This is a genomic window from Cryobacterium sp. TMT1-19, from assembly GCF_004403055.1.
Lineage (GTDB): Bacteria > Actinomycetota > Actinomycetes > Actinomycetales > Microbacteriaceae > Cryobacterium > Cryobacterium sandaracinum.
Map to the genome: position 1 here is coordinate 1 of NZ_SOHB01000009.1, position 56,500 is coordinate 56,500.

The 56,500-nt window shown below is 68.4% G+C and carries 52 protein-coding genes and 4 pseudogenes (1 of these 56 cut by a window edge); 22 read left to right on the plus strand and 34 right to left on the minus strand.

The annotated features are described in order from the left end of the window. From E3T40_RS01815 to E3T40_RS01860, 11 genes and pseudogenes are all read right to left on the minus strand, one after another. Positions 1–1,267 (minus strand): annotated as a pseudogene (locus E3T40_RS01815) (copper oxidase); the annotation flags it as partial. After that, positions 1,264–2,370 carry a hypothetical protein gene (locus tag E3T40_RS01820; protein ID WP_104170160.1) on the minus strand — a complete coding sequence of 369 codons (1,107 nt, stop codon included), beginning with the start codon at positions 2,368–2,370 and terminating at the stop codon, positions 1,264–1,266. The gene E3T40_RS01820 and the pseudogene E3T40_RS01815, both read right to left, overlap by 4 nt. 22 nt (positions 2,371–2,392) lie before the next feature. Continuing rightward, entirely contained in the window at positions 2,393–2,683 is a 291-nt protein-coding gene (locus tag E3T40_RS01825; protein ID WP_104101381.1) for a DUF2249 domain-containing protein, read from the minus strand. 117 nt (positions 2,684–2,800) lie between these two features. Next, positions 2,801–3,250: a molybdenum cofactor biosynthesis protein MoaE gene (locus E3T40_RS01830; RefSeq protein ID WP_104101383.1), complete on the minus strand. Its 450-nt coding sequence runs from the start codon at positions 3,248–3,250 to the stop codon at positions 2,801–2,803. Between the two features lie 326 nt (positions 3,251–3,576). Continuing rightward, positions 3,577–4,854 carry a serine hydrolase gene (locus E3T40_RS01835; protein WP_158252134.1) on the minus strand — a complete coding sequence of 426 codons (1,278 nt, stop codon included), beginning with the start codon at positions 4,852–4,854 and terminating at the stop codon, positions 3,577–3,579. A 37-nt stretch (positions 4,855–4,891) separates the two neighbouring features. Beyond that, positions 4,892–5,341: a hypothetical protein gene (locus E3T40_RS17250; protein ID WP_255453788.1), complete on the minus strand. Its 450-nt coding sequence runs from the start codon at positions 5,339–5,341 to the stop codon at positions 4,892–4,894. Positions 5,342–5,490: 149 nt separating this feature from the next. Then, positions 5,491–5,727, minus strand: a pseudogene (locus E3T40_RS17460) (acetyl-CoA C-acyltransferase); the annotation flags it as partial. Positions 5,728–5,818: 91 nt separating this feature from the next. Continuing rightward, positions 5,819–6,508, minus strand: a complete 690-nt coding sequence (locus E3T40_RS01845) for a CoA transferase subunit B (RefSeq protein ID WP_134542526.1) — start codon at positions 6,506–6,508, stop codon at positions 5,819–5,821. 2 nt (positions 6,509–6,510) lie between these two features. Beyond that, positions 6,511–7,329, minus strand: coding sequence for a CoA transferase subunit A (locus E3T40_RS01850; RefSeq protein WP_134542527.1), 819 nt, complete (start codon positions 7,327–7,329; stop codon positions 6,511–6,513). A 17-nt stretch (positions 7,330–7,346) separates the two neighbouring features. Further along, the gene (locus E3T40_RS01855; RefSeq protein WP_104194636.1) at positions 7,347–7,676 is read right to left on the minus strand and encodes a carboxymuconolactone decarboxylase family protein; all 330 of its coding nucleotides are present in this window, start codon (positions 7,674–7,676) and stop codon (positions 7,347–7,349) included. A gap of 167 nt (positions 7,677–7,843) precedes the next feature. Then, complete coding sequence (locus E3T40_RS01860; protein ID WP_134542528.1) at positions 7,844–8,158, minus strand: hypothetical protein; 315 nt, start codon at positions 8,156–8,158, stop codon at positions 7,844–7,846. Between the two features lie 240 nt (positions 8,159–8,398). Between E3T40_RS01860 and E3T40_RS16580 the strand changes: the two are divergent. After that, positions 8,399–9,439, plus strand: a pseudogene (locus E3T40_RS16580) (enoyl-CoA hydratase/isomerase family protein); the annotation flags it as partial. Positions 9,440–9,505: 66 nt separating this feature from the next. Further along, complete coding sequence (locus E3T40_RS16585) at positions 9,506–10,684, plus strand: acyl-CoA dehydrogenase family protein (protein WP_194088382.1); 1,179 nt, start codon at positions 9,506–9,508, stop codon at positions 10,682–10,684. 124 nt (positions 10,685–10,808) lie between these two features. Here E3T40_RS16585 and E3T40_RS01870 read toward each other — a convergent pair whose 3' ends face one another. Next, on the minus strand, positions 10,809–11,966 hold the full coding sequence (locus E3T40_RS01870) for an AI-2E family transporter (protein ID WP_134542529.1): 1,158 nt from the start codon (positions 11,964–11,966) through the stop codon (positions 10,809–10,811). Between the two features lie 149 nt (positions 11,967–12,115). On the opposite strand from E3T40_RS01870, the gene E3T40_RS01875 reads away from it, so the two are divergent. Beyond that, complete coding sequence (locus E3T40_RS01875) at positions 12,116–15,520, plus strand: DNA polymerase III subunit alpha (protein WP_134542530.1); 3,405 nt, start codon at positions 12,116–12,118, stop codon at positions 15,518–15,520. Between the two features lie 21 nt (positions 15,521–15,541). After that, on the plus strand, positions 15,542–16,108 hold the full coding sequence (locus E3T40_RS01880; protein ID WP_134542531.1) for a heme-binding protein: 567 nt from the start codon (positions 15,542–15,544) through the stop codon (positions 16,106–16,108). A 236-nt stretch (positions 16,109–16,344) separates the two neighbouring features. Here E3T40_RS01880 and E3T40_RS17255 read toward each other — a convergent pair whose 3' ends face one another. The 4 genes from E3T40_RS17255 to pflB all read right to left on the minus strand — a co-directional run bounded on the left by E3T40_RS17255 (position 16,345) and on the right by pflB (position 20,891). Then, positions 16,345–16,473: a hypothetical protein gene (locus tag E3T40_RS17255; protein WP_255408574.1), complete on the minus strand. Its 129-nt coding sequence runs from the start codon at positions 16,471–16,473 to the stop codon at positions 16,345–16,347. 274 nt (positions 16,474–16,747) lie between these two features. Then, positions 16,748–17,566 carry a transglycosylase domain-containing protein gene (locus E3T40_RS01885; RefSeq protein ID WP_134542532.1) on the minus strand — a complete coding sequence of 273 codons (819 nt, stop codon included), beginning with the start codon at positions 17,564–17,566 and terminating at the stop codon, positions 16,748–16,750. Between the two features lie 168 nt (positions 17,567–17,734). After that, entirely contained in the window at positions 17,735–18,592 is an 858-nt protein-coding gene (gene pflA / locus E3T40_RS01890) for a pyruvate formate-lyase-activating protein (protein WP_104101408.1), read from the minus strand. 40 nt (positions 18,593–18,632) lie between these two features. Next, on the minus strand, positions 18,633–20,891 hold the full coding sequence (pflB, locus tag E3T40_RS01895) for a formate C-acetyltransferase (RefSeq protein ID WP_104101410.1): 2,259 nt from the start codon (positions 20,889–20,891) through the stop codon (positions 18,633–18,635). 226 nt (positions 20,892–21,117) lie between these two features. On the opposite strand from pflB, the gene E3T40_RS01900 reads away from it, so the two are divergent. The 4 genes from E3T40_RS01900 to E3T40_RS01915 are packed head-to-tail and all read left to right on the plus strand — an operon-like array spanning position 21,118 to position 25,018. After that, entirely contained in the window at positions 21,118–21,801 is a 684-nt protein-coding gene (locus tag E3T40_RS01900; RefSeq protein WP_104170148.1) for a GntR family transcriptional regulator, read from the plus strand. A gap of 41 nt (positions 21,802–21,842) precedes the next feature. After that, positions 21,843–23,045 carry an MFS transporter gene (locus E3T40_RS01905; RefSeq protein WP_134542533.1) on the plus strand — a complete coding sequence of 401 codons (1,203 nt, stop codon included), beginning with the start codon at positions 21,843–21,845 and terminating at the stop codon, positions 23,043–23,045. Between the two features lie 25 nt (positions 23,046–23,070). Next, complete coding sequence (locus E3T40_RS01910; protein ID WP_104101418.1) at positions 23,071–23,586, plus strand: GNAT family N-acetyltransferase; 516 nt, start codon at positions 23,071–23,073, stop codon at positions 23,584–23,586. Between the two features lie 4 nt (positions 23,587–23,590). After that, positions 23,591–25,018 carry a phosphotransferase gene (locus tag E3T40_RS01915; RefSeq protein ID WP_134542534.1) on the plus strand — a complete coding sequence of 476 codons (1,428 nt, stop codon included), beginning with the start codon at positions 23,591–23,593 and terminating at the stop codon, positions 25,016–25,018. Positions 25,019–25,035: 17 nt separating this feature from the next. Here E3T40_RS01915 and E3T40_RS01920 read toward each other — a convergent pair whose 3' ends face one another. The 4 genes from E3T40_RS01920 to E3T40_RS01935 all read right to left on the minus strand — a co-directional run bounded on the left by E3T40_RS01920 (position 25,036) and on the right by E3T40_RS01935 (position 30,366). Beyond that, positions 25,036–26,739, minus strand: coding sequence for an AMP-binding protein (locus tag E3T40_RS01920; RefSeq protein ID WP_134542535.1), 1,704 nt, complete (start codon positions 26,737–26,739; stop codon positions 25,036–25,038). Positions 26,740–26,878: 139 nt separating this feature from the next. After that, a complete protein-coding gene (gene malQ, locus E3T40_RS01925) occupies positions 26,879–29,026 on the minus strand; it encodes a 4-alpha-glucanotransferase (RefSeq protein ID WP_134542536.1) in 2,148 nt (715 codons plus the stop codon). A gap of 54 nt (positions 29,027–29,080) precedes the next feature. Then, entirely contained in the window at positions 29,081–29,812 is a 732-nt protein-coding gene (locus E3T40_RS01930; RefSeq protein WP_104194646.1) for a glutamine amidotransferase, read from the minus strand. 137 nt (positions 29,813–29,949) lie between these two features. Beyond that, complete coding sequence (locus E3T40_RS01935; protein ID WP_104194647.1) at positions 29,950–30,366, minus strand: VOC family protein; 417 nt, start codon at positions 30,364–30,366, stop codon at positions 29,950–29,952. A 96-nt stretch (positions 30,367–30,462) separates the two neighbouring features. Here E3T40_RS01935 and E3T40_RS01940 point away from each other — a divergent pair, with 96 nt between their 5' ends. The 3 genes from E3T40_RS01940 to E3T40_RS01950 are packed head-to-tail and all read left to right on the plus strand — an operon-like array spanning position 30,463 to position 32,170. Further along, entirely contained in the window at positions 30,463–31,422 is a 960-nt protein-coding gene (locus tag E3T40_RS01940; protein ID WP_174843628.1) for a 1-phosphofructokinase family hexose kinase, read from the plus strand. Then, on the plus strand, positions 31,419–31,727 hold the full coding sequence (locus E3T40_RS01945) for a hypothetical protein (RefSeq protein WP_104101432.1): 309 nt from the start codon (positions 31,419–31,421) through the stop codon (positions 31,725–31,727). Before E3T40_RS01940 ends, E3T40_RS01945 begins: the two co-directional genes overlap by 4 nt. Then, on the plus strand, positions 31,724–32,170 hold the full coding sequence (locus E3T40_RS01950; RefSeq protein ID WP_134542537.1) for a hypothetical protein: 447 nt from the start codon (positions 31,724–31,726) through the stop codon (positions 32,168–32,170). The genes E3T40_RS01945 and E3T40_RS01950 overlap by 4 nt, the downstream gene beginning before the upstream one ends. Positions 32,171–32,400: 230 nt before the next feature. On the opposite strand, the gene E3T40_RS01955 is transcribed toward E3T40_RS01950, so the two are convergent. From E3T40_RS01955 to E3T40_RS01970, 4 genes are all read right to left on the minus strand, one after another. Further along, positions 32,401–32,958, minus strand: a complete 558-nt coding sequence (locus E3T40_RS01955) for a hypothetical protein (RefSeq protein ID WP_134542538.1) — start codon at positions 32,956–32,958, stop codon at positions 32,401–32,403. A gap of 72 nt (positions 32,959–33,030) precedes the next feature. Next, positions 33,031–36,411, minus strand: a complete 3,381-nt coding sequence (locus tag E3T40_RS01960; RefSeq protein WP_134542539.1) for an ATP-binding protein — start codon at positions 36,409–36,411, stop codon at positions 33,031–33,033. Then, positions 36,408–37,109, minus strand: coding sequence for a DUF4194 domain-containing protein (locus tag E3T40_RS01965; RefSeq protein ID WP_104170137.1), 702 nt, complete (start codon positions 37,107–37,109; stop codon positions 36,408–36,410). Before E3T40_RS01965 ends, E3T40_RS01960 begins: the two co-directional genes overlap by 4 nt. After that, the gene (locus E3T40_RS01970) at positions 37,102–38,604 is read right to left on the minus strand and encodes a DUF3375 domain-containing protein (RefSeq protein WP_134542540.1); all 1,503 of its coding nucleotides are present in this window, start codon (positions 38,602–38,604) and stop codon (positions 37,102–37,104) included. The genes E3T40_RS01965 and E3T40_RS01970 overlap by 8 nt, the downstream gene beginning before the upstream one ends. Before the next feature lie 115 nt (positions 38,605–38,719). On the opposite strand from E3T40_RS01970, the gene E3T40_RS01975 reads away from it, so the two are divergent. Beyond that, positions 38,720–39,025, plus strand: a complete 306-nt coding sequence (locus E3T40_RS01975) for a hypothetical protein (RefSeq protein WP_104101449.1) — start codon at positions 38,720–38,722, stop codon at positions 39,023–39,025. A gap of 159 nt (positions 39,026–39,184) precedes the next feature. Here the strand turns inward: E3T40_RS01975 and E3T40_RS01980 are convergent, their stop codons facing one another. From E3T40_RS01980 to E3T40_RS17390, 4 genes are all read right to left on the minus strand, one after another. Beyond that, the gene (locus E3T40_RS01980) at positions 39,185–39,649 is read right to left on the minus strand and encodes an isoprenylcysteine carboxylmethyltransferase family protein (RefSeq protein ID WP_134542541.1); all 465 of its coding nucleotides are present in this window, start codon (positions 39,647–39,649) and stop codon (positions 39,185–39,187) included. A 9-nt stretch (positions 39,650–39,658) separates the two neighbouring features. Next, entirely contained in the window at positions 39,659–39,817 is a 159-nt protein-coding gene (locus E3T40_RS16180; RefSeq protein WP_166786544.1) for a hypothetical protein, read from the minus strand. A 42-nt stretch (positions 39,818–39,859) separates the two neighbouring features. Next, positions 39,860–41,341 (minus strand): HNH endonuclease signature motif containing protein, encoded by a 1,482-nt coding sequence (locus tag E3T40_RS01985; protein WP_134542542.1) that lies wholly within the window; start codon positions 41,339–41,341, stop codon positions 39,860–39,862. Positions 41,342–41,420: 79 nt separating this feature from the next. Beyond that, positions 41,421–42,308 (minus strand): transglycosylase SLT domain-containing protein, encoded by an 888-nt coding sequence (locus E3T40_RS17390; protein ID WP_304999543.1) that lies wholly within the window; start codon positions 42,306–42,308, stop codon positions 41,421–41,423. Between the two features lie 381 nt (positions 42,309–42,689). Here E3T40_RS17390 and E3T40_RS01995 point away from each other — a divergent pair, with 381 nt between their 5' ends. From E3T40_RS01995 to E3T40_RS02005, 3 genes are read left to right on the plus strand one after another with little or no spacing between them, the layout of a single operon-like run. Beyond that, positions 42,690–43,508, plus strand: coding sequence for an alpha/beta fold hydrolase (locus E3T40_RS01995; protein WP_241981639.1), 819 nt, complete (start codon positions 42,690–42,692; stop codon positions 43,506–43,508). Between the two features lie 9 nt (positions 43,509–43,517). Further along, the gene (locus E3T40_RS02000) at positions 43,518–44,957 is read left to right on the plus strand and encodes a glycosyltransferase family 2 protein (protein WP_104194654.1); all 1,440 of its coding nucleotides are present in this window, start codon (positions 43,518–43,520) and stop codon (positions 44,955–44,957) included. Positions 44,958–44,963: 6 nt separating this feature from the next. Beyond that, positions 44,964–45,191: a hypothetical protein gene (locus tag E3T40_RS02005; RefSeq protein ID WP_104194655.1), complete on the plus strand. Its 228-nt coding sequence runs from the start codon at positions 44,964–44,966 to the stop codon at positions 45,189–45,191. Positions 45,192–45,209: 18 nt separating this feature from the next. Here the strand turns inward: E3T40_RS02005 and ctlX are convergent, their stop codons facing one another. Together ctlX and E3T40_RS02015 are read right to left on the minus strand one after the other, a co-directional pair. After that, the gene (gene ctlX, locus E3T40_RS02010) at positions 45,210–46,160 is read right to left on the minus strand and encodes a citrulline utilization hydrolase CtlX (RefSeq protein ID WP_198411907.1); all 951 of its coding nucleotides are present in this window, start codon (positions 46,158–46,160) and stop codon (positions 45,210–45,212) included. 5 nt (positions 46,161–46,165) lie between these two features. Further along, a complete protein-coding gene (locus tag E3T40_RS02015) occupies positions 46,166–47,203 on the minus strand; it encodes an ornithine cyclodeaminase (protein ID WP_174843629.1) in 1,038 nt (345 codons plus the stop codon). 119 nt (positions 47,204–47,322) lie between these two features. Here E3T40_RS02015 and E3T40_RS02020 point away from each other — a divergent pair, with 119 nt between their 5' ends. Both E3T40_RS02020 and E3T40_RS02025 read left to right on the plus strand, forming a co-directional pair. Continuing rightward, positions 47,323–47,790 (plus strand): Lrp/AsnC family transcriptional regulator, encoded by a 468-nt coding sequence (locus E3T40_RS02020; protein WP_104171144.1) that lies wholly within the window; start codon positions 47,323–47,325, stop codon positions 47,788–47,790. Between the two features lie 49 nt (positions 47,791–47,839). Next, a complete protein-coding gene (locus E3T40_RS02025; RefSeq protein ID WP_134542545.1) occupies positions 47,840–48,025 on the plus strand; it encodes a hypothetical protein in 186 nt (61 codons plus the stop codon). Positions 48,026–48,043: 18 nt separating this feature from the next. Here E3T40_RS02025 and E3T40_RS02030 read toward each other — a convergent pair whose 3' ends face one another. Then, a complete protein-coding gene (locus E3T40_RS02030) occupies positions 48,044–49,285 on the minus strand; it encodes an alkaline phosphatase PhoX (protein WP_241981640.1) in 1,242 nt (413 codons plus the stop codon). Positions 49,286–49,458: 173 nt separating this feature from the next. Here E3T40_RS02030 and E3T40_RS02035 point away from each other — a divergent pair, with 173 nt between their 5' ends. Genes E3T40_RS02035 through E3T40_RS16845 form a run of 3 tightly spaced genes read left to right on the plus strand, consistent with a single transcriptional unit; the run spans position 49,459 to position 52,915 of the window. Next, complete coding sequence (locus E3T40_RS02035; protein WP_104171145.1) at positions 49,459–49,995, plus strand: hypothetical protein; 537 nt, start codon at positions 49,459–49,461, stop codon at positions 49,993–49,995. Continuing rightward, positions 49,995–51,980, plus strand: a complete 1,986-nt coding sequence (locus E3T40_RS02040) for an ATP-binding cassette domain-containing protein (RefSeq protein WP_241981641.1) — start codon at positions 49,995–49,997, stop codon at positions 51,978–51,980. Before E3T40_RS02035 ends, E3T40_RS02040 begins: the two co-directional genes overlap by 1 nt. Continuing rightward, a complete protein-coding gene (locus E3T40_RS16845) occupies positions 51,977–52,915 on the plus strand; it encodes an ECF transporter S component (RefSeq protein ID WP_241981642.1) in 939 nt (312 codons plus the stop codon). Before E3T40_RS02040 ends, E3T40_RS16845 begins: the two co-directional genes overlap by 4 nt. Here E3T40_RS16845 and E3T40_RS02045 read toward each other — a convergent pair. Both E3T40_RS02045 and E3T40_RS02050 read right to left on the minus strand, forming a co-directional pair. Beyond that, positions 52,803–53,815 (minus strand): annotated as a pseudogene (locus E3T40_RS02045) (vitamin B12 dependent-methionine synthase activation domain-containing protein); the annotation flags it as partial. The gene E3T40_RS16845 and the pseudogene E3T40_RS02045 overlap by 113 nt on opposite strands. Before the next feature lie 195 nt (positions 53,816–54,010). Continuing rightward, positions 54,011–54,337, minus strand: coding sequence for an antibiotic biosynthesis monooxygenase (locus E3T40_RS02050; RefSeq protein ID WP_104194657.1), 327 nt, complete (start codon positions 54,335–54,337; stop codon positions 54,011–54,013). A 116-nt stretch (positions 54,338–54,453) separates the two neighbouring features. Between E3T40_RS02050 and E3T40_RS02055 the strand changes: the two genes are divergently transcribed. Both E3T40_RS02055 and E3T40_RS02065 read left to right on the plus strand, forming a co-directional pair. Next, entirely contained in the window at positions 54,454–55,086 is a 633-nt protein-coding gene (locus tag E3T40_RS02055) for a histidine phosphatase family protein (protein WP_134542546.1), read from the plus strand. A 552-nt stretch (positions 55,087–55,638) separates the two neighbouring features. Beyond that, the gene (locus E3T40_RS02065; protein ID WP_134542548.1) at positions 55,639–56,124 is read left to right on the plus strand and encodes a hypothetical protein; all 486 of its coding nucleotides are present in this window, start codon (positions 55,639–55,641) and stop codon (positions 56,122–56,124) included. Positions 56,125–56,309: 185 nt separating this feature from the next. Here the strand turns inward: E3T40_RS02065 and E3T40_RS02070 are convergent, their stop codons facing one another. Next, on the minus strand, positions 56,310–56,500 hold the final stretch of the coding sequence (locus tag E3T40_RS02070) for an NAD(P)-dependent oxidoreductase (RefSeq protein ID WP_104171148.1). Its footprint extends 652 nt past the window's final position; the window shows 191 of its 843 coding nt (coding positions 653–843); the start codon falls outside the window, past its right edge; its stop codon occupies positions 56,310–56,312.

Here is a 56,500-nt window from a genome sequence, read left to right on the forward strand (position 1 = left end):
CGCCGGTGCGGCTGGGCTGCGCCGCGGCGACCGGTGGAGCCGGCCGGGCCGGCGGAGCCGTCGCATCCGTCGCCCGGCGCAGCCGGCGGTTCTGCCGCAGCGCCCGCGGCATCAGGACCAGAAAGGAGGCGAGCGTGCCGACGACGAGCAGCGAGACCGTGACCTTCACCAGGCTGGGCACCGGCAGCAGATAGAGGACCAGGCCGACGTTGACGACGATGACCCGGAACAGGGCGCCACGATCGAGCAGGGCGGCCGTGGCCTTCGAGACCGAGGGTCCGCCGCCGAGCACGACCGGCACCAGGTAGCTGAGGGCTCCGAGCAGGATCTGCGCGGCGAAACCGACCGCGAACACGGGCACGAGCTGCCCGAGCCGGTCGGTCGCGGCTACCCAGCTCGGTGCGAACGTCACGATCAGGCCGAACCCGAGCACGCAGGCGAAGAACCAGGTGAGGGCGGCACCGATGCTCCAACCGGCGAAGGTGACGGCCGGGGACTGCCTGGCCAGACGCACGGCCTCAACCAGCACCAGGCCGAGGCCGACGAGGTAGAGCAGAACACCCGCGGCGGCGACCAGGCGCTGGTCGATCAGCAGGCCGATCCCGAGCACAGCGAGGCCGGCCAGGAACAGAGGCAGGGTTCCGCGGGCGGAGGCGCGCGTCGTCTGCACCCGGGCGTGCAGCACAGTCGGCCAGAGCAGGGCCACCGTGCTAATCACGGTCAGGCCGACCCAGCCGAGCAGGTTGAACCCGACATGGGCGATGTACATCCGCTCCGCGGACTCACCATCGATATCGGTTCGGGCCATCAGCACGCCCAGGGTCACACCGATGGCCAGGGCGATTCCGGCCGCAATGTAGTAGCGCACGAGCGGTGCGAACCGTCCCGGCAGCGCTCCCCGCGACTGCCGGAACAGCAGCAGGGCGTGGGCGAGAGCATTCGTGCCGACCAGGATGCCGCCGGCAAGCACGACCGGCCACCAGCCGCCGACGATGCCGGTGATCACGAGCACCGCTCCGAGGGTGTGCGCGCCGAGCCTCGCCCCGAGCGAGACGCGGCCGCCGGGGGCCGGATGCCGGAGCAGGGTGTCGGCGAAGTGCTGGCTCCAGACCAGGATCGCGGTGCTCACGGCGCCCAGGAACAGGAGGTGCACCATGAGCCACGGCGCGACCGGGATGAAGCGGTGGATGAGCACGGCGATGAGAGTGAGAAGGAGCCACGCCGGAGTCAGGAGCCCGGTGATGAGGTGCCACAGTCGACGGTTCATGGTGTGACTTTCAGTTTGGTGTTTGGCTGGCGCCGCGGCACGCCGCGCACCACCGAGATCACGGCCAGCAGCACGAACAGGAGCACGGCCACGATGTTGGCCACGCCGCCCCACTGCACCAGTGCCGGCAGGTCGCGCGCGTCACCGAGAAGGATGCGCACCAGCAGGGAGACGTGCAGCAGCAGCACCGGCAGGTAGAGCACCGGCCGGTACGGCAGCGGCCGGCGCAGCACGGCCGGCAGGATGGTCGGGGCGTGCGCCATGATCATCGACATCACGAACCCGAGGAAGACGGCGTGCAGCACGGCGTCATAGCCGGGACCGGAGAAGCTCGAGCCGACGATGATCCAGCTGACGCCCACCACGAGCAGCCAGCCGTAGCCGGCCAGCAGGCACGCGGCCATGTACCGTGGCAGGCCGGTGCTGCGGATGAGCCGGGTCGCCACGTCGTGCCGGAACAGCCAGGCGACGAGACCGAGCAGCCCGAGCCCGAGAACGGGGTAGCCCACCCGGGGCCAGACGAGAGCGACGACCGTGCCGAGGGTCAGGAACAGGCCGGCGGCCAGCATCCGCATTTCGGCGCGGTGGTCGACGGAGGGCGAGATGCGCGCGAGTTCGAGCCGCTCACCGGCGATCGTGAGCACCAGGTAGAGCGTCATCGCGGGCACCAGGACAGGCACGGGCACGCCGCCGAGCCACAGCACGGTGGCCGTGAGACCGAGCAGGGCACCGAGCGCCTGCACCGCGGCGGACGTCGACGGCTGCCGGAGCCAGATCGCCCGGTAGATGGCCAGCAACACGGCCGACCCGGCCACAAGGGCAAGCTGGCCGACCACCAGGGGAAGCGGCGACACGAGTGACAGGCCGCCGAGGCCCAGCAGCCCCGGCGACAGGTAGGCCCAGTTCCGGCGCACGGCGACGGCCCGCTCGAGCACGACGACGGTTCCCACGAACCCGAAGACCATCAGGGGTCCGTGCACATCCGCCAGGCGCGCGGTCACGACCGGCGCCGGGAAACCCAGCAGGAGCAGCGCACCGTCGAGCCCGGCCAGCAGAGAGAGGCCGCCGAGCAGCAGAAACGCCAGTCGCCCGTTGCCGTGCACGGTGGTGTCGAATCCCGGGAGACTAGGCGGCGCGGGTGAAGCGGATGCGCCAGGCGTCCGGGCCACGCTCCACGTACGACACGGTGAACGCTCCCGGGCGTGCCTGCTCGAGCTGCGCCAGCAGGGGCAGCGGGTCGTGCGGGGCGATCAGGTCCAGCGAGAAGCCGAGCTGGATGGCCTCCAGGGCGCCGAAAATGGCCGCGTGGCGAACCGCGTGCGGGATGGTGCGACCGTCGAGCACGATGGTCTCGGCGTCGTCATGGTTGCAGTTGCAGGTGTGTGCGCTGCTCAGGGTGATGGGTTCGGCGGTCATAGGATGCATCCTCCTCGGTGGAACGACCGAGCCGGCCGCTAATAAACAGGATACACGTCCGGTTAATTATTCCGGAATCAGACCAGGTCGGATCACGTCAGGTCACGTCGGGTCCGGTCAGGTCAGGCCCACCCAGGCGGTGGACCCGTCGACCTCGTACTGCTTCTTCCAGATCGGCACCTCGAGCTTGACGGTCTCCACCAGGCGTTCGCAGGCTTCGAATGCGACGGCGCGGTGGGCGCTGGCCGCGGCCGCGACCAGGGCCAGGTCGCCCACGTCGAGGTGGCCGATGCGGTGGCTGACCGACAGGTTCACCTGCGGGTACTCGCGGGAGTACCGGGCGACGATCTCGGACAGGATGCGGCCGGCATCCGGATGCGCGCTGTAATCGAGGCCGGTCACCTGCCCGGCGGCGTCGGGGTCGTGGTCGCGCACCTGGCCGATGAAGGTCACGACGGCCCCGCAGGATCCGGTCGACACGGCCGCAACGTGCGCGGCCAGGTCGAGCGGCGCCGTGGCCACCTGGTTGACGGCACCCTCGCCAGGGTTCGCGTCGTTCTCATTCACGCCGCTTCGGTCAGTCGTTCCTGCTGAATTCACACATTCAGATTACGCGCGGAAGCGGAACGAGAAACGTACTCCACTGTTCCCGGAGCATCGAGGGCTGAAAAATCTGAGGCCGAGGCCCGCTGAGCAGCCTCGGAGTCTTGTTCGGCCCCTCTCGCGGGTCGTATTCTCGTGGTGGCTGCCAGGGGTCTCGAGCTGATCCACCGCACACGCTGCGTGGCCTGCCTGTCCACGGGCTCTTGCGACCTCGACCGAGGGTCATCCCCGTTCCGCGGCGCGCGGCGGGCACGGCGAGCGACACCACCGAACGGTTACGGCCCACTCAGCTAACCGACGATCTCTGCCACAGTCGGGCAGGCCGCCTCGGCAGCCAGTTCGGCTCGGGTCTGCGCAACCGTCCAGGGCAGCGCAACCGACGGTTCGTTCCCGCGCCCAGCCGGCGCCTCGGCGATGATGGCGGCCAGCTGACGGGCCAGTGTCAGGGCGAACTGGTCACCCGCGCTCGAGTTGTTCAGCATGACCACAACGGTCATGGTCTGGTCCGGATCCGCCAGGGTCGCCGAGATGAATCCGGGGATCGATCCGGTGCGCCCGCGAAGGGGCCCGACCTGCTCCGCGCCGAGGCCGTAGCGCTGCCACGACGGCGTCGTCACGTCTTCGTTCACGGTGTCCCACTGGGCGTTCGCCGACGACTCGGACAAGAGACCACCCGCGGCGAGAGCGCCTGCCCAGGTCCTCATGTCGGCCAGCGTCGAAACGACACCGCCCGCCACGCCGCTCATCGAATTGGAGAGCAGGGTGTTGTCGGTGATGGCCGTGCACACCGGACCGTCGGCGCCCACCGCGGCAGCGTAGCCGTGCGAGTGTGGTGTGGGGAGGTCCACATCGCCGGCGTGAGGATATGAGGTGTCGTGCAGTCCGAGCGGATGGAAGATGTGCTCATCGTAGAGCGCCGACCACTGCCGGCCCGTGGCCCGCTCGAGCGCCATCCCGAGCAGCACGATTCCAGTGTTTGAGGGACCCCACACGCTGCCCGGAGCACCGGTTCGGGGCGTAGCCAGCCCCTGGGAGACGAGTTCCATCGCCGGCCAGGTGCGCAGGGGGTTGTGCACGAACTCCCCGGCCAGAACGGGACTGTAGGACCCAAGCCCCGAAGTGCCCTGGCAGAGCTGGCCGAGCGTCACGCCCGCCACACCGACGAGGCGGGGCAGGTAGGTGGAGACCGGGTCGTCGAGCGTCACGGTTCCCTCGTCGACCAACCGGAGCAGCACCGTGCAGGTCATGGCCGTGGTGTTGGTGCCGATGCGGAAGTGCATCCCGCTGGTCATCGGGGCGGAACCGCCGATTTCCGTCGTGCCGTGCGCGACGGTCCATTCGCCGGCGGCGGACCAGACCCCGACCAGAGCGCCGGAGGAACCCGATAGCGCCATCGCCTCGCCCACGGCCGCGTCCAGCTGCCCGGCGATGTCCGCCGCGATCGGCGTGCTGTTCTGGTCGACGCTGTTCCGGCCCGCGGTGCAGCCGCTCAGCACGACGGCTGCGGCGACGCCGAGTGCGAGCAGCGCACGACGACGGGTGGTGGGCTTGGTGATGGCATCCCCCAATGCTCTCCACCAGTTTGCCCCATCGGGGCTCGGGCGCCTAACCCGTGCGCGAGACAGGCTCCCTACACCCGCTCGAAGATGGCGGCGAGTCCCTGGCCGCCGCCGATGCGCGCCCATGTGACCAGCCGCACCAGTGGGTCAGCCCGACCTCGGCCGCCCGTTCCGGGGTAGTCACGATGCACGCGGCCGCGGCGTCGTTCTGGCCGCTGGCGTTTTTGGCGTTGACGGTGGCGTCGGCGTCCGTCCCTAGCAGGATCGGGCGGAGACCGGCCAGAGCCGTCAGGCTGCTGTCGGCTCGCGGAGTCTCGTCGGCGGAGACCACGACGGGGCCCGTGCGGCCCGGCACCGTGACCGGCACGATTTCGTCGTCGAACCGGCCATCGGCCACGGCGACGGATGCCCGCGCCTGCGACCGGAGAGCCAGGTCGTCCTGTTCGGTGCGGCCGATGCCGTACTCGCGGCGCAGGTTCTCATCGGTAGCGAGCATGCCGCCGGGTACCGGGTGGCGGCGCCCGCCGGCGATCTCGCGCCGCGGCTGAGCGCGTCCCGGAGCAGGATTCCGGCGCCGCCGCCCACACCGAAGCGGGAGTCGACGGTGTAGAACGGGGCCTGGCTCATCGATTCGACCCCGCCGGCGACGACGACGTCGCTGACACCGGTCTGCACCTGAATAGCCGCGTCGAGGATGGCCTGTAGCCCTGAGCCGCATCGCCGGTCCACCTGCACGCCGCCGACCGTCACGGGCAGGCCGGCGTTCAGTGCGGCGACGCGCGCCACGGAGGCGGCCTCCGCGGTGGGATAGCCCTGGCCGAGGATCGCGTCGTCGACCACGGCCCCGTTGACTCCGGTGCGTTCGATCAGCGCCGTGATCACGGCCGCGTCAGGTCGGCCGGCGCGACCGCCCTGAAGACGCCGCCGAACCGGCCGATCGGGGTGCGTAGCGGTTCGCAGATGACGACGTCTCTCACGACGCGGCCACCGTGTTCGGAGCGGAGAGGAGCGTGTGGATGACGGTCGGCTTCCCCGGCACGAGCAGCGGCACCTCGGTGACGGCCTGCACCTCGGCCACGGTGAGTCCCGGCGCGATCTCGCGCAGCAGAAGACCCTCCGGCGTCACGTCGATCACGGCCAGGTCGGTGATGATGCGGGTCACGACGCGCTTGCCGGTCAGCGGCAGGCCGCACTCGTTCACAACCTTGAAGTCGCCGTTCTTCGCGGTGTGCTCCATCACGACGATCACGGTGTCGGCGCCGTGCACGAGGTCCATCGCACCGCCCATACCCTTGATCATCTTGCCGGGCACGGCCCAGTTGGCGATGTCGCCGGTGGCGGAGACCTGCATCGCGCCAAGCACGGCCACATCGATCATTCCACCGCGGATCATGCCGAAGCTCTGCGCGGAGTCGAAGTAGCTGGCACCGGGGTTGACCGTGATGGTCTCCTTGCCGGCGTTGATCAGCTTCGGGTCCTCCTCGCCCTCCCACGGGTACGGTCCCACCCCGAGCACCCCGTTCTCGGAATGCAGGATGACGTTCACCCCCTCCGGCAGGAAGTTGGGGATCAGCGTGGGCAGCCCGATCCCGAGGTTGACATAGCTGTCGGGGGTGAGCTCCTGCGCGGCGCGCGCGGCCATTTCATTGCGGGTCAACGGCATGATCAGCTGTCCTTTGCGACGGATGCGACGGATACGACGGATGCGACGGGCCGCGGCCGGGTGGTGGTCTTCTCGATCGGCAGGTCGGCGGCCTCGGCGCCGGAGAGCGCCACGATGCGGTGCACGTAGATACCGGCGAGGTGGATGGCATCCGGATCGAGCTCCCCCGGCTCGACCAGCTCGTCGACCTCGGCGATGGTGATGCGACCGGCCATGCCGGCGACCGGGTTGAAATTGCGGGCCGACTTCTCGAACACGAGGTTGCCGTGCCGGTCGCCCTTCGCCGCGCGAACGAGGGCGAAGTCGGTGACGATGGCCTCCTCGAGCACGTACTCCTTCTCCCCGCCGCGGAGCGACGCGAAGGTGCGGGTCTCCTTGGGCGGCGACGACACCGTCACCGACCCATCCGGCCCGTAGCGCCAGGGCAGCCCGCCCTCGGCGACCATGGTGCCGACGCCGCTGGCGGTGTAGAAGGCGGGGATTCCGCTGCCGCCGGCCCGGAGCCGCTCGGCCAGGGTGCCCTGCGGGGTCAGTTCCACCTCGATGTCACCGCCGAGATAGCGGCGGGCGAAGTCCTTGTTCTCGCCGATGTAGGAGGCGATCACCCGGCTGATCCGCCCTTCCCGCAGCAGTTCGCCGAGCCCCCAGCCGTCGACGCCGCAGTTGTTGGATGCGACCCGGAGGTCGGTGGTGCCCTGGGCCAGGAGCGCCCGGATCAGCAGGATCGGGACGCCGACCAGGCCGAAGCCGCCGACGGCGAGGGAGGCCCCATCCGGGATGTCGGCGACGGCAGCCGCGGCGGAGGAGTACGTCTTGTCCATGGAGTGGTCCTTCAGCTTCAGTTCGTGGTGCCGATGTCGATCGTCTTGAAGGTATCGCGTGCCACCGCCAGAGCGGAATTCGCCGCCGGCACCCCCGCGTAGATCGCGGTGTGCAGGATGGCCTCGATGATCTCCGCGCGGGTCAGCCCATGGGTCAGGGCCGCGCGCACGTGCATGCCCGGTTCATGTTCGTGGCCGCCGGTCACCAGGCAGGCCAGGGTCAGGAAGCTGCGGGTGCGCCGATCGAGGCCGGGCCTGGTCCAGATCTCCCCCCAGGCATAGCGGGTGATGAAGTCCTGGAAATCCGCCGTCTCCGGGGTGGTGCAGGGCCAGTTCGAGTCCGACAGCGCCGCCGAACGACACCCCGGCGTAGTGGAAGGCTCCCCCGCCGACCGAGTCGACCAGGGTGATCACCGCGTCGGCGACCTCAGCGACGGGCCGAGCACGAGCAGGGGTAGCGCGCCGACGGCCGGTGCCGGTGCCGGCGTGACCGTGCCGCGGATAATGGGCTGGGTCATAGTGAGGTCCCCTTGCTCGCGGTGGATTCGAGGTACCGGGCGAGCACCCGGTCGATTCCGGCGTCCGTCTGCCTGAGGCTGAGGTCGTCATCGAACGCGGGCCAGGCCCGCGATCGGAGCTCCTCGGGATGTCCCCCCGCGGTGATCAGGGCGGAGAGCACCACCCGCAGCGGGCGGTTGGTGCGGTAGCACTCCTCCGACGCGCGCTGCACGAGGGCGAACGCGGCGGCCTTGCCGAGGGCCTCCGCGAGCAGGGTGGTCACCCGTTCGCTGAACACCAGGCCGTCGGTGAGGTCGAGGTTGCTGCGCATCCGTTCCGGGTCCACGTCGAGCCGGGCCGCCAGCGAGGCCGCGCCCGCGACGTCAACGCGAATGTGCTCACGATCAAACTCGCCATGGCCATCGCCCGGGCCGGCGCGCCGCGGGGACCGTCACCGACGCCGAATTCGACGCCAACAAGGCGGAGCAGCTCGCCCGCTTCTGAGTCGCTGCGGAGTCGCTTCCGAACGATCTGAGTCCGTGCCGGTAGCGTGGGGTCCATGCTCGAGCTCATGGATGACCGGCCGGACATTCTGCTGCGCCGCGACGGGCGGCTCGCCCAGATCATCCTGAACCGCCCGGCGGCCCTGAACGCCCTGACCCACGCGATGATCCGACGGATGTCCGCGGTGCTGACCGACTGGGCCGTCGACGGTCAGGTCGAGACCGTTCTGCTGACCGGTAGCGGCGGCCGGGGCCTCTGCGCCGGGGGCGACATCGTGGCGATCTACCGCAGTGCGGACGCCGGCGCGGACGATCGAGCGGACGCTGACGCCGAGGCCGCCCGGTTCTTCGCCGACGAGTACCATCTGAACGCGCAGATCCACCGGTTCGCCAAACCGTACCTGGCCGTGATGGACGGCGTCGTTCTCGGCGGCGGGGTCGGCGTCTCCGGCCATGCGAACACCCGGATCGTGACCGAGCGCACGCGGCTGGGGATGCCGGAGACCGCGATCGGCTTCGTACCCGACGTCGGCGGAAGCTGGCTGTTGTCCCATGCCCCCGGTGAGCTCGGCACCCACCTCGCCCTGACCGCCGCCCTGGTCTCCGGGTCCGACGCCATCGCACTGGGCCTGGCCGACCACTTCGTGCCGAGCGACCGGCTCCCTGCCCTGGCCCGCACCCTGGCCGAGACCGACGCGGCCGAGGCGGTGCGCGCCCTGGCCGAGACTCCCCCGGCCTCCGTCCTCCTCGCCCAGCGGCACTGGATCGACGAGTGCTACGCGTCCGATGACGTGGGCGAGATCGTCGCCGCCCTGCGGCGTTCCCCGGTGGAAGCCGCCCGCGACGCCGCCGCCCTCATCCTCACGAGGTCGCCGACCGCACTCGCGGTCACCCTGGCCTCGCTGCGCCGGGCCCGGCGGCTCCCGAGCCTCGACGAGGCGCTCGATCAGGAGTACCGGGTGACGCTCCGTTTCCTGCAGCGGAGCGAGCTGCAGGAGGGCATCCGGGCCCAGGTGATCGACAAGGACCGCAGCCCCCGGTGGTCGCCGGCCGGCCTCGGCGAGGTGACGGAGGCATCCGTCGTCGCGTTCTTCGCGCCGCTCGGCGCGCAGGAGCTGGGGCTCGGATTGGGGCTCGAGCTGGGGCTCGGATTGGGGCTCGAGCTGGGGCTCGGAATGGGGCTCGGGCTGGGCGAGGTGCCCTACGTCGACGCCGACCTGATCTTCGTCACCGATCTGCTCACCCCGGGTGAGCGCGCGCGGCTGGCCGCGGCGCGATCGTTCTATCAGGCCGAGGTGCGCCCTCTCGCCGTGGACTACTGGAACCGCGCCGCGTTCCCGTTCGAGCTGCTGCCCCGCCTCGCCGCGCAGAACCTCGCCGCGACCGGTGCTGCCGCGACCAGCCATCTGCTCACGGGGCTGCTGCAGATGGAGCTGACCCGGGCCGACACCTCGATCTCCACGTTCTACGGCGTGCACCACGAGCTGTTCGCCGCCGCCATCGACGAGCTCGGCTCACCCGAGCAGCGGGAACGTCTGCTGCCGGGCCTCCTGGCCCTGGATAAGATCGGGGCCTTCGCCCTGACGGAACCGGATCACGGCTCCGACATCTCCCGCATGATGGAGACCACGGCCACCCGCAGCGGCGACGAGTGGGTGCTCAACGGCACCAAACGCTGGATCGGCAACGGCGCCATGGCCGACTACGTGCTGGTCTGGGCCCGGGACACCGCGGACGGGCAGATCAAGGGATTCATCGTCGAGACGGAGCGGCCCGGGTTCACGGCCACCCCGATCGAGAACAAGATCGCGGTGCGGATCGTGCAGAACGCCGACATCACCCTCACGGAGGTGCGGATCCCGTACACGAACTGGCTGCCGGGCAGCCGGAGCTTTCAGGACACGAACGTGCTGCTCCGGAACTCGCGGATCTGGGTGTCGTGGCAGGCGGTCGGCCAGCAGCTCGCCGCCTTCGACGTGGCCCGCGCCTATGCATTGGAGCGGCGCCAGTTCGGCATGCCCATCGCATCCTTCCAGCTGGCGCAGGAGCAGCTCTCCCGCATGATCGGCAACGCCACCCTGTCGCTGTCGCTGATGGTGCAGATGGCGCGACTGCAGGAGAGCGGGCGGCTCACGATGGACCAGGCGGCCCTCGCGAAGGCGACCTGCACGACCCGGATGCGCGAAACGGTGGCCCTGGGCCGCGGTCTGCTCGGCGGCAACGGCATCAGCACCCGGTACGAGATGGCCAAGATCTTCGCCGACGCCGAGGCGATCTACTCCTACGAGGGCAGCTACGAGATCAACGCGCTGTTGGTCGGCCGGGCCGTGACCGGCATCTCCGCCTTCAGCTGATCACCGCTCGCCCGAACGAATTCGACGGAGATTCTGCCCGAATCGGCCCTGAAAACTCCGAAAAGGCAGTTGTGAACGAGAATCTCCGTCGAATTGGTTCAACACCGAACCTGGCGCGCATCGGCTAGGGTTTCGCGCCGGCCGCCCCGAGCGGCGGGGCAGGCGGGGCAGGCGGGGCAGGCGGGGCCGATTCAACCGGCGCGACCGGCGGCACCGGAACCGGCGTTACCGGAACCGGCGGCGTGGGAACGTTCCAGGCCTTGATGACGGCCCAGCCCACGGCGGCGATCGGCACCGAGATGACCGCGCCGACGATGCCGCCCAGGATCGTGCCGGCCGTCAGTGCCAGCAGGATCACCAGGCCGTGCAGGCGCAGTGACTTGCCGAGCACCACCGGGGACAGGAAGTTGCCCTCGAGCTGGTTGACTGCGACCACGATCGCGACCACGATGATGGCGGTGGTCAGGTCGTTCGTGACGAGGGCCACCAGTGCGGCCAGGATGCCGGCGGCCGTCGCCCCGACGATGGGGATGAAGGCGCCGACGAAGACGATGACGGCGAGCGGCAGCGCCAGCGGAACCTGCAGGATCCACAGTCCGATCCCGATGAACAGGGCGTCGACGAACGCGACGATCGCCGTGCCGCGCACGTAGTTGCCGAATACCTCGACGCTGCTCACGCCGACGCGTACGGCCCGCTCGAGCCGCTTGCCGGCGAGCGGCTGGATGAGGAAGCTCCAAATGCGGGGGCCGTCCTTCAGGAAATAGAAGAGCACGACGAGGCCGAGCACCACGCCGGCCACGATCTCGGCGGCCACGGAGACCCCGACCAGGGCCCCGGACCCGAACTGGCTGCTGGTGGCGAAGTCGATGACCGACTCGCGCACCGAATCGATCTGAGCGGAATCGATCGGCAGCGTGCCGCTGGTGAGCAGTTCCTGCAGGCTGTCGAGCCCCTCGCTGGCCGAGGTGAAGAGGGTGTCCCACTCGCCACGGATGCCGAACACCACGAGGGTGACGACGCCACCGAAGACCGCGACGCTCAAGATCAGGGTGATCGCCGCGGCAAGGGATTCGTTCGCCCCCCGGGCCAGCAGGAACCGCATGAAGGGGCGCAGCGCCGACGCCACGATCAGGGCGATCAGGAGCGGGGTGAAGACCAGCTTGAGCTGCGTGATCCCGTAGATGGCCACCACCAGCAGGGCGAGGACCAGCAGGGCCTGACCGGAGCGGATGGCGGCACGGCCGAGATAGTCCGTCCAGGACGAAGTGGGCGTGGTCATGGGGATCTCCAAACGAGGCGAACGACGGCTGAGCCACCTAGCCTAGCCAGACTGCCGGTAGCGCGTGTCGGCCGTGTGACGTACACTCCCTACATCGAACATTTGTTCTATCTATCACCCATCGACCTGCCCGCCAGAGGAGTACACACATGTTCGCACACCTCCACGTCGCGAGCGCCTACTCCACGCACTTCGGCGTTACTCTCCCCCAGGCGCTGGTGGAGCAGACGCAGGCGCAGAACGGCTCCTTCCTGGCCCTCACCGACCGGGACGGTCTCTACGGCGCGGTCAAGCACGTGCGCGCCTGCGCGGCCGCGGGCATCCGGCCGGGGCTGGGCGCCGACCTCGCGGTGCACGACGACGACGGGCATCCGTTGGGCCGGATCGTGGTGCTCGCCCATGGTGATATGAACGGTCGTGGCTATGCGGCCCTCTGCCGCGCGGTCAGCGCCGCCCACAACAGCGCCGCGCACAGCGCGTCGGGGCGCCCCAGCATCGCCCGCTCGCACCTCGCCGAGCTGGCCGGACTGCGCTGCCTCACCGTGCTGCTCGGCCCTACCTCCGATGTGGGCCAATCGGTCGAGCGCCGCGACACCGACGCGGCCGGGGCCTGCCTCACCGCGTGGCTGCGCGCCCTGCCGCCGCAGTCGGTGGTGGGTGAAATCGTCTGCCATCTGGCGGCGCCGGGGACTCCCGGCAGCGTGACGCCGGCCACCCGCATGCTCGCCCTCTTCGAGCACGCCGCGCTGCCCGCCGTGCTCACCAACGCCGTGCGCTACGGCACCCCCGACGAGGCCGTCACCGCCGACCTGGCCGACGCGGCCCGCACCCTGACGGCGCTGGCGAACCTGGAGCAGCTGCAGACCAACGGCCAGGCCTGGCTGAAACCCGAAGTCGCCATGAGGCAGGTGGCGCGCATGGTCGTCGACGCCGGGCTGCACGACGACGGCGCCGTCGACCGACTGTTCCGCGACACCGAGCAGCTTGCCGAGCGGTGCAGCCTCGACCCGGACTCCGACATCGGCCTGGGTCACCCGCGCATGCCGGAGGCACGCATCATCGGCGTCAGCGGCGACCCGCTGACCGAGCTGCACGCCCGGGCCCGGGCCGGCATCGACGACCGCTACCCCGTCACGTCGCCGGCGGGCCGGTCGCTGGCGGATGCTGCGCACGCACGTCTCGTGCACGAGCTGAAGACGGTGGAGCACCTCGGTTTCGCCGGCTACTTCCTCACCGTCGCCCGGGTGGCGGACATCATCCGGGAGATGGGCATCCGCATCCAGGCGCGCGGGTCCGGGGTGGGCTCGGTGCTCAACTACGCCCTGCACACCTCCTCCGTCGAGCCCATCTCCAACGGGCTGCTCTGGGAGCGGTTCCTCTCCCCCGAGCGGCAGACCCTGCCCGACATCGACCTCGACGTCGAGTCCGCCAGAAGGCACGACGTCTATCGCACGCTCTTCGACACCTTCGGCAGCGATCGGGTGTCGCTGATGTCCATGACGAACGCCTACCGCGGCCGCGGGGCCGTGCGCGACGCCGGCCTGGCCCTCGGCATGAATCACGAGCAGGTGGCCGCGGTGGCCAAGCAGATGTGGCGCTTCAACGCGCGCGACTTCCGCCGCGCCCTGGCCGAGAAGCCCGAGCTCGAGCCGTTGGCCGCCGAGGTGCGCGCCTCCTCGCAGCTCGACCTGCTGGTCGACCTGACCGCCAAACTCGACCGGCTTCCCCGGCACATCTCCGTGCACCCCTGCGGCGTCATCCTCTCCGACGCCTCCCTGCTCGACCGCACCCCGGTGCAGGCATCCGGCATGGGGCTGCCCATGTCCCAGTTCGACAAGCACGACATGGACCCGATGGGCCTGATCAAGCTGGACATCCTCGGTGTGCGCATGCAGTCGGCCATGGCCCACGCCGTCGAGGAACATCACCGATTGTCGGGCGAGACCATTGACCTCGACCGAATCCCACTGAACGACCCGGACACCTTCGAACTGATCCGCTCCACTCGCACCCTCGGCATCTTCCAGATCGAATCTCCCGGCCAGATGGAGCTGGTCGGCAAGCTGCAGCCCGAGGTGTTCAACGACCTCACCGTGGAGATCTCCCTGTTCCGGCCCGGGCCGATGCAGAACAACATGCCCCTGAAATACCTTCAGGCCCGGCATGGGGAGGTGATGCCCGACTACATCCACCCTCGGTTCGAGCCGTTCCTCCGAGAGACGCAGGGTGTGGTGATCTTCCACGAGCAGGTGATGCGCCTGTTCGACGAACTCACCGGCTGCGGGCTCGGCCGAGCGGATGTCTTCCGCCGCCACCTTGGCAAACCGGAGCAGCTTCCCCGGATCGAGGAGTACGTGCGGATGCGTGCCCTCGAGCGCGGGTTCACCCCCGCCGTGATCGACCGCGCCTGGACGGTGCTCGCCGGGTTCGGCAGTTTCGGTTTCGCCAAGGCGCACGGGGCGGCGTTCGCCCTGCCCACCTACCAGTCCGCCTGGCTCAAGACCCACCACCCCGCGGTGTTCCTGGCCGGACTCCTCACCCACGCCCCCGGTATGTGGCCGAAAGACCTGATCGTGGCCGAGGCTCGGCTGCTCGGCGTGCCGGTACTGGGCCTGGACGTGCAACACAGCGCCCTCGACTACCGGGTGGAGCAGATCGACGGCGAGCAGTCCGACGGCGGCCGGCGCGGCATCCGTCTCGCCCTGCCGGAACTCTCCGGCTGCACGGCCGCCGAACGCGCCCGCATCGTGCGCCACCAGCCGTTCACCTCGCTGCAGGACTTCCGGGACCGGGTGCGCCCGCGGCGCAGCACGTTCGAGGCGCTCGCCCGGGTGGGAGCGCTCGACAGCTTCATCGGGTACGACCGCACCCGTCGGCACGAGCTGCTCGCCCACATCCAGTCTCTCCGCGGCACAGCGGTCACCATCCACGACGACCAGCTCGCCTTCGACGTGCCTCTGCCGGTGCTCGAATACGAGGGGTCCCGGTTCAACGCGGTGACCTCGCTCGAGCTGCGCGGCCGCAGCCAGACCGACCTCGAACTCAGGGATCTGGGCCTGGCGGTGTCCGGGCACCAGATGGCCCGGTTCTACCCGCTGTTCACGGAGCTGGGCGTTACGCCGGCCTCCGAGCTGATCAACCTGCCCGGCGGCACCGAGGTGCTCCTGGCCGGGGTGCGCCGAGCCACGAACACGCCGCCGATGCGAAACGGGCGCCGGGTGGTCTTCGTCAGCCTCGACGACGGCACCGGACCGGTCTCGAACGTCGTGTTCTTCCACGACGCCCAGGAGCGCATCGGCGGCCCGGTGTTCCACACCGGCCAGCTGCTGGTGCGCGGCCGCACCCGTCGGTCCGGCGCGAAGGGCGTCTCCGTCACGGGCGAGAACCTGTGGGATCTCACGGATGTCGCCCGCCGGGTCAAGCTGCGTCACGCGGGCGAGGCGGCCGCCCGGAACGCCGACCGCGCCCACGACCTGGCCGACGAACTGGCCGAGGACCTGGCGGCCATGGCGACCACGAATGTGCACCATCTATGGCCCCGACGCACCGCCTGACCCGCGCCTACACTGTTGTCCATGACCGAGAAACAGCGCTACGACGTGCTTCGTCAGTACGCCGACTTCGAACTGCGTCACTATCCCCGCACCGTGCTGGTGCAGGTGGAGGTGGCCGGGGACTTCTCCGCGGCCGGCAACCGCGGCTTCGGGCCGCTCTTCCAATACATCAGCGGCAACAACCAGACCTCGACACGCCTCGCGATGACCGCGCCCGTGATCCAGGAGACCACGACCCCGCAGAGCCACACCGTCAGCTTCGTCCTCCCCGACGGGATGCCGCCCGCGGAGGTGCCCGTGCCCCGCAACGCGCAGGTCAGCACGAAGGAGGTCCCCGAGCGCACGGTCGCCGCCCGCCGCTTCAGCGGCGGCTGGAGCGAGGAAAGGTTCGCGCAGAACGGCACCCTCCTCGTCGACGCGGTGCGCCGCGAGGGTCTCCTGCTCGCAGGCCGACCCTATTTCGCCCGCTTCGACCCACCCTGGAAGCCGAGCTTCCTCAGGCACAACGAAGCGCTCGTCGCCGTCACCGTCACCGGTTCCGGTTCCGTCACCGGTTCCGGTTCCGGTTCCGGTTCCGGAATTTCCTAGTCGTCGGAATTGTCCGTCGAGCTGCCAGGCCTCCCCGGTGACGCTGACGACGGCGGCGACGGTCGCCACCTTCGAGCTGGCCCCGACCATCCAGGTGTCCTTGCCTCCGTCCGTGGTACCGGTCTTGCCGATCAGAGGCACCCGGGGCGTGGTGGCACCCCATGACTGCTGAGCCGTGTTGTCGGTCATCACCCGACGCGTCGCGTAGACCATGCCTGCGAAGGCACCGGCCATGGTCAGCGGAGCCACCTCATTCGTTCGATCACGGCCGCCGCGGTCTGCACGAGCGGGCTGCCGTCGGCGCGATGCACTCCGAAAGCCTCGGCCGTCTGACGGATGCCGCACAGGTCCAGTTTCTTCGCCATCCCGATGAAGCCCGTATTGATCGAGCCGAGGGTGGACTCGAGCGCGCTGTAGTTTCCGCCGCTCTCCCCGGCGTCGTTTCTCGGGTTCCAGTTCTGAAAAACATAGTTCTGCGGCCCCCGACAACTGTCGTTGAACGTGCCCCAGTTGGCCTTCCGCGCCGAGTCGACGCGCTCGTCCGGCCGGTGGCCCGTCTTCAGCCATTCCGCCAGGGTGAAGGCCTGTAGGTCGACCCCGGCTGGAACCCGCTCGAACCACCCTCGGCATAGTCGGTGTCTAGTTGACCCCGTTGTAGGCGGCGCTGGTGGCCTGCACGCTCGTGATGACGCTGCCCACGTCCTTGCCGGGGTACTCCATCGGCACATTGGCCGCCAGGGTCGCTTCCGCCGCCAACTGGAGGTCGAGGTCCAGGATGGTGTACACGGCGTAGCCGCCGCGCCGGGAGTTCTGCAGGCGCTTCCCGTCGTCCTCCCCGAACGCCGGGTCGTTCCGGAGCAGGTGCGTCACGTAGTCGCAGAAGTAGGCGCTGCCCCCGGCGGTCTGGCAGCCGGTGCTCGGCTCCTGGATGGCCGGTTGAACCGGTGTGGCCACGGCAGCCTGGAATTCCGCTGCGGTGATCTTCTCGTGCTCGACCATCTCGCGCAGGATGTAGTCCCGGCGTGCCTTGTTGACTGCGTAGCCGTTGGTCTCACTGCCGGGATTGTCGAGGCGAAACTTGGCCGGGTTGTTCACGATCGCCACCAGGCTTGCGGCCTGCGGCAGGGTGAGCTCTGCGGCCGTCGTGCCGAAGTAGTAGTTCGCCGCGGCCTCGATGCCGTAGACGGTGCCGCCGAAACCGGTGATGTTGAGGTACTGGCGCAGGATGTCGTTCTGGGGGAATTTCTTCTCCGCCGCGATTGCGAGGCGCATTTCCTTGATCTCGCGGGCGGGGGTGGTGGCGTAGATGTTGCTCTTCTGGGAGAGCGGTTCGATGTCCAGGTAGCCCGGCAGACTCTCGAACACGGTGATCGCATTGGTGGCACCGAGACCAGAGAGCGCGATCACCGGGGTGATGGCCGCGGTGACGAGCAGCCCGGCCACGGCACTCAAAACCACGAGGCCCAGCCCCTCCGATGAGCAGAAATGCGAGCCCGCAAATGCCGATCAGTCGAGCCACTCCGGCTTTTCTGCGGTTGGCAGGAGGCATCCTCTGGCTTACTGCGCAGAAAAGGCGTGGCACCGGTAGAGATGCCACGCCTCGTCTGGTTCGAGTGTGATTCGCGTCTAGAAGACCGTCAGGCCCCGCGCCTCGAACTGGGCCCTCACCCGCACCAGCAGTGCCTCATCCGGAGGATGAGAGCCGTGCAGCGGGTATGGAATGTTCAGCCGGTCCCATTTGTCCTCCCCCATCTGGTGGAAGGGCAGAACCTCAACGCGCTGCACGTTCGGCCAGCGCGACACGATCTCGGCGACGGCGTCGACGTTGTCGACGGCGTCGGTCAGACCCGGGACGAGAACGAAACGCGCCCAGACGGGAATGTTCCGCTCGCTCAGGCGGTCACCGAATGCGATCGTCGGAGCGAGGTCTCGGCCGGTCACCTCTTTGTACGTCTCGGGGATGCCGGACTTGACGTCGAGCAGCACGAGGTCGAGGTTGTCCAGCAGCGTGTCCGACGCGCTCTTGCCCAGGAACCCGGAGGTGTCCAGGGTGGTGTGCACGCCGAGCTTGTGGCACTCCTCGAAGAGTCGAGTCACAAAGGCAGGCTGCATGAGCGGTTCGCCACCGGAGATGGTCAACCCTCCGCCGGTCGAGTCGAAGACGCCCTTATAGCGCTTGACCCTGGCGACGAGGTCGTCCAGCGTGGTGAGCAACCCATCCTTCATCTTCCAGGTGTCCGGGTTGTGGCAGTACTGGCAGCGCAGCAGACACCCGGAAAGGAAGAGTGTCATTCGCGTGCCGGGACCGTCAACGGCGGTGACCAGTTCCCACGAGTGGACGCTGGCGACCGATCCGTTGTGAATCGCCTCCATTTCGAGGTGGTGGAGTTCAGCCAGTTCGGCTTGTTCACTACTCACGGATGAACCGTCCACCAGGGCGATCGCCGCGCCGGCGCTGGGCAGACCGAGGTTTACTGCTGGCATTGTCTCGTCCTACTCAGCGTCGCCGCGTTGATATCAGTGATCAGTGCGAGTGGAACGTGCGGCTGATGACATCCATCTGCTGCTCGCGGGTCAGGCGGACGAAGTTCACCGCATAGCCGGACACGCGAATCGTCAGCTGCGGGTAGTTCTCCGGGTGCGCCATGGCGTCTTCGAGAGTGTCGCGGTTGAGCACGTTCACGTTGATGTGGTAACCGGTTGCCGACGTGAACGCGTCGATGAGGCCGACCAGGCTGGTGATCTGCTCTTCCTTGGTGTGGCCGAGACCACTGGGAACCACCGTGTTGGTCAGCGAGATGCCGTCCTGCGCTTCACTGTAGGGGAGCTTGGCGACGCTGAGCGCCGACGCGAGCATCCCGTGGGTGTCGCGGCCGTTCATCGGGTTGGCACCCGGAGCGAACGACTCGCCCTTGCGGCGACCATCCGGCGTGTTGCCGGTGGCCTTGCCGTAGACCACGTTGGACGTGATCGTCAGGATCGACTGGGTGTGGATGGCGTCGCGGTAGGTCGGGTGCTTGCGGATCATTTTCATGAACCGCTCCATCACGTCGACGGCGATGGTGTCGACGCGGTCGTCATCGTTGCCGAACTGGGGGAACTCGCCCTCGATCGTGTAGTCGACGACCAGGCCGGTCTCGTCGCGCACCGGGCGGACCGTGGCGTACTTGATGGCCGACAGGGAGTCGGCGACCACACTCAGGCCGGCGATTCCGCAAGCCATCGTGCGGATGATCTCCTTGTCGTGCAGCGCCATTTCGAGACGCTCGTAGGCATACTTGTCGTGCATGTAGTGAATACAGTTCAAAGCCGTGACGTAGGTCTCGGCGAGCCACTCGAGCGTTTCCAGGTAGGCCGGGAAGACGGTGTCGTAGGAAAGCACCTCGTCGGCGTTCGGCGTGGTGGCCGGGGCAACCTGCTTGCCGGACACCTCGTCTTTTCCACCGTTGATCGAGTACAGCAGCGCCTTGACGGCGTTGACGCGTGCACCGAAGAACTGCATCTGCTTGCCGACGCGCATGGGCGAGACGCAGCAGGCGATCGCGGCGTCGTCACCCATCTCGGCGCGGATGATCTCGTCGGACTCGAACTGGATGGCCGAGGTGTCGATCGACACCTGCGCACAGAAACGCTTGAAGCCCTCGGGCAGAGCGTCGCTCCAGAGAACGGTGAGGTTCGGCTCGGGCGCTGCGCCGATGTTGTAGAGCGTCTGCAGGAAACGGAACGTGGTCTTGGTGACGAGCGGGCGGCCGTCTTCACCGATGCCGGCGAGCGACTCGGTGACCCAGGTCGGATCGCCGGCGAAGATCTCGTCGTATTCGGGGGTGCGCAGGAAGCGCACGATGCGCAGCTTGATGACGAGGTCGTCGATCAGCTCCTGGGCGCCCTCTTCGGTCAGGGTGCCGGCGACGAGTTCGCGCTCGATGTAGGTGTCGAGGAAGGCCGCGTTGCGGCCGAACGACATTGCAGCACCGTTCTGTTCCTTGACGGCGCCGAGGTAGGCGAAGTAGAGCCACTGCACGGCTTCGCGCGCGGTGGTGGCCGGCTTGGAGATGTCGGAGCCGTAGGAGGCCGCCATCTGGATGAGTTCCTTGAGGGCCCGGATCTGCTCCGAGTTTTCCTCACGGGCGCGAATGATGTCCTCGGTCGAGGGCTCCATGTCGAGCTCGGCGCGATCGTTCTTCTTGCCCGTGATCAGGGCATCGACGCCGTAGAGGGCGACACGGCGGTAGTCGCCGATGATACGGCCACGGCCGTAGGCGTCGGGCAGTCCGGTGATCAGGTGGCTGTTTCGTGCACGACGGACCCCGGGAGGGTAGACGTCGAAGACGGCGGTGTTGTGGGTCTTGCGGTAATCGGTGAAGACTTTTTCAAGTTCGGGAGACACGGGGTAGCCGTAGGTCTCGAGCGAGGTGGCAACCATGCGCCACCCGCCGAAAGGCATAATGGCACGCTTGAGCGGAGCATCCGTCTGCAGTCCGACGATTACCTCGTTTGCCTGGTCGATGTAGCCCGGAGCGTGGGCCGTAATGGACGACGGCGTGGTGGCGTCGACGTCGTAGACGCCTTTACGGCGTTCCTCGGGGAACATCTCGGACAGCTTGGCCCAGATTCCCGTGGTGCGTGCGGTCGCTCCGACAAGGAAGCTCGAGTCGCCTAGATAGGGGGTGTAATTGCGCTGGATGAAATCGCGCAGATCGATCGAATCCTGCCAGGGGCCGGAGGCGAAGTCAGTCCGACCGGCATCATCCGTTCCGCTGCGAACACCTTCAGTGATTGTCATGTAGATTGCTCTCCTCGTGGGATCGAGACACCCTCCGCGAAAGTGTCTCTCCCGCAGTCGGGCCGAGAGAGCAGGACCACGAGGCTCCGGCTAATGCAACGATGCACCGTGTGACTTGCCCTCTTTTCCAACACTACTCGCGTCAGACCCACCCGAACGCGAAATTTATAAGGTTGCATCCATTGATGCATTTATAGATAGGTGCATGAGTGACTAGGGTTGAGGCATGAGCTTCCTCCCGATGTCCCGCGGAGCCGCCAGGCCCCCCGCCGCGGCCCCCTCCGCCGTCGACCGGATCTACACGACCGTCGCCGACGCCATCATCTCCGGCACCTTGGCCGCAAGCTCGCTGATCACCGAGGGCGAAATTGCCGAGGCCCTCTCCACCAGCCGCACCCCCGTGCGGGAGGCCTTCCTCAAACTCCAGGCCCACGGGCTCCTGACGCTCTTCCCCAAGAAGGGCGCGGTCGTCACAGCCCTGGGCGACACGGAGACGGCCGAGCTGCTGCAGGTGCGCGTCATGCTGGAGAACACGGCGGTGACCCTGCTCAGCGAGCGGCCGGACGACATCCCGGGCGTCGACGCCGAGCTGCAGGACCTTATTCGGGTCCAGTCCGACGCCGCCCTGGCCGGCGACCTGCTCACGTTCGCCCGCGCCGACCACCGGTTCCATGCCCGCATCGTCGACGAGACGCATAACCGGGTCATCGACGGGATCTACACCCGGCTCGGCCCCAGGCTTGAGCGCCTCGTGCACCGGGCAGCCCTGCGCGACCCGCGCAACCTCGACCGTCTGGTGGCCGAACACCGAATCCTTGCCCACCACCTGCGCGGCGGCGACACCCTCGCCTACGAGGTCGCTCTGCGCCAGCACGTCGAAGACGGTCATCACGCGCAGCTGGCGCCCTGACCGTCCCCCACCTTCCCGCACCAGCTTTTCAGAAAAGACCCATGACTTTCCGCCGTACCGTTCCCGCCTGGCGGCTCGCCGCTCCTGCCCTGTTCGTCATGGCCTGGGGTGGGAACCACTTCACGCCCCTCCTGCACATGTACGAATCGCTCGGGCACTATTCCGTCGTCATGGCCGACCTCTTCCTCGGCTTCTACGTGGTGGGCCTGGTCCCCGGGCTGCTGCTCGCCGGCGCACTCTCAGACCGCTACGGGCGCAAACCCCTGACCCTGGCAGGCGTCGTCCTGGGAATTCTCGCCAGCATCCTGCTGGGTCTGGGATTCTCAAGCGGGATCATGCTCTCCGCCGGGCGCCTGCTGGCGGGGCTGAGCGTCGCCGTGGCGATGGCGGTGGGAACCGCGTGGCTCAAGGAACTGTCCAGCCCGCCGTTCGACAACCAGGCCGGCCGCACGGCAGGGGCACGGCGGCCTTCACTCACCCTCACGGTCGGGTTCGGGCTCGGGGCCGGGGTGGCCGGAGTGCTCGCGCAGTGGGGGCCGATGCCGACCCTCTCCCCCTATGTCGTGCACATCGTGCTCAGCCTGCTTGTGCTCCCCCGCCTGCTGAGGGCCCCGGAGACCGTGCCGCGCTACCGGGCACACCGGCCCTTCTGGCAGGACCTGGCGGTTCCGCTGGCCGGACACCGCCGCTTCGTGCGCGTGATCATTCCGTCAGCTCCCTGGGTCTTCGGCGCCGCCGGCATCGCCTACGCGATCATGCCCACTCTGGTCCAGGATCAACTCGGCAGCCTCAACCTCGCCTACGCGACCCTGCTCACGGTCGTGACCCTCGGCACCGGCGCGCTCGTGCAACCGCAGGTGGCTCGGATCAACCGGGTCACCGATGGGCGTGCACTCATGGTCGGGATGTCCGTGATGCTGCTGGGAGTGGGTCTCAGCGTGGCCACGGCGATCGTGCTGTCCCCGGTGCTCGCGTTCCTCACGGCCGTCGTGCTCGGCGCCGCCTACGGTGTGAGCATCGTGGCCGGGCTCGTGGAGATCCAGAAGATCTCCACGGCGGCCGACCTGGCGGGCATCACCGGGGTCTACTACAGCCTCACCTACATCGGCTTCCTGCTGCCGGTCGCCTTCGCCTGGCTCAATGCCGTGGCCGGTTACCCGGTGCTTCTGAGCATTCTGTTCGTGGTCTGCGCGCTCTGCCTGGCCCTGGTGGCGAACGGGATGCGCCGGCGCGTCACCGAGTAGGCGGCACCTGGATTATCGTCATCCCATGCCCTATTCGCTCCGCCATCTCCTTCCCGCCGACGCCGCACCGGTGCTCGGACTCAACAACGCCGCTGTGCCTGCCGTCAACGCCCATGACGAGGCGAGCCTCTCCGCCCTGCTCGCGGCCAGCAGCCACGCCCTCGCGGTCGTGCACGACGACGCGCCGGGAGAGGTGCTCGGCTTCGCCGTGCTGTTCGGGGTCGACGCCGACTACGCGAGCGAGAACTACCGGTGGTTCTCCGCCCGGTCGGAGTCCTTCCTTTACGTGGACCGCATCGTGGTGTCGGACCAGGCCCGCAACCAGGGTCTCGGCGCCCTGCTCTACACCGCGATTTTCGCGGCGGCCCGCGCGGCCGAGGTCGGCCAGGTCTTCTGCGAAGTGAACATCGCACCTCCGAACCCTCGGTCGCTGGCGTTCCACTCCCGGCTCGGCTTCGAGCCGATCGGCGAGCAGTCGACGAAGGGTGGCACCGTCGTGGTGTCCCTGCTGTCGGCTCCCGTCGGCGCGGGCGTACGCTGAGGCCATGACTGTCGACGGTCGCGCAATCCCGCTCCCGGATTACCTCAACCACTGGGTGGCGACGCAGCGATGGTTCGCCGACAAGGGCCGTGTGCCGAGACTGGTCAGCATCGGGCGCTGGGTGCTTCCGAGCGAGGAAGCCGAGGTGGACATCCGCACTGAGCTCGTCTTCGATGCCGCAGCCCCGACCCGTACCCTTTACCAGTTGCCCCTGACCCAGCGGACCACTCCCCTCCCCGCAGGCGGGCAGGGCCTCATCGTCACCCTCGCCGACGGCAGCGCGGTCTACGACGGCACCGCCGACCCGGCCTACGGGCGCGCTCTGCTGGGTTTCATCCTGCGCCAGGCCTCCTCACCTGAGCCCGAAAACCTCGGCGCGCGGGCTCGCGGCGAACTCCACTCGAGCGCAGATCCCGCCGAACGGCCGGCCCGGGTTGTCGCCGGCCGCCTGCTGCGCGGAGAACAGTCGAACACCTCGATCATCCTGGACTGCGTCGACGCCGCCGGGCGCCCGGCTCGTCCCGTCATCTGCAAGGTGTTCCGGATGCTGCATCCCGGCGAGAATCCGGACGTGTCCGTGCAATCGGCCCTGGCGCGGGCCGGCTCACACTTCGTGCCGGAACCGGTGGGCTGCGTGGTCGGCGAGTGGACCGAGCCGGAGCAACCGCGGGTCACCCTCACGGGCCATCTCGTCTTCGCCCAGGAGTTCCTGCCGGGCGCCCCGGATGCCTGGCGGGCCGCCCTGGCCTCTGCCGGGGCCGGGGAGGACTTCAGCGAACAGGCGCGGGCGCTGGGCGTGGCGACGGCAGCCGTGCATGCCGACCTGGCCGCCGTGATGCCCACTCACGACGCCACCCCCGCGGTCATCGCCGCCGAACTCGGCCGCATGCGCGAGCGCTACCGCAGCGCCGCCGCCGAGGTGCCCGCCCTGACCGGCTACGATACGGCCGTCGAGGCGATCTTCGAGCGGGCGGAGAGGGCTTGCTGGCCCCGGCTGCAGCGCATCCACGGCGATTTCCACCTCGGCCAGGCCCTCGAGGTCCCCGGCCGCGGCTGGGTGCTGGTGGATTTCGAGGGCGAACCGCTGCGCCCCCTCGTCGATCGCACCCAGCCGGATGTGCCGTTGAAGGACATCGCCGGGATGCTGCGGTCCTTCTCCTATGTGGCCGGCACGGTGGAGCGGTCCTCGCCCGGCGACCAGACGGCGTCGGCCGAAGCGTGGGCCGCGGCGTGCCAGCACGCGTTCCTCGACGGCTACACGCTGCGATCCGGCCAGAGCCTGGCCGGTCAGGAGCCCCTGCTCGACGCGTTCGAGCTGGACAAGGCCCTCTACGAGGCCGTCTACGAGACGCGCAACCGACCCTCCTGGCTGCCGATCCCGCTCGCGGCCATCCGCGGCCTCGTCCTGGAGGTCTCCGCCGGATTGCCGTGAGCGGCCGGAACGGCCGGTCAGCGCTTGAGCTCGGGGAATTGGTCGTCGCGCCACTCACCGGGGAGCCGGGTGTTCTCGGCGGCCGCGGCATCCTCGCGCATGCGCAGTTCCACCCGGCGGATCTTACCGGAACTGGTCTTGGGCAGCTCGTAGAACTCGACCCGCCGCACCCGCATGTACGGGGGCAGACCGGTGCGGGCGTGGCGCAGCACCGAGAGCGCCGTTTCGCCGTTGGACTCCCAGCCCGCCGCCAGGGCGATGTAGGCCTTGGCGATGTTCAGCCGGGTGTCGTCGGGCGCGGGCACGACGGCCGCCTCGGCCACGGCCGGGTGCTCCAGCAGCACGCTCTCGACCTCGAACGGGGAGACCTTGTAGTCGGAGGACTTGAAGATGTCGTCGGTGCGGCCGATGAACGTGATGTAGCCTTCGGCGTCGCGGCTGGCGACATCACCGGTGTGGAAGTAACCGTCCCGCACGGCCTCCCACGTGCGTTCGGGATCCCCGTGGTAGCCGGCCATCAGATTGACCGCGGTGCGGGACAGGTCGAGGCAGATCTCGCCCTCGTCGCTCTCCTCACCGGTGATGGGGTCGAGCAGCGTGATCGCGACGCCCGGCAGGGGCATCCCCATCGAACCGGCCAGAAGTGCGGAACCCGGGGCGTTGCCCACGATCGCCGTGGTCTCGGTCTGGCCGTAGCCATCCCGGATGGTGAGTCCCCAGGAACGCTGGATCTGGTGGATGACCTCCGGGTTGAGCGGCTCGCCGGCCGAGAGGATCTCGCGCAGGCCTACCGGCTTGGCGCCGACGTCGGATTGGATCAGCATGCGCCACACGGTCGGCGGGGCGCAGAAGGTGGTCACTTTCGCGCGGTGCAGCTGGTCGGCGAGGGCGAACGGGTCGAACCGGGCGTAGTTGTAGACGAAGACGGTGGCCTCGGCGATCCACGGGGCGAAGAAGCTGCTCCAGGCGTGCTTGCCCCAGCCGGGCGAGCTGATGGCCAGGTGCACGTCGTCCGGGCAAAGTCCGATCCAGTACATGGTGGTCAGGTGCCCCACGGGATAAGACGTCTGGGTGTGCACCACCATCTTCGGCTTGCTGGTGGTGCCCGAGGTGAAGTAGATCAGGGACGCGTCGTCGGAGGACACGACCACGGCGGGCTTCTCGGCCGCGACGAGCGCGGCATCCGCGTAGTCGGCCCAGCCGGGGGTGGCCGCACCGACGCAGACGCGCGAGAAGTCGCCGGGCACCGCGTCGAACTTGGCGGCGTCGCCGGCGTTGGCGATGACGTGCTGCACACCGCCGCGCAGAACCCGGTCGGCCAGGTCGCCGGTCGCAAGCACCGTGGACGTGGGCAGGATGACCGCGCCCACTTTCATGATGGCGAGCATCAGCTCCCAGAGCTCGACCTGGTTGCCCAGCATCAGCATGACGTGGTCGCCGTGCCCGACGCCCCGGGAGATCAGCCAGGTGGCCACCTGGTCGGAGCGCGCCGACATCTCACTGAAGGTCACCGTCAGTTCGCGGCCATCCTCCTCCACGATCCACAGGGCGGTCTTGTCGTTGCCCGCGGCGATGACGTCGAACCAGTCGACGGCCCAGTTGAAGTTCGCCCCCACATCCGGCCACTCGAACTCGGCCTGGGCGCGCGCATGATCGTCTCGCAGCTGCAGAAGGTGGTCGCGCGCGCCTCGAAAGGCGGTGGTGCTCTGGGGGGTGGTCATCCGACCCATCTTCCTCGGTTCAAATGCCCGAAACGGAATACGACACCCGGCCGCGGGGCCGGCAGGTCCCGCAGGTCCCGCAGCTCGGCGCCGTTCGGGCCGAGCAGCGCGAAGATCTTCCTCGGCGTGATGAAGCGCTTCAGGCAATGGCGCGGATCGCGTCCACCAGGGCGGCGAAGCGGGCGTTGCCGGGCAGGTCGTCGATGAGCACGGACTTTCCGTCGGGGCCGGCCAGCGGGATGCGCCAGTTCGGGTACTCGTTCGAGGTCCCGGGCTGGTTCTGGGTCCGGCGCTCACCGACCGCATCCACCAGAGCCACGCCAAGGAGCGACGAGGGCGTCAGCGCGGTGTACGCGTAGAGCGCCTCAACCGTCTTCTGCACGGTCGGGGCTGGCTCGGTGCCGAGCGGCGGCAGCAGGCCGCGTTTGCGAAGCGCGGCCAGCATGGCGGACTGCTCGGCAAGGTCCGCGGTGCGCTCTTCCTCGACCGATCGCCCGAGCAGACCGAGCGACTCGCGCAGGGCCACGTGGTCGCCGGCGAGATAGCCGGCCGTCGGAGGCAGATCGTGGGTGTTCACACTGGTCAGGCAGGCCTGGCGGTACCGTTCGGGGGCCAGCGGCACGCCGTTGTCTCGTTCGAACCAGAGGATCGAGGTTCCGAAGATGCCGCGTTCGGCGAGGTAGTCGCGCACCCAGGGCTCGAAGACGCCGAGGTCTTCGCCGATCACCACCGCGCCGGCGCGCTGGGCCTCGAGGGCCAGGATGCCGATGAGTGCCTCGTGGTCGTAGTGCACGTAGGTGCCCTCTCCCGGTCCGGCGCCGACCGGGATCCACCACAGGCGGAACAGACCCAGAATGTGATCCACCCGGATGCCGCCGGCGTGGTGCAGGATGCTGCGGAGCATGTCCCGGTAGGCGACGTAGCCCGACTCGGCCAGCCGGCCGGGGTGCCACGGCGGCTGCGACCAGTTCTGGCCCTGCTGGTTGAACATGTCCGGCGGGGCGCCCACGGTCATGCCCGGGGCGAGAACGCCCTGCAGGGTCCAGGCGTCGGACCCGGTGAACTGCACCCCGACCGCGAGGTCGTGCACGATGCCGATGGCCATTCCGGCATCCGTCGCCGCGCGTTGAGCGGTCTCCAACTGCTGGTCGCAGAGCCACTGGAGCCAGCTGTGGAATTCAATGCGGTCCGCGAGCTGCTCCCGGTGCTCGGCGGCGAAGGGACCGCGGGGGCCGCGCGGCTCGATCGACCATTCCGGTGCATCCGCCGGGAAGAGCTCGGCCAGGGCGCACCAGAGCGCGAAGTCGACCAGACCCTGACCCTGCTCGGCGCAGAATTCCTCGAACCGGTGAACACGGGAGGGGCTCGGCCGCACCTCGTGCACGGCTTCCAGCGCGGTCAGTTTGGCGGCGTAGGCGCAGTCGCGGTCGAGGTGGTCCGCCTCCTGGTTGGCCGAGTGCTGCCGGTCAGCGAGGGACTCGACAACGGCTCGTGCCGCCGGGGCGAGGTAGGCGTATTCGGGCACGTCCTCGACCCGGATGTACAGCGGGTGGAAAAAGCGTCGGCTCGACGGCAGGTAGGGGGAGGGCTCGACCGGCGGGGCAGGCTCGGACGCGTGCAGCGGATTGACCAGGACGAAGTCGGCTCCGTACTGGGAGCCGGAGATGGCGGCCAGGTCGGCAAGGTCGGCGAAGTCGCCGATCCCCCAGCTCCGGGAGGAGCGCACCGAGTAGAGCTGGGCCATCAGACCCCAGTCGCGATGCCCGGTCAGGTTGCGGGTGGTCTCGAGCCGGGGCGGGGTCACGACGAGGCCGCAGCGCGCCGTTTGGTCTCCGCTCTCTGCGTGCAGGGTGTGCCAGCCCAGAGGCAGGCCGGCCGGAATCTGGAACATCGCCCGGCTCGTCGGCCGACCGTCGACGGTGCGGGGTTTCTCCCAGAGCCCCGTCTGCAACACCTCGTGCCGGGTGCCGTCCTCGGCGACGATCCAGACGAGGGCCGTCGAACCTGCGCCGGCGTGCACGGGGACCTCGGCCTCGCCGCCCTCGCGGAGCACCACGACGGGAGGCAGGAGCCGGCGCCAGGGCGCGAGGCTCTGCTCGGTCAGGGCCGCATCAACCGCGGCAGGCGTGCCGGCGGGAACGCCGAGGGCACCCAGGACCTCACGCAGGGTGCCGACGTCGACCGCCCGTGAAGCACCGTCCCAGCCGGTGAAAGAGGTGTCAACCCCGAGTGATCGTGCCAGTTCCAGCAGCGCCGCCGCAGAACGGCCGGTTGGTTCGAGTTCCATGGGACCACTCTAGATCCGGGACCGGTCCCGGACCCGCGCCGGACCCCGCCGGCTCTACCTGCCGAAGCGCAGGACGAAGGCCTTCATCAGGTTGGCCGGCTCGGTGACGATGGATGCGTCGATCGCCGCGATGACGTCGTCCAGGGCGTCGGGATCGAAGTAGCCGTACTCGCGGTAGATGCGGATGCGGGTCAGGATGCCGGCGTTGGTCAGTTCCGGATGGAATTGCGTCGCGTAGACGTTGTTGCCGACCCGGAACGCCTGCACGGGACAGTTCTGCCCGGTCGCCAGCAGGACGGCGCCGGGCGGCGGCTCTGAACAGGCCTCTTTGTGCCCGACGAAGGCCTGGAAGGTGGGCGCGAGCGCGGCGAACAGCTGGTCGGCTGCGCCTGCCTCGGTGAGGGAGATCCAGGTCGGCCCGGCCTCCTCGGACCAGGTGCGGTCGAGCCTGCCGCTCAGATGACTGGTGAGCAGTCCGACGCCGTAGCAGGCACCGAGGAAGGGGAAGTCCCGGGCCAGCACCTGGTCGAGGAGGGCGGCCAACTCGGCCTCGACGCGGCGTTGCACGGACGACTTGACCTCGGCGGGATCGCTCGCGTTGAAGGGGCTGCCGCCCACGATGATGCCCGAGTATCCGTTCAGGTCGATCGGCGGCATCGGCGCAGCCTCGAGCCGCACCCGGTGGAGCTGGTCGGGTTCCAGATCGCCGGCCGCGAGGAAGCCGGCGTACTCGTCATCGGCGGCTTCGTCCTCAGAACGGGTGGCGAGCAGCAGGAAGGGCTTCACAGCATCATCGTAGTGGCGGGCCTCGGTAGACGCGGCTCCGGCTTCGACCTGGCTGTGAGCGCGTCGAAGACCTGGTCTCCCCCTGCACCAGGAGCTGCTGCATCTGCGCGGCGTCGAATGCGAACCCCACCACCGACCTATGCGGGTGCGCCGGCGATGTTGACCATCCAGCTCACGCCGAATTTATCGACGCACATGCCGAAACTGTCGCCCCACGGCGACGGCTCGAGCGGCATGACGACGGTGCCCCCGGCCGCGAGCTTGTCCCAGTAGCCGCGCAGCACCGGTTCGTCGTCGCCGCTGAGCGACACGGAATAGTTGGTGCCCGGACGGTACTCCAGCCGGTTCGGAGTGTCGGAAGCCATCAGCACCAGGCCGTCGTCGGTGGTCAGCATGGCGTGCATGATCTTGTTCTGCTCAGCCTTGTCGTCGCTCGCCTCGAACTCGGCGAACGTGCTCAGCGTCAGCTCGCCGCCGAACACCGTCCGGTAGAACTCCATCGCTTCCCGGGTCGTATCCCGGAACCCCAGGTAGGGATTGAGTTGGGTCGTCATGGTGGAGCCTCTTTCTATCATGGGGCGAATGCTCCGATTATCGGCCCAACCCCGCGCCAGCACGAGGCGTGCGGGGAAGTCTTCTACGCTGGGACCATGGACTCCCCCAGGGCCGCCCTGCTGCGGCCGATTCTCACCCTCACCATCAACCCCGCTCTCGACGTGAGCACGTCAACCGAGCACGTGGTCAGCGAGCACAAGATGCGCTGCGGCCGGTCCCGCCTCGACCCGGGCGGCGGCGGCGTGAACGTGGCTCGGGTAGTGCAACGTCTCGGCGGGCAGGCCCTGGCCGTGTACACCGCGGGCGGCCCCACCGGGGAGGCCTTCCGCCGGCTGATCGAAGCCGAACGCATCCCGACCATCGCGGTGCCGATCCACGGCAGCACCCGCGAGAGCTTCACCGTCGACGAGTCGGGCACCGGCAAGCAGTTCCGTTTCGTGCTGGAAGGCCCCGAGCTCAGTGAAACCGAGTGGCGGGCCTGTCTCGCGGTCGTCGGAGAGTCGATTCCGGTCGGCGGCTATGTGGTCGCCAGCGGCAGCCTGCCGCCGGGAGTCCCGGATGATTTCTACGCCCGGGTCACCCGTCTGGCGCACGGGCGCGACGCCCGCTGCATCGTGGACACGTCCGGTCCCGCGCTCGCGGCCGCGCTCGACGAGGGGGTCTACCTGGTCAAACCGAGCGGGCGTGAGTTGGGAGAGCTCGTCGGCGCAACCCTCGACACCGAACAGAGCAAGATCGACGCGGCCGCCGAGCTCGTCGCCCGCGGGTCCGCGGAAGTCGTCGCGCTGACGCTCGGCGGAGCGGGAGCCGTGCTCGCCTCGGCGAGCGGGATCATCCGTCTGGGGGTGCCGCAGGTCAGGGTGCAGAGCACCGTCGGGGCCGGCGACAGCTTTCTCGGTGCGTTCGTGCTGCGGATCGCGCAGGGGTTCCCGGTGGACCGGGCGTTCCGGGCCGCCGTCGCCGCCGGCAGCGCCACCGCGATGACACCGGCCACGGAACTCTGCCACCGGGTCGATGTGGAACGCCTGGAGGCCGAACTGGTGGCACTCGCGTGAAGCTCACCGACATTGACCCGCCCAGCCGCAGCTTTTCCCGGTGGCTCACCGACGAAGAGGTGGGGCAGGTGCTCGCCTCCAGCCGCGGCTGGAGGCTTGCGCCGGACGGCGGCGTGATGGCCGGCAAGATTCGCAAGACCCGGATCGCGCCGTCTCTGACCGCGCTCGGCGCCACCGCGGCCGCCGAGCGGTGGATCAGCCGCGCGGCGGCGCCCGGCAGGGACGGCAGCGGCCCGACGCACATCATGTGGGGTATCTTCAACGCCCGAACGGACGCCGAGATCGCGGCTAAAGTCGATTCATGACCGCTGACGCTGCCACCGGCACCCGCACCCCCCGCACCTCGATCCCCCGCTTGATCGGCCGATTGGCTCTGGGAGCGTTCCTGCTCCTCGCCGGGATCAGCCACCTCGCCTGGAACCGTGAGGCGTTCCTCGCCCAGGTGCCCACCTGGTTGCCGCTTGAGGGTGATTTCGTCGTGGTTGCGTCGGGCCTGGTCGAGATCGCTCTGGGCCTGTCGCTGCTGCTGCTGGCCAGGCGCAAGGTGCAGGTGGGTTGGGTCGTGGCCCTGTTCTTCCTGGCAATCTTCCCCGGCAACATCTCCCAGTTCGTCACGGCCGCCGATTCGTTCGGCCTGGATTCGGACCTGTCCCGTGGCATCCGCCTGCTCTTCCAGCCGGTGCTCGTGGCGTGGGCGCTGTGGTCGACCGGTGCGTGGCGCGCCTGGCGGGCACGCCGTGCAGCGTAAGTGATACCCCATGGGGTATATTGGGCGGACGAGTTCAACGAAAGGGTTCAACGGATGTGCCGTCAAGTTACGTGTAAGAAGTGTGGAAAAACGACCTGGGCCGGGTGCGGCCAGCACGTCGACCAGGTGATGCGAGGCGTTCCGGGTGCACAGCGGTGCCGCGGACACGAGAAAGATGCCCCGACCCCCGGCTTCTTCGCGCGGCTCTTCTCCCGCAGCTGAGTCCGGAGTCAGTAGTCGCTGGCGGACAGGTCGGTCGCGGCGTCGTGCTTGAGCTTCAAAAGGGCGAGGTCGATGTGCAGAAACACCTCGGTGCGGGCCTCCCGCCGGGCCTCGTAATCGGGGTCATGCCAGTCGATGTTCAGCCTGATCAGGCGTGACGACACCGCGTCACTGACCTCGTCGCTGGCGGCCCGCTGGGCCCGCCGCACGAGACGCGCGACCTTGTCGTCGTCGGCGGCCACGGCCTCGAGGGCCTCGGCGAGCTTCTCGTGCACGCGTCGGCGCAGTTTGAGCTGAATGATGTCGCGGCGCTGGTCTTCCGTGAGATCGGAGGTCCACCGTGACCTGGTCAGCTCTGTGCGCAGGTCCTTGACCCGGCGGGCGTACTGCTCGTTCTGCCGGGTGAGCAGGTGCAGCTCGTGCCGGGCGGTCGCCGCGTAGCGTTCCGGATCGTAGTCGGCGTGATCACCGAGAGCGCCCACGATGATGTCGTTCTTCACCGCCATCCGGACGGCGGAAAGCGCGATCTTGAGCCCCTCGTCGACGATCACCTTAATTGCGGCCACGCCACAAAATCTTACTGTGCGGGCCTGCCGAAATCAGGGCTCCCCCTGTCGCGGTAGGGCCCTGCGCGGAGCTTAACGCGAGCGCACTGGCGACGAGAGCGGCGTGATGTAGGAGAACCCGGTGCTGTTGTTCTTGGTCATCGAGAGCACCAGCTCCATGTGCGGCTCAAGCGCGGTGACCTTGTCGAGCGGGGAACCGATGATGAGCTGGAAGCCCAGCCCTTTCCACGCCGACACGGCACGGCCGGCGAACTCGGAGTCCGATTTCACGAAGCCCTCATCGAGGAAGACCGGCGCGAAACGCGGGCGGGTGCGACTCTCGTCGCCGAGCTGGAACCGCAGGGCGGCTCCCACGACGAACGCCACCAGTTCCTGGGACTCGCCACCGCTCTTGCCGCCGAGCGACGAGTAGGTGCTGACTTCCGCGCCCTCCGGGGTGGTGCGCACGGCGGTGATCTCCACGTGCCGACGCACGTCGAGCAGCAGATCGCGCTGGGATTCCTGGCGCGGACCGTCGGCGGACTTGCGGATCAGGTTCATGAACGCCTGCAACCGGGTGAACCGGCTTTCGGTCTGCTCGTCGGTGAAGGCATCCGTGGATCCGGAGGACAGCACCTTGAGTTCCGTGCGAAAGGCGGTGGCGTCGTCGCGGTGGAGGCGACGCAACGCGATCTTGAGGCGGTCGCGCCCGGCTCCGAACGGCAGTGTGGTGAGGATCTCGTTGATGGGACGGAGACGATCTTCGATTTCCTCGATGGAGGAGGTGAATGCCCCGACCAGGGGAACCAGGTCCTGGCCGCTCCAGAGCGCGAGGCGGCGCTTCCACTCCTGGCGCCGATCGTGCAAGCCGAGTGTGTAGACGGCGTCAAGGATGTCCCGGTAGCTCGGGTAGGAATCGAGCGAGACGCCGATGTTCGGGTCGGGCCAGCGGCTCTGAAAGGTCTCGAAGATGCCGATCAGGGTGCTGCGGGCGCCCGCGGCGCTGTCCCGGTCCTGGCTGGACTGCTCGGTGAGGCGCTCGCGCAGCCGCCTGATGGCCCCGTCGAACGCGTCGAGGTCGTGCTGGTCGGCGACAGCCGCGAACTGGGCGTCGAGGTGGGTGGCGTGCTCCTCCGACAGGGACAGCGCGGCCTCCGGGTCACCGTCGATGCGGTCGAGGCGGCTGCTCACCGCATCCTGCCGGTCCACGAAGCGGCCCTGCTCGGCGACGAGGGCCTGCAGGGCAACCTCCGTGGCGTGCTTCAGCTTCTGGGCTGTTTCCAGTTCGGCGGCCAGACGCTCTTCCTCGTCTTTCAGGGCGCGCAGCACGTCACTGTCGGCGAGCACGCGCTCGCGCTCGGCCCGCTTGTCAGTGATGCGGACATCCGCGGCTTGCACGTCGATGGCCGGCCAGGCCGCGTCAACGACGAACTGGTGTGCGGCCCTGCGGGCCCGGAGGTCGGCGAGACTCGCCCCATGCGCAAAGGCTTCACGCGCCAGGCTGTCGGCCTCCAGCCGCAGGCGGGCCAGCTCCTCGTCGATGTCGTGCAGGCGGGTGCGGCTGGAGAAGCCGATGATCGACTTCTGGTCGCTGTTCCAGCCATGGGCGCCGCGGGAACCGTTGCGGGTCTGCCCACTCGGGGTGACCCTCGGGCCGTCCCCGACGAGGTCGGCGGCCGTGGCGACGCACTCCGCGTCGAGGTTCGCGGCCTGTACCCGGTCCCGTACCCAGCCACTGAAGGGCGAGTCCTTGAAGACGAGCTTTCCCGACACGAAGCGCGGGTCACCGTCGATCTGCTCGTGCGAGCGCAGCGGCACCCCGTCGAAGTGGATGCGCACGGGGATGCGGAGCGGGTCGATGGCCAGGCTGAGCGCGCGCAGACGAGTCTCGTCGACGAGCAGGACGCGCACGACGGAGGCCAAGGTGACCTCGGCCGCCTGGCGCCAGGCGTCCTCGCCGGGGGCCAGATCGATCAGTTCGGCAAGGAAGGGCAGCTCCTCGGCGGGGATGCCCGACGCCTCGGCGATCAGCAGGCGTGCGCTGTGCAGGTGCTGGGGAACCAGACTCGCCCGCCCGGACAGGAACTGGTGCTCCTGCCCCAGGGTGCGGAGGTTCTCCTCGACCGGATAGGCCGTGCGTTGCAGCGCGCTTCTCTTGTTCTCGAGGTCGGTCTCGGCAGTGGGAAAGCCGGACAGGAACGCGTCGGCCGCGGCGCGGGCCCGATCGAAGTCGTCGCCGGAGTCGATGGAGAGGCCGAGAGGCCGGATGCGCTCGTCGAACTTGGAGCGCTCGGCGGCCACGTCGTCGCGTTTGTCGGTGAGCTGGCCAAGCTCGTTCTGCAGGCTGACGAGCACGTCGCCGCCGTTGTCGCGCTGCTGGCGCTGCAGGTCGGCGACGCGCGCTTTCAACGCGGTCTCGGCATCGCGGGCCGTCGTGGAGCGAAGCTGGGTGTCGCGCCGCTGCACCCGGTTGACGTCGGCGGCTTCCTCGAGCAGGCTCTGCTCCGTGCGGAGCTGCCACAGCACGAACGGCGTGTCGCCGGAGCGGTGCACGCCGAAGGTGTCGATCAGGTCGGCCTTATCGGTCGCCGTCTCGTAGACGCGGTGCAGGACGGGCAGGCGTTCCAGCACCTTGGCCTTCTGCGCCTCGGCGACCATGGCGCCGTAGGACCGTTCGAGGTCTTCGAAGTGGGCGACGGCCTTGTCGGCGGCCGCGTAGGTGGACGGTTCCTCAAGCACCATCGACTTGTAGAGCCCGTCGACCGTCTTGACCTGCTGGCCGGCCTGGATGCGTGCGAGCAGCCGGAGCGCCTTGCCGCCCTCGCCGTTGGCGCCGATGCCCAGGCGGGTGTACAGGGTCTGGGCGAACGCCGCATAGGTGTCGAAGACATCCAGTCCGGGGAACCGGGATTTGAGGGCGCGCTTGTCGAACCGGGACTCGGTCACCTCGGCCAGGTCGCGCAGGTCGAGGTATCCGTCGATCGTGGCCATCTTCATGGTGATGTCGGCGAACCGGGTGCCGCCACGGGGCACGAAGTAGGCCCGCAACACGGTGAAACGGCGCTGGTTGTCGTCGATGAAGGTCATCGACACGGCACCCCAGGTGGACTCGTGGGCACCGCGGAGCACCTGGTCCTGCAGCTCCCCCGTGCCGGCCTCCCGGTTGGCGTCGGTCTTGCCCTTGAGGTAGGTCATCAGGCTGCGCTGGTCGGCGCTGCGCGCCCGCCCGGAACCGGCGTCGTTGGAGGCGCCGTTGAAGGGGGTGTCCGACGGCATCATCAGGGCGAGGTAGGCGTCGAGCAGGCTGCTCTTGCCGGTTCCGGACGCGCCGGACACCAGGGTGGCGCTGGGCGCGAAAGCAACCTCGTGGTGGCCCTGAAAGCCGCCCCAGTTCACCATCTGGAACGACTCGGCGCGCCACTGCGTGGTGCCTTCGGTGAGGCCGTCGACATAGAAGAGCGGGGAATCGTTCATGACAGGGCCTCCGGCAGGGCTTCGGACAGGAGAGGCAGATCGTCAAGATCGGTGGCTTCCGGGCCGGGATCAGCGTTCTGGGTGACCAGCCACTCCAGCAGTTCGCTCAGCCGTTCCACCGGCAGCAGCACCTCGATCACGGCGGAGATGCGGAATCGGTCGGGGTCGCTGGTCTTCAGCAGCACCCGCGCCTTCGCGAGGCTGTCGACGGCGGCCGTGGCCTTTCGGGCGTCGCCCCAGCGGTCGGTGGCGTGTTCGGGCCGGAAATGGCCGACGTTCTCCACCAGGTTGTCGCGGTCCACGATAACGATGTCGTGGCCGTTGGCACGCTCGCTGCGGAACCGCTGCCGCAGCAGCACGAGCAGAATGGTCTCCTCCCGCGTGTAGGACACGTCGTGCAGCAGGGTCGGGAACCGGTCTCCGCCCTCGGCTACCGCCTGCCGTTTGAATGCCACCTCGTAGTGCAGGTCGACATGCAGATCGAGGAACATGTCGTTCAGGCGCGATTTGAGCAGGCTCTGGGAGCGCAGCAGCGTCTGCCATTCGGCCGGCTGCAGCGCGGCGGAGATGTAGCGGTGCTTCAGCAGCAGCACCAGGGTGCGACGCTGCTCTACGGTGAGTCCGCCCTCGTCGCCCTCGAAGAGGGAAAAGCTGGGCGAATCGATGTCGGGGTGCTCGGCGGTGGGCTCGTCAGTCATTGTCGGATCCGTAGTTCAGGGCGGACAGCGCCGCAGTTTCGTCGTCGCTGAGCATGATTCGGGGCACCTCGAAGCTGCGGGTGGAGCCGTCGGGTCGCACGGTTTCGAAGCGTTCGAGCGTCTGGGACCGGCTGACCGCATCGATCTGGGTGGCGATCTGAAGCATCCCCAGGATCTCGACCGGGCGGCGCAGGGTGACGTCGAGATCGTTGAAGGCGTCACCGACGGATGCGGCGTCGCCTTGGTTGAAGGCCGTCACGATCGCGTCGCGCAGCTCCCCCAGCAGCGGGCCGCCCTGCGTGCGCATCTCGTCGAGACTCGGTGGCGGCGGGGCGTCGTCGGAGACATCCTGCAGCTCGGGCGGCGCGCGGTGGGCGCCCGGGTCGTAGAAGCGTTCGCGGAGGTGCGGGGCGTCGAGGGTTCCCGGCATGAGTTCGGCGGTGACCGTGGAGCGGGGCCCGGCGGTCTGCATCCAGGTCGCGAGTTCCTTGTTGATCTCGCGCAGCAGGCGTTCGAGTTCGCGGTCCTTGACCACGTCGTGGTTGACGATGTGCTCGCGCAGGGTGGTCGTCAGCCCGTTGCGTTGGGTGAGCACGTCGTCGATGCCCTTGCGGATCAGGCGCACGGTGCCCATGAAGCTGCGGCGGTCGGTGGCGCTGAGTTCGAGGGCGAACGGATGCAGCAGGATCGTCTCCAGGTCGTCCCCCAGCTCCCGCAGCAGGTCGTCGTTGCGCAGCAGGGTGAAGGCCCCCTCGAAGGCGCGACCTTCCGGGGTCGAGGTCATCAGGGCATCCGTTTTCGCGAGGTACTCGTCGAGTACCTCGCTGATCGGGCGTTCCTCACCGCGGAAATCGTTGACGATCTGCCGGTGCATGGCGGCGACGGATTCCTCGACGCGTTTGAAATCGCTGGGCAGCTGGCCGATCAGGTCGACCAGGTCGGCATAGCCCTCACGCATCTGCTCGTTCGAGACGGGCGCGATCTCGCCGCCGGCTGCGAGGCGGTCGCGCTCGGCGGCGTTCTCGGCGATCGCCCGGTCGAGGCGACGGATGCGCTCCTCCCGATCAGGGTTGGCCTGCGTGGCGCGGTGACGCACCGTGTCGACGATCGTGGTGAGACGGGATTCGCTGATCAAAGCCCGATCGCGGGACAGACTCTCGACCAGGAGCAGCGCCTCGAGTGCGTGCGAGGTGAGCGAGTAGTGTTCTTCGTCGCCCTCCCCCGTTTCGCGGAAGAGCCACTGGTCGTTCATCCACTGCACGCAGAGAGCCCGACCGGTCTTGCCCGGCACATCGCTGCCGACCGAGCGCAGGTCGGCAAGGTAGGCGTCGACCTGAATGTGCAGCAGATCGGCCCGCACGCTGCGCCGGTCGCGGCTGAAGGAGGACTTGAACACGAAGAGCACGAACGGCGCCCACTTCCGGTCCAGCAGGCGCAGGGTGGGTTTGTCGAAGGCTTCGCGCACCCGCGCCAGTTCACTCGCAAGCTCGCTCATATAGAAGTTCCTTCCCGGGCCTCCTCAAGGGTAACGGTCCTCGCGTGCGGGCCGACACGCGGGCAGGCGCTCGTGGCGCGTGTGAGACTGTCAGGACAAGCTGAAGGAGCGACACGTGACCGACCCGCGCGCGAACATGGAGGGCAACAACCTGCTCAATCTCGGTGCGCCCCACCTGGACTGGTCGAAGACGCCCGGCCGGGTGCCGGGTTTCTGGGTGTCGGTCGTCAGCGTCGTCCTCGCGGTGCTGCTGCCGTTTCCCGCGCTGTTCGTTGCCCTGATCGGGCTTTCCCTTTCACTGCGGGCTTTCAGTGTGATCCCGGCCGGCGCCCGAGGGCGAGGGCTGGTGCTCGCGTCGCTGGCCCTGTCGGGAGTCGCGATTCTGGCTGTCGTCGTGCGGCTGGTTCTGGTCTTCGTCTAGCCGTCGTGTTCCAGCCGTCGTGTTCCAGCCGTCGTGTTCCAGCCGTCGTGTTCCTCTCCGCGTCCTGAACGAATTCGACGGAGATTCTGGCCGAAATGTCCCAAAACCCGGCCGAAAAGCACTTGTGCTCCAAAATCTCCGTCGAATTGGTTCACCACGTCACGGCTTCAGCCGACCCATCCCGGGGAGGAAGCGGCCGGCGCGGGCGCCGTAAGCGGCGTAGTCCGGGTGCTCGGCCACGAGCATCCGCTCTTCCCAGCGTGCCTTGCCCGCCAGCAGCAGAACGAGGGCGAGCCAGGCTAGGAGATGCCAGACCGATGCGCCGAGCAGCACGAGCCCAAGGCCGCAGATCATCACACCGGTGTAGATGGGGCTGCGCACAAGACCGTAGACACCAGTGGTGACCAGTGGCGCGTGTTCCCGCGGAATCGGGCTCGCGGTGAGGGCCGGTCCGAGGCCGAGCATGCCGAGCACGGCGAAGACCGCGCCGGCGACAGCAAGCACGATCGCGCCAACGACAACGGCGAGGTTCACCGGCCACAGTGTGCCGTGGGGCAGGAGGGCCAGCGCCAGGAGCAGCAGGAATTGGGCCGACACCAGGGCAATTGCGAGCGCACGCTTCATGGCTTGAGGCTACGCCCTGACCTGCCTCGGGTTGCACGTGTTCGCGACCCCGGAGGAGATCGCGGATGTCACGAAGATTGCGGCCGTTACGATCCCGGCCAGCTTCTTGTCCTCGTCGTAGCCGGCCAGTGCCCGACCGCCCTTGTCGGTCTGGGCTCCCGCGAGCACGAGAGGGAACTTCAGCAGACATTGTGACCCTGAACGCCGGCCCTAGAAGGGCGGTGGGTCGTCGACGGCGCCCGGAGGCTCGAAGGGTATTGCCGGATCGGACCTGTAGTGGAGACCGCTGGGCGCAGTCCAGTGGAGCTCGCCGCCCGGCGACTGGGTCACCGTCCAGTTGGTTTGGGTCTTCAACCGGTGGTCGGGCGCACAGAGGCTGGCGAGGTTGTCGTACCGAGTGATGCCGTCTTCTTGCCATTCGTGGCTGTGGTCCATCTCGGCGCGGGCCGCCGGTCGGTTGCAGCCGGCGAATCGACAGGTTTCGTCTCGAATCACAAGGAGCCGCCGGAGGTCCTTCGGCACCCGGTACTGATGTCGGCCGACCGACAGCATCACGCCGGTCTCGGGATGGACCAGGATGCGAGTAAAGCTCGGCGCTCCGGCCGCCAGTTCCCGGGCCGTCTCGGGGTCGATCGGCCCGCACCCCTCAAGGTGACCCGGCTCGTCGCTGCGGCCGAGGAGGGTGAGCACCGGCACCGTCACGTTCACGGTGGCGCGGATGCCCCGGCCGAGCCCCGCGGGGGTGACGCCGTCGACCACCAGTGCCGCAAAGGCATCCGCTCGGAGCTGGGCCAGAGTGCGGTGCTCGTCGGGGCCCTGCAGACTGGCCGCCATGTCGTTGACTCGGTGGAAAATCGCCTGGGCAACCGGCAGCTGCTGGTAGCTGTGCAGCCACCCCATGCCGTCTGCGGCCGGCTCGAACACGAGGGTGCGGTCGGCCTGGCTCTTGGTGCGGCGCACGGTGATCGACTCCGGATGCGACTTCTCCCGCAGGCGGCGAGCCGTGCGGTCGAACTGGGGCACGGTGAGCCGTTTCGCCTGGGGCAGTATCTCGGCCTCGAAGGCGGCGCGGGCCGCCGTCGGAAGAGAATTGGCGTGCTCGATCAGGATCCGCACGTGCGCGTAACTAATCTGGCCGGCCGCGAGGGCATTGCGGCTGGCGGTGAACGTGCCGGTGAGCGCCTCGCTCTGCGCCATCAGATTGGAGGCCGAAGCCTGGGAGATGTGCAACGCACAGGCGAGTTCGGAGATCGCGGTGCGGTAGGCGATCTCAAGGGCGTTCCACCGGGAACCGGCCACGCCGGCCGACACCGAACCGCTGTCGGCCGCGCTGTCGGCTGCACAGTCGGCCGCGCTGTCGGCAGGCGGCGTGAGCCCCTGCTCGACGGCCTCGGCCCGAGCCGTCCGGCGGGCGCGATCACGTTCGGCGGCGAGCTCATTGGACAGGCACCAGGCCCGCACCTCGTCGACCGCCTCGGCCCGCGCCGCCGACGCCGCGGCGAGAAGTCGGTCGGCGGCCGCGGCCGCGGAGACCAGCTCGGCCAGGACGCTCATTCTGCGATCGAGGGAAGCCGCGTCACCGGACGTTTCGGCCGTCACGACGCCGAGCGCGCCACCGTCGTCAAGCTCTTCGATGTCGAAGTCCTCGATGTCAAAGTCCTCGATGTCGCTGAGATCGGCCAGGTTTTCCATACCCCGATTTTAGCACTGATGGAATCTCAGTTCTAGTAATACGCCGAAAATGTACGTTACTTTTCGAAGATGTTGACCATCAGTACCAGCCCGAGGCCACCGACTTGTACCACGCTCCACAGGGGTCGCCGTAGCGCTCCGCGATGTAGTTCAGACCCCAGGAGATCTGGGTGGCCGGGTTGGTCGCCCAGTCGGCGCCGGTCGAGGCCATCTTGCTGCCGGGCAGGGCCTGCGGGATGCCGGTGGCACCGCTCGAGGCGTTGTAGGCGTTGACGTTCCAGCCGGACTCCTTGTTCCAGAGGCTGACCAGGCATCCGAGCTGGTCGGCGCCCCAGCCGTACTTGGACGCCATCATGTCCCGGGCGATCGCCTGGGCTCCGCTGGGGTTCGTGGGGGCGGCGGGGCGGGGCGGTGCCGGGGCGGGAGCGACCGGCTTGGGTGCTGCCGGCTTCGGAGCCGCCGCCTGGGCCGCAGCCTGCGCCTGGGCATCCGCGGCAGCCTGGGCATCCGCGGCAGCCTGAGCAGCTGCGGCAGCCTGACCAGCAGCCGCTGCCGCAGCCGCGGCCTGCTCCGCGGCGATGCGATCGGCCACAGCGGTCGAGGCCTTCACGACCTCGGCTTCGGCGGTGACCTGCTCCACAAGATCGAAAACTCGCTCGGGGGCCAGAAGCGTGTACTCGCTGAGCGAGGCGACGGCGCTCGAGAGGGCCGAGACATCCGTCTTGCCCTGGGCCGCCGCGATCACGCCGGTGGCACCGGCAAGGGTGGCGCGGGCGCTCGCGGAGGCGTGGGCCGGGACGACTCCGTCGAGACTGCCTGCCTGCTCGGGATGAGGGCCGGTGGCGGCTGCCAGAGCTGCGGTGGCAATGATGCGTTTCTTTTGCTCGTCCGCGGCAGCCTGCGACGCAGACTGGGCGGAGAATCCACTGCCCACGATGGCGCCGACGGCGATGACGGCGCCGGCCACGAGTAGGCGGCTTCGTCCACGCCGGCGACGCGTTTCCTGATGGCGGGTGAGTCCGACGTCGCTGCCGATCGCGGCTGCCGCACGGACCGGAATGGCGTCTGATTCAGGGTTTGAACTGGGGAAAAGGTCGGACAAAGGGGAAGACGAGTCTGAGTTTGGCATAACTTTCACTGGGCGAATCGCGCGCGCGGCTGCGCTCACGGTTCTTTTTCGACGTTCCACGGTCGGAGTCCCGGCCGGGCGAACCTTCAAGACTGCCCGGAATTTCTGGACATATCCTCATTTTTAGCTGGCAAAGCACTGGCAAAGCAGGGTGGCGGGATTGCCCAAAAGTCGACCTGGTGGGCCGAAATCCGGATGATCGTGATGCAATGGTCCGTGATGTCACAACGCACCGCCCCACCGCACCGCTTCGTCTATTCGGCCGATGGAGTCAACCTGGCCACCTACGAATTCGGAGATTCGAGCGCCCCCACCGTGCTCGCCGTGCACGGCTTCGCCTCCAGCGCCGTCGCCAATTGGCACGTCACCGGCTGGACGCGCGATCTCATCCGCGCCGGCTTCCACCTGATCGCGATCGACCAGCGCGGGCACGGCCTGAGCGACAAGCCCCGCTCCCCCGCCGACTACACGATGGAGGCGTTGGTCGACGACGTGTTGCAAGTACTCGACGCCTACCTGCTCGACGAGGTCGCCTACGCGGGATACTCCCTCGGCGCCCGCGTGGGCTGGCAGGCCGCCCGCGAACTGGAGGGACGCATCTCGCGGGCCGTGCTCGGCGGCATACCCGACGGCGACCCCCTCAGACGCTTCAAGGTCACGGATGCCCGCGCTCATATCGAGCACGGCACCGAGGTCGCCGACCGCCTTACCGGCGCCTACCTGACCATGGCCCGCGCGCTGCCCGGCAACGACCTCAAAGCCCTCGTGGCCCTCGTCGAGGGAATGCGCGGCGGCCCCCAACCCGGCGCCGACAACGCGCCGACTCAGCCCGTGCTCTTCGCCACCGGGACCAAAGACAGCATCCTCAAGGCCTCCAAGGTACTCGCCGCGGCCACGCCGAGCGGAGGATTTTTCGAGATCCCCGGGCGCAATCACTTCAACGCCCCGACGTCACGCGCGTTCCGGGAGGCGGCGATCGAGTTCTTCCGGAGCGGGAGCAGCAGCAGCGGGAGAGTCGAGGTCCCCCTACTCTGCTAATCTGCGCTCATGGGGGCAAAGACTTTCGATCGCGGCGTCGGCGTCGTCATCGGGCTTGTGGCTGGAGGTGCAGCGACCCTCCTCTGGTTTGTCGTCGCCGCCGGAACGCCGACGGCGGGCGAAATGCCCTCCCAAGGGCTGCTGCTCGGGATGTGGCGGGTGTTTTATGACTTGGCGGCACCGACGCCGCGGATCATCCTCGGCGCCGTTGCTCTGGCTTTCCTCTTCGCCGCAGGAATTGCAATGCTCGAACGAGGAACGTCGAGCAAGGCCCGTCGGTCTTTGAACCAGCGCACCACTCCCCTCTCGGCGGGAATCGTGATGGCAAGAACGCGCGGAGTCTTCGCCGGCGCCGTGACCGTAACCGTTCTGGTGCCCGCGCACAACGAAGAGGCATCGATCTTCGCGACACTGTCATCGCTGCTCGCCCAGTCGCACCGCCCGGAACGCGTCGTGGTCGTGGCGGATAACTGCACCGACGGGACCGTCGACATTGCCCGATCGCTGGGGGTGGAAATCTTCGAATCTCGCCGGAACACATTCAAGAAAGCCGGGGCGCTCAATCAAATCCTGAAGGTGCTCCTACCGGGCCAGGGCGACAACGACCTCATCATGGTCCTGGATGCCGACACACGTCTCGACGACGGCTTCCTGGAAGCCGCCGTTGGTCGCTTCACCAGCGATCGTGCGCTGATGGCGGTCGGTGGGTTGTTCTACGGAGAGGAAGGTTCCGGGCTTCTCGGTCAGTTCCAGCGCAACGAGTACATTCGGTACTCCCGTGACATTCGCCGTCGCCGGGGCCACGTCTTCGTGCTCACGGGCACCGCTTCGCTATTCCGGCCCGTCGCCTTGCGTACGGTGGCTGAAAGTCGCGGCGACACGATTCCCGGTGCCAGCGGGGATGTCTATGACACGGCTGCGCTCACGGAAGACAACGAGCTCACCATTGCCCTGAAGTCGCTGGGCGCGCTCATCATCTCTCCCTCGGAGTGCACGGTGGTCACCGAGGTAATGCCAACCGTTCGCACTCTGTGGGTGCAACGCCTGCGCTGGCAACGGGGCGCGTTGGAGAACATCGGGGCATACGGCGTCTCACCCTCCACCTTCCGGTACTGGGCTCAGCAGTTGGGCCTGGGCTACAGCGTCATCGCGCTCAGCGCGTTCCTGCTGCTCGTGCTTGTGACGCTTCTGGCGATCGATTCGTGGGTCTGGTTTCCTTTCTGGCTGGGCCTCGGTCTCGTATTCATCGCCGAACGTGTCGTGTCGGTCTGGGGGGGCGGTCTACGGGCACGCCTGCTGGCGCTCACGCTTTTCCCCGAGCTGATCTTCGATGTGTTCCTAGACCTCGTCTACGTCAAGGGGATCATCGACATCACCTTGGGCCGGCAGGCACAGTGGGGCCATGTCATCCACTCCGCACCCAACGACGAACCGCGAAGGGTGGCCTGATCCATCATGGTCGATGCTCTCCACGCCCTGGTTCCGGTCGGAATCCTCCTTCCGTCAACGGTGCTTCAATCGGACGAATTCGCCATCCTTGCGGCGTTCGTCGCCATCAATACGGTCATGTTCGCCGCACTCGCGGTCGCGAAGATCCTCCCGAAGGTACACCCCACGGATTGGTTTCGCGGACGCAACCGCCGGGCTACAACCAGGAGTATCCATCCGGACGAACGCCTCTAGCGTCGAACGCCTGAGCCCTCAGGCGGCCGCGGCCGCCTGACTGGTGAACGCAGCACGACGGTCGAGGTGGATCCCGGCGAGCATGCACCGCACTGAGCCGCCGGCGAGTTCGATCGTGGGCACGTCAAGCGGCAGGATCGTGCAGCTCTGCTCGATGATCCGGCGCTGCTCGGCAGTCAGACTGCCGAGGGCGCGGCGGGAGAGCGCCAGCATTCGTCCGTTCCGGCCGTGCAGTTCGATCGCGTTGCCGGCGTAGTTGCGGATCTGATCGCGGTCGAGGGTGAGCACCTGCCGATCCTGCGCCGCCAGGCGCTCCACGACGTGGCTGCGCCGGGCCGGCGACTCGATCAGGTCGAGACCGACCAGGGCGAAGTCCGTGGCGATGCACATCATGACGTTGGTGTGGTAGATCGGCGTGCCGTTCTCGTCAGACGCGTCGAAGACGATGGGCTCGTAGCCGAAGTTGGTGCAGAATCGTTCGAGCGCGATCGGGTCGGCCCGCCGCGACCGGGCCACATAGGCGATGCGCGCCGCATGGTCGAGAACCATGGCGCCGGTTCCCTCGAGGAAGACGTCGTCGAGTTCGAGACCGGAGTAGTCGACGACATCCTGCACGCGGTAGCACTGCTTGAGCATCTCGACGATGTCACCCCGGCGCTCGGTGCGCCGGTTCGGCGCGTGCATCGGATAGAGCGCCACGTGACCCCCGGCGTGGGTCGAGATCCAGTTGTTGGGGAACACGCTGTCGGGGCGGCCCGGCCCGTCGTCATCGAACAGGTGCACCGCGATGCCCTGCGCCTCCAGGGTGCCTGCTACCTGGGTCACCTCGGCGTAGGCGGCCTCGGCCACCAGGGCGGCGTCGTGCCCGGCGTCCCGTGACTGGAAAGCGTTGTCATGGGCCGTCTCGGGGTTCGGCGAGAAGAAATGTGGCCGGATGAGCACCACGGCCGACGGGGCCTGCACGGACACCGGGGTCAGACGAGAACGGGCGCGCCCGCGGTGACCAGACCGAAGAGGTCTTTCGGGTCATCGGGGTCGGCGACGAGGTCGATGTCGGTGTAGAACGAGGTCTGGTCGACGGCATCCTGCAGGAAGCGGAGCGCCGAGAAGTCCTCGATGGCGAAGCCCACGGAGTCGAAGACCGTGATCTGCTCTGCCGAGGTGCGGCCGGCGGCCTCGCCGAGGAGCACCTGCCAGATCTCGGTGACCGGGAATTCGGGGTGCATCTGCTGGATTTCGCCCTCGATACGGGTCTGCGCGGTGAATTCCACGAAGACGTCGGCCCGGTGCAGGATGCCCGCGTCGAGCTCCGTCTTGCCCGGGCAGTCGCCGCCGATGGCGTTGATGTGCACGCCGGGGCCGACCATGGCGTCGGTGAGTACGGTGGCATTCGCCTTGTCCGCGGTGCAGGTCGTGATGATGTCGGCGCCGGTCACGGCATCCGTCGCCCCGGTGGCGACCATGATCTCGAAACCGAGCGGAGCCAGGTTGCGCACGAATTTGGCGATGGCATCGGGATCGGTGTCCCAGACGCGGAGCCGGTTGATGCCGAGGAGCCCGCGGAAGGCGAGCGCCTGGAACTCCGACTGGGTGCCCGTGCCGATCATGGCCATGGTGTGGGCGTCGGGGCGGGCCAGCGCGCGAGCGACCATGGCCGAGGTCGCGGCGGTGCGGAAGGCCGTGAGCACGGTCATCTCGGACCAGAAGGTGGGGTAGCCGCTCTGCACGTCGGCGAGGACGCCGAACGCGGTGACGGTCTGCAGGCCCCGCGACGGGTTCGACGGATGACCGTTGACGTACTTGAAGCCGTAGGTGACGCCGTCGCTCGTGGGCATGAGTTCGATCACGCCGAGCGGTGAGTGGCTGGCCACGCGCGGCGCCTTGTCGAAGGTAGGCCAGCGGCGGAAGTCCCGTTCGAGGTACTCGACCATGTCGGTGAGGATGCGTTCCACACCCGTCGCGGCGGCCCAGCGGTTGATGTTTCCTACGTCTACAAAGCGCACCACGTGCATCTCCCCTCGTTCAGGTTTACAACCATATGCATGGGCGATGTGCAGCCGCCATTCGATTATTGCCGCATTCTGTCCAGATGACTATGCATTGTGCGCTCTGCATACATACACTATGTGCAATGTATCCCCTCGATGACCTCGACCGCCGCCTGCTCTCCGCCCTCCGCGTGAATGGCCGCGAGCCCGTGGCCAGCCTCGCCCGCGACCTCGGTGTCACCCGGTCCACGGTCAACAGCAGGCTCAAGAGGCTGACCGATTCGGGAACCGTCGTGGGTTTCGGCGTGCGGATCAGGGAGGACCGCGACCCGAACTCGATTCGGGCCATCACCCTGATCGAAGTGGAGGGGCGCGCGATCACGAAGGTGATCCACGCCCTTCGCGGCTTTCCGGAGGTGAAGGCCCTGCACTCGACCAACGGCGGTTGGGACCTCGTCGCCGAGCTGCGCACCGACACCCTGGCCGACTTCGACCGGCTGCTCGGGCAGGTGCGCTCGATCGAGGGCGTGCTCAACAGCGAGACCAGCCTGTTGCTCAGCTCGGTGTCGAGCGAGGAACTGCCGGGCGCCCGCGGGTTGTCGCAGAACTGAGGCTGCCCGCACCTCCGCGCCTCACCCGCGCTACATTCATGCCGGCTTCTTGACGACGCGGCACTTCGAGACCTCCCTGATGGTGCGTGGGCGCACGTTCGTCGACCGGATGCGGGAGGTGGAGGCGGGCCACCGGAAGGTGAGCCGGGGGCTGACGCTGTCGGACTGGAACAATGAGCCCCGCAGCAAGACCGTGCTCGACGGCCTCGCGCGGCTGACCTCGGCGCTGCAGTAGCCTGCCTCCGGGGTGCGGCTAGTCGCGCGTGATCTTCCAGATGCCGTCGGCGAGGTTCTTGTCGGGGTGCTGCACCGTAGCGAACAGCTCCTTCGGGTTCTTGCCGAAGTAGATCCCGGTGGTCTCGGCGCCTTCATCCGTCAGCGAAGCGAAGAGCTCGACGCTGTCGGACGCTCCGTCGTGGTCTCGGTCCTTTTCGGCCCGGAAGATGTCGCTGAAGCTGTTGTCTTCCGTGATCCAGAGGGCGCCGTCGGGGCCCTCGGCAAGGTTGTCCGGGTTGTTGAACCCGCTGACCCCGGCGGCCTTGTCCTCGACCGGCACGTTCACGCCGGCCTCGACGAAGCTGCTGACGGTGAGCTTCGACAGGTCGATCGCGACCACACGCTCCTCGGAAGTGTTGGCCACGTAAAGGGTCTGGCCGATGATCTCGACGTCTTCCGGGCGACCGAATTCGGTGGCGCTCACCGCGTTGGCCGCGGCATCCGCGTCGACGCGCACCTGCGCCTGGTCGAGGGCCACCCATTCGAAGGCGCCGACCTTCTCGGTGAAGGTGGTCTGGTTCCACTTTTGCGCGGCATCCGTCAGCCCGGTGATCTTGAGGGCGTGCAGCTGGCCCTGGGAGAGGTCGCCGCGAACGGTCGGCACGAACTTGAAGATTGAGCCGCCGTTGAGTTCGTCGATGACGATGACGGAGCCGTCGGCCGTGACGTCGATGCCCTCGTGACGTTGCGCTCCGAGCTCGGTGCGCTCCTCGATACGCTCGACCGTGGTCGGGTCGTTCTTCGCGAAGAACAGTTCGAAGACCTTGCCGCCGGTGGTCTCTTCCGTGACGAGGAGGCTGCCCCAGGGGGTCCAGCGGATGCCGTCGAGACGGTTCCAGTCCGCGCGCTGCGCGATGACGCTGACCGCACCGGTCTTCAGGTCGGTCACAGAGACGGCGCCGTTCGAGCCGACCTCGTAGGTGTTGTAGAGGAAGCGGCCGGCCTGGGCACCGGTCTCGTTCTGGGTGTTCATGTCATGCAGGTCGTCGACGCCGGGGTAGACGTCGAGCACGGTTTCGTCGTGCACGAGGGTCTGGGTGAAGCCCTCCGGTAGCAGGTACGGCTGGGTCCAGTCGGTGCTGCCCATGCCGTAGGCGGAACCGGCGAGAGGCACGAAATCGAACGGGCCGGTCGCGGCGAGCGCGGCAGGGGCGATGCCGACGACTGCGGTGGCAGTGGCGGTGGCGGTGAGGGCAAAGACAGCGATCTTTTTGCGCAAGGCGCGACTCCTTCATAGGGGGTAGGTACAACGCCACCCAATCTATGAGCCTCATGCTGACGCCCGGAGGTCTCCCGGTCTCCAGCCGGTGTCGGCCCGGTGAACACTCGGTGCCCCCGTCTCAGCGCGTGACAGGAACCAGACTTCACCCGCCGCTGGGTATTCTGGAGCACATGAAGCTGACAGCACTGGCCACCCTGACCCTGGTGGGGGCACTGGCCTTGAGCGGATGCACCACCGGCGCGCCCGAGACCGACACCACCCCCGCCACCGCCACCGCCACCGCCGCTCCGGCCGACGGGGGCTGTGCCGGCGTGAGCGTCGTCGTCGACTTCGGCGCGCTCGACGCCCCCGAGATCACGGACTGCGTCGACACCGCCACCGCCGAGACGATCACGGCCAGCACGGTCCTGGCGACCGCCGGTGTGGAAACCGAGGGCACCGTGGAGTGGGGCGACCAGGTGGTCTGCCGGGTGGGCGGCCGCCCGGCCGCCGACGAAACCATCAAGGTGGCCGGCGAAACCCCGTTCACCGAAACCTGCGCGACCATGCCCGCCGCTGCCGCTTACTGGGCGCTCTGGGTCAAGCCCACCGCCGACGCGGAGTGGGAGTACGCCCAGGAGGGCCTCGGCAGCCTCGAGCTGGAACCGGGCCAGTCCGTCGGCCTCATCTTCACGACCGGCACCGAGACGCCCACCCCCGGAAGCTAATGCTGCGCTTCCGGTTTCCCCCCCTGCGCTCGGCGGCGCTGCTCGCCGGAGCGTTCGTGGGCATCCGGGTGCTCTACCGGGTGGCCTTCAGCGGGGCATCCGACGGCGGCCTGTTGCTGCTCGACCTCCCGCGCCTGCCGCTCGATGGGCCGTTCAACCACATCGCGTTGTTCGGGCCCGTCACGACCGGAGGCCTCGGCAATGCCGCCCTGAGCGCGCTGCCCTTCGCTCTGGTGATCCTCGGGTTCGGTGTACTCAACGCGCTCGTCGATGTGCGCCGCTTCTTCGCCCGCGGCGCTAACCGGGGCCCGCTGCGCGCCCTGTCGCGGTCGCTCGTGATCGCCTGGGCGACGTTCCCGGCACTGATCGACGCGGTGCGCCGGGTGCGCACGGCCAGTGCGTTGCGCGGCGAACGGTCGGCACCGGCCCTGCTGGTGCCGGTCTTCGAGCAGACCGTGGAACGGGCGCTCGGCCTGGCTGCGTCCATGGAGTCCCGCGGGTTCGCCGCCACGCGGGCGGCAGCCGGCGAGTGTGAGAAGCCGGTCGTGATGACGGATGCCGCACTCGGCTTCGAGGGTGAGCGCTGGCACCTCGAGGGACTCACCCTCGACCTCGCTCCCGGCACGTTGACCGTGATCGCCGGTTCGACCGGATCGGGAAAGACCAGCCTGCTGCACAGCATGAGCGGTCTCTTCCAGCACTTCGCCGAAGGCACCCAGCACGGCTCGATCGAGGTGGGCGGCGCCGACCGCGCCGCCACTCCCCCGCGCGAAACGGCCGGCTTCGTCGGACTTGTCACCCAGAACGTGCGGCTCTCCTTCGTGGCCGAAACCGTGGCGGACGAGATCGGCTTCGCCCTCGCGGTGCGCGGCATCGCACCGGTCCTCGTGGAGCAGCGGGTGCGCGAGGTGGCCGAGCGGCTGGGGATCGAGCATCTGCTCGGCCGCGGTACCTCGGAGCTCTCGGCGGGCGAGGCCAGTCTCGTCGCCATCGGCGCCGCCCTGGTCAACCAGCCGATCCTGCTGCTCGCGGACGAACCTCTGGCCGATCTCGACACCCCGGCCCGGGAGCGCGTGGTGCAGGTGCTCGACCGCCTGGCCCACGAGGCCCAGGTCTGCGTCGTGGTCGCCGAGCACAACACCCGGGAGTGGTCGAAGTCGGCGGATACCTGGCTCGAGCTCCGCGGTGCGCGCGTGCATGCGCTCGGCCCGGGCGAGCGGCCGAGTGCGCTGGTCGCGGCGGAGCAGGCGGCACAGCAGGGTCAGAGCACCCTGACCACCCCCGCCACCGGGCCTGCGGGGCCGCTCGCGAGTATCCGTCACCTCACGGTTCTGCACGGGAGCGAGCGGGCGGTCGACGATGTGTCGCTGGACCTCTACGCGGGCGACCTGGTGGCGCTCGAGGGTCGGAACGGCGCGGGCAAGAGCAGCCTGCTGCGCGCGATCGCCCTTTCGGCGACGCGAGGCAGCGTGCTCGTGGCCGGACGGGACGTGGCGCAGCTGCGCCCCCGATACCGCCGCACGGCCGTGGCCCTGGTGCCGGAGAATTTCGACGATCTGCTCTTCGCCGTCACGGTGGCTAAGGAGTGCCGCCGGGCCGACCGCCGGCTGAAGCCCCCGGCCGGGAAGGGAACCGGGATCGGAACCGCGCTCCGGTTCGCGAACCTGCTCGGGCTTGGCACCGTGGCGGAGGCGGCGCACCTGATGCGGCGGCATCCGCGGGACCTCTCGGCCGGCGAACGCCTCTGCCTCGTTATGGCCATCCAGCTGGCCGCCGAGCCGCGGGTGCTGCTGGTGGACGAACCGACGCGCGGCCTCGATCCACAGGCCCGGGCGCTTGTCGCCGCCGCGCTAGTGCGCGCCTCGAGTGACACGTCGGCGGTCCTGTTCGCCACCCACGACCGCGACTTCGCCCGGTCCCTGGCGACGAAGACGGTCATCATGGCCGCCGGCCTGCTCACCGAACCGGAACCGGTGCGGTCATGAGGCGCACCGGCTCGACGGGCTGGACCGCCTGGGTGCTCGGCGGCGGCAGTATCCTCGCCGCCGCCGGCTTCGCCTGGCCGTTCTTCGCCTCGGCGCTGCCGGAGAACGCCCAGTCGGCCGCGCCGGTCGTGGCCTTCGCGCTCGTGCCGGCCCTAATCGTGGCCCTCGCTCTCACCCTCGACGGGGAGATGTACACGGCCAAGACCGTGGCCCTGCTGGGGGTGCTCTCCGCGGTCGGCGCCGCCGTGCGCATCGCGGGCACCGGCGTCGGCGGCGTCGAGGCCGTGTTCATCCTGCTGATCCTGGCCGGTCGCGCCTACGGGGCCCGCTTCGGGTTCCTGCTCGGCCTGCTCACCATCGCGGTGTCCTCGGCCCTGTGGGGTGGGTTCGGCCCGTGGACCCCGTTCCAGATGTTCGCCTGCGGCTGGGTGGGAGCCGGGGCGGCGCTGCTGCCGCGCATCCGTTCCGCACATATCGGCGCAGCCCGCCTCGAGATCGCGATGCTCGTGGCCTACGGCATCGTGGCGTCCTACCTCTTCGGACTGGTGATGAACCTCTGGTTCTGGCCGTTCGCAGTCGGCTCGGGCACCGACATCTCCTATGCGGCCGATGCCACGCTCGGCGAGAACCTCGCCTCCTTCGCCCTGTACACGCTCGTGACGTCGACCCTCACCTGGGACACCGTGCGCGCCATCACCACCACGGTCGGGATCGTGCTGGTAGGCCCGGCCGCACTGGCCGCTCTCCGCCGAGCGAAGCTGGGCCGGCCAGGCAGGGCCGCCCGACCACCCCAGGCCGAACCGGCTACACCGGCTACACCGGCTACACCGAGAAGTACTTCGCTTCCGGGTGGTGGAACACGAACGCATCCGTCGACTGCTCCGGGTGCAGCTGCAGCTCCTCCGACAGCACCACACCCATCCGCTCGGGCCTGAGCAGTTCGACGACCGTGCGGCGGTCCTCCATCTCGGGACAGGCCGGGTAGCCCAGCGAGAACCGGGCGCCGCGGTACTCGAGCTTGAACATGCCGGCCAGTTCGACCGGGTCTTCGGCACCCGGGCCGAGCTCCTCCCGCACCCGGGAGTGCCAGTATTCGGCCAGCGCCTCGGTGAGCTGCATGGTCAGCCCGTTGAGCTCCATGTAGTCGCGGTATCTGTTCTCGGCGAAAAGCTTCGCCGTGACCGTGCCGACGTTCGCTCCGGCCGTGACCAGTTGGAGGGCGACGACATCCGTCTGGCCGGATCGCGTGGGCGAACGAAGTCCGCGAGGCACAGGTGCCGGTCGCGCCGCTGCCGGGGGAAAACGAATCGCAGGCGTTCGGAACCCACGGTGCCGCCGGAGCCGCCGTCGGGGGCGAGCAGGCCGGCGACCCCCAGCACGCCCGACGGGTCGTCGCCGTGGTGCAGCACGACGAGGTCGTTGCCCTCGCTGGAGGCCGGGAAGTAGCCGTAGGCGACGGAGGCGTCGAGCATGCCCTCGGCGAGGATGCGGTCGAGCCACTAGCGCAGCCGGGGTCGGCCCTCGGTGTTCACCAGATGCTGGTAGCTCTTGCCGTCGTCACCGCGGCTGGGCTTCAGACCCCACTGCCCCATGAACGTGGCCCGCTCGTCGAGGAACGCGGAGTACTCGGCCAGCGCGATCCCCTTGACGATGCGGGTGCCCCAGAACGGCGGAACGGGCACGAGGTTGTCGGCGACCACATCGGAGCGGGCCGGCATGGCGTCCGGCTCCATCAACGCCAAGCCCTCGAAGGCATCCCGCGCGTAGCGCACCGTGCCGTCGGACAATTCGGCAAGGTCCTCCTCGACGTAGGCCCGTCTTCCAGCATGGTGCCCATGGCGCCGTCGGCGATGACGACTCGGACGGCCAACGCATCCAGCAGAGTCTGGGCCCGCATCGGTCGCACGGCGTCGGTGTGCAGGGCGTCGTGTGCACGGGGTTCGCTCATCGGCCCAGCTTAACCGGGCCGCCCGCCGCGCAGCTCCGTGTTACGCACCGTGGCCTCGGGCACCGCAGGGGACGCGACTGCGTCAGGCCGGCGAGCCGCCGGCGATCTCGTAGGACCACAGCTCACTGCTGATGCCCATGGGCCGGGCCGGTGCTTCGCCCTCCGTCGGGGCGTCGCCGCGGTGACCCTGCGCGAAAGACGGCGAGGTCAGCCAGGCCTGGAAGGACTCCTCGTCGGCCCAGCGGGTGACGACCAGCCAGGTGCTGCGATCATCCGTCGGCTTGAGTAGTTCGAAACCCTCGAAACCCGGTCGGTCGTCGACCGCACCGGCTCGGGCGGCAAACCGGCGGGCCAGCTCGTCGCCGTTGTCGCCGGGCACCGTGATGGCGTTGATTTTGATGATCGTCATGGGGTTTCTCCCTCTCGTGGATGCACTGTTTACTCCCCCCATGCTGTCACCCTCGGCGGCGACGACGACCTCACCCTGCGGGCTCTCGCCAGGCCCGATGCCTATGTTGGGGAATAATGCGACTCTTTCTGATCCGCCACGGCCAGACGCCCGCGAATGTGCTCGGCCAGCTCGACACCGCTCACCCCGGTCCCGGCCTGACCGAGCTCGGTTCCCGGCAGGCCTCAGTGATTCCGGATGCCCTGCGCCTCGAGTCCATCGACGCCATCTTCGCGTCGACGCTCGTACGCACCCGGCTCACGGCCGAGCCGCTGGCGACCGCGTTGCAGCTCGACGTTCAGGTGGCCACCGGGCTGCACGAGATCGAAGCGGGCGCGCTCGAGGGACTCAGCGACCGGGCATCCATTCGCACCTATTTTGAAACCGTGCTGACCTGGGTCACCGGGGACCTGACAGCCAGGATGCCCGAAGGCCTGGACGGGAACAGCTTCTTCTCCCGGTTCGACGCCGATATCGCTTCTGCCGCCTCCGGTGCCGACACGGCGGCGGTGTTCAGCCACGGCGTGGCGATCCGCGTGTGGACCGCGGCCCGCGCCAGCAATGTGTCGCCCCTGTTCGCGGGCACGACTGACCTCGAGAACAGGGGGGTGGTCGAGTTGTCCGGCTCTCCCGAAGACGGTTGGACCCTCGTGTCGTGCGCCGGCCTCAGCGTGGGCTCACCGGGCGGACCGCAGCTGCTGGCGCTCTAGGTGCGCTGAGTCCTCCGCGATTGGTTGTGTCGCGCAGTTGTGTCGCGCAGTTGTGTCGCGCCCGGAGGGCCGAACCAATTCGACGGAGATTTTAAGGAAAAGGCCGGTTTTCGGGCTGTTTTGGGGCGATTTGGGCAGAATCTCCGTCGAATTCGTTCGGGACAAGACGCTGCTGAAACGGCCCTACTCCGGGCCTGCGAAAATGCTGACATGTCCTTTAACCAGGGGGTCGCAGCTGCCGCTAGTGCACACCGAAGCTCAGCCGAAGCTCAGCTACCGCTGACATCTGACGGCCTGGCCGCTCAACGGCATTCACGAAAAACCATGAGGACACCGAGTGAAAGATCCATCCTCCCGGCCGGGGCCGCGTCGATTCCGTGTTCTGTCAATGGCGCCGGGTCGACGACGCCCACTCCAACTCCGACGCCCACGCCCACTCCCACTCCCACTGCGCCAGCCACGCCGACACCGACACCGACTCCGACACCCACCGCGACTCCCACACCCGCCTCCATACCGGCGGGCAGCCTCCTCGTCGCCCCGTATGTGGACATGGGCCTGTGGCCGAGTGCTGACCTCTCCGCATTCGCCGCGGCGCCGGGAGTCACGGCCGTCACCGGCGCGTTCATCGTGGCCGACCGCGCCAGCAACTGCAGCCCGACCTGGGCCGGTTACACCGCCTACACCGTGGGTGGAACCCAGGACTTCGTCGGGTCCATCTCGAAGTTCCAGAGCGGCGGCGGGAAGTTCGTCGTCTCGTTCGGCGGGGCCGTCAACAACGAACTCGCCTGGGTCTGCACCGACCCCGCAGCCCTGCTCTCCGCCTACACGAAGGTTGTCGACCGCTACAACGTGGACCGGATCGACTTCGACATCGAAGGCTCCGACGTCTCCGACCCGTCCGCCAACGCGCGTCGCGGCATCACGCCGATGATCGGGCTGAACGACACGGGAGAGGTCTTCTCGCTCACCGACACGACCAAGGTCGGCAAGTTCGCCAAGGCGAACGCGCTGAACTACCTCGCTGGTGGGAAATGACCCGGGACCAGCCGTGCACCAGCGGGATCGCCGCGTACATGTGCTCCTGGGTGAGCAACCCGCAGTGGTCGTTCTCCCGGGCGTTCGTGGCGGCCACCAACTAGCCGCAAGCCACTCAGCACCGAAAAGACGGATGCCCCTGCCCGGCCGGGTGGGGGCATCCGTTGTTTCATCGGCTGAAACGACTACACGTGGTCGCGCCAGCTGTGCTGCGGTGCGTAGCCGAGCATCCGTCGAGCCTTGTCGATGGAGAGCAAGGTGTCGTTCTCGCCGACCTCCCGGAGTTCGACGCCGGGGAAGACCTCGGCGGCCAGCTCGGCGTTGGGCCGGCTCATCACCGTGTCGGCGGCGGCGATGATGAACGCCTCGAAGCCCG

Excerpts from the sequence above, each read along its gene's own strand:
- E3T40_RS01970 (WP_134542540.1), bottom strand. The coding sequence starts at position 38,604 with ATGAGCGAGCTTGCGAGTGAACTGGCGCGGGTGCGCGAAGCCTTCGAC.
- E3T40_RS01900 (WP_104170148.1), top strand. The coding sequence starts at position 21,118 with ATGAGCTTCCTCCCGATGTCCCGCGGAGCCGCCAGGCCCCCCGCCGCG.
- E3T40_RS01980 (WP_134542541.1), bottom strand. The coding sequence starts at position 39,649 with ATGAAGCGTGCGCTCGCAATTGCCCTGGTGTCGGCCCAATTCCTGCTG.
- E3T40_RS02055 (WP_134542546.1), top strand. The coding sequence starts at position 54,454 with ATGCGACTCTTTCTGATCCGCCACGGCCAGACGCCCGCGAATGTGCTC.
- E3T40_RS02050 (WP_104194657.1), bottom strand. The coding sequence starts at position 54,337 with ATGACGATCATCAAAATCAACGCCATCACGGTGCCCGGCGACAACGGC.
- E3T40_RS02040 (WP_241981641.1), top strand. The coding sequence starts at position 49,995 with ATGCTGCGCTTCCGGTTTCCCCCCCTGCGCTCGGCGGCGCTGCTCGCC.
- E3T40_RS01845 (WP_134542526.1), bottom strand. The coding sequence starts at position 6,508 with ATGCCGTTGACCCGCAATGAAATGGCCGCGCGCGCCGCGCAGGAGCTC.
- E3T40_RS01850 (WP_134542527.1), bottom strand. The coding sequence starts at position 7,329 with ATGGACAAGACGTACTCCTCCGCCGCGGCTGCCGTCGCCGACATCCCG.
- E3T40_RS01870 (WP_134542529.1), bottom strand. The coding sequence starts at position 11,966 with ATGACCACGCCCACTTCGTCCTGGACGGACTATCTCGGCCGTGCCGCC.
- E3T40_RS01960 (WP_134542539.1), bottom strand. The coding sequence starts at position 36,411 with ATGAACGATTCCCCGCTCTTCTATGTCGACGGCCTCACCGAAGGCACC.
- malQ (WP_134542536.1), bottom strand. The coding sequence starts at position 29,026 with ATGGAACTCGAACCAACCGGCCGTTCTGCGGCGGCGCTGCTGGAACTG.
- E3T40_RS02015 (WP_174843629.1), bottom strand. The coding sequence starts at position 47,203 with ATGCACGTGGTGCGCTTTGTAGACGTAGGAAACATCAACCGCTGGGCC.
- E3T40_RS01860 (WP_134542528.1), bottom strand. The coding sequence starts at position 8,158 with ATGCGCAGCAACCTCGACCTCACCGACGGCCTGGTGTTCAGCGAACGG.
- pflB (WP_104101410.1), bottom strand. The coding sequence starts at position 20,891 with ATGACAATCACTGAAGGTGTTCGCAGCGGAACGGATGATGCCGGTCGG.
- E3T40_RS17250 (WP_255453788.1), bottom strand. The coding sequence starts at position 5,341 with ATGCTCGCTACCGATGAGAACCTGCGCCGCGAGTACGGCATCGGCCGC.
- E3T40_RS01915 (WP_134542534.1), top strand. The coding sequence starts at position 23,591 with ATGACTGTCGACGGTCGCGCAATCCCGCTCCCGGATTACCTCAACCAC.
- E3T40_RS16845 (WP_241981642.1), top strand. The coding sequence starts at position 51,977 with ATGAGGCGCACCGGCTCGACGGGCTGGACCGCCTGGGTGCTCGGCGGC.
- E3T40_RS16585 (WP_194088382.1), top strand. The coding sequence starts at position 9,506 with ATGGGGCTCGGGCTGGGCGAGGTGCCCTACGTCGACGCCGACCTGATC.
- E3T40_RS01875 (WP_134542530.1), top strand. The coding sequence starts at position 12,116 with ATGTTCGCACACCTCCACGTCGCGAGCGCCTACTCCACGCACTTCGGC.
- E3T40_RS01940 (WP_174843628.1), top strand. The coding sequence starts at position 30,463 with ATGGACTCCCCCAGGGCCGCCCTGCTGCGGCCGATTCTCACCCTCACC.
- E3T40_RS01935 (WP_104194647.1), bottom strand. The coding sequence starts at position 30,366 with ATGACGACCCAACTCAATCCCTACCTGGGGTTCCGGGATACGACCCGG.
- E3T40_RS01965 (WP_104170137.1), bottom strand. The coding sequence starts at position 37,109 with ATGACTGACGAGCCCACCGCCGAGCACCCCGACATCGATTCGCCCAGC.
- E3T40_RS01880 (WP_134542531.1), top strand. The coding sequence starts at position 15,542 with ATGACCGAGAAACAGCGCTACGACGTGCTTCGTCAGTACGCCGACTTC.
- E3T40_RS01950 (WP_134542537.1), top strand. The coding sequence starts at position 31,724 with ATGACCGCTGACGCTGCCACCGGCACCCGCACCCCCCGCACCTCGATC.
- E3T40_RS01905 (WP_134542533.1), top strand. The coding sequence starts at position 21,843 with ATGACTTTCCGCCGTACCGTTCCCGCCTGGCGGCTCGCCGCTCCTGCC.
- E3T40_RS02000 (WP_104194654.1), top strand. The coding sequence starts at position 43,518 with ATGGGGGCAAAGACTTTCGATCGCGGCGTCGGCGTCGTCATCGGGCTT.
- E3T40_RS02005 (WP_104194655.1), top strand. The coding sequence starts at position 44,964 with ATGGTCGATGCTCTCCACGCCCTGGTTCCGGTCGGAATCCTCCTTCCG.
- E3T40_RS17255 (WP_255408574.1), bottom strand. The coding sequence starts at position 16,473 with ATGGCGAAGAAACTGGACCTGTGCGGCATCCGTCAGACGGCCGAGGCT.
- E3T40_RS01910 (WP_104101418.1), top strand. The coding sequence starts at position 23,071 with ATGCCCTATTCGCTCCGCCATCTCCTTCCCGCCGACGCCGCACCGGTG.
- E3T40_RS02020 (WP_104171144.1), top strand. The coding sequence starts at position 47,323 with ATGTATCCCCTCGATGACCTCGACCGCCGCCTGCTCTCCGCCCTCCGC.
- E3T40_RS02065 (WP_134542548.1), top strand. The coding sequence starts at position 55,639 with ATGGGCCTGTGGCCGAGTGCTGACCTCTCCGCATTCGCCGCGGCGCCG.
- pflA (WP_104101408.1), bottom strand. The coding sequence starts at position 18,592 with ATGCCAGCAGTAAACCTCGGTCTGCCCAGCGCCGGCGCGGCGATCGCC.
- E3T40_RS01920 (WP_134542535.1), bottom strand. The coding sequence starts at position 26,739 with ATGACCACCCCCCAGAGCACCACCGCCTTTCGAGGCGCGCGCGACCAC.
- E3T40_RS01995 (WP_241981639.1), top strand. The coding sequence starts at position 42,690 with ATGTCACAACGCACCGCCCCACCGCACCGCTTCGTCTATTCGGCCGAT.
- E3T40_RS02035 (WP_104171145.1), top strand. The coding sequence starts at position 49,459 with ATGAAGCTGACAGCACTGGCCACCCTGACCCTGGTGGGGGCACTGGCC.
- E3T40_RS01985 (WP_134542542.1), bottom strand. The coding sequence starts at position 41,341 with ATGGAAAACCTGGCCGATCTCAGCGACATCGAGGACTTTGACATCGAG.
- E3T40_RS01825 (WP_104101381.1), bottom strand. The coding sequence starts at position 2,683 with ATGACCGCCGAACCCATCACCCTGAGCAGCGCACACACCTGCAACTGC.